The organism is Achromobacter sp. 01N37 (assembly GCF_056399725.1).
This window is the reverse complement of sequence record NZ_JBFTRX010000013.1, coordinates 113475-169470: the sequence shown is the minus strand read 5'-3', so window position 1 is coordinate 169470 and position 55996 is coordinate 113475. Positions and strand designations below refer to the sequence as shown.

Here is a 55996-nt window from a genome sequence, read left to right as displayed (position 1 = left end):
GAACACGCCGCCCCACATGAGCAACGCCACGGCCGTCAGGCCCACGGTCCAGATGGCGGCCAGCTTCCAGTTCCAGAAGTAACGGATGCCGCTGCAAATGATCACGCCCACCAGGATGATGGTGGCGATCAGCGGACGCCATTGCTCGTCGAATGGATACGTGCCGAACAGGATCAGCCGGTGCTTCTCGATGATGAACGCCCAGCAGGCGCCCCCCGAGGCACGGCATTCCTGCGCGTTGGCCGCGTTGAAGTCCGCTTTGAAGAAGGCCCATTCCAGCAGCGCCGGCACCGCCATCAACAGGAACCACGCAAGCAGTACCGTGATGAGGATGTTCAGCGGCGACGAGAACAGTCGGGTCTTGAACCAGGGCCACACGCCCACGTGCGTGCTGGGCGGCGGCATGGCTTCGGTGGGAGTATGCGTAGTGCTGCTCATCTCAACGCTCCACCAGCGCGATGCGCTTGTTGTACCAGTTCATGAATATCGAGATCGACAGGCTGACCGTCAGGTACGCGCCCATGATGATGAGAATGCCCTCGATGGCCTGGCCCGTCTGGTTCAGCGTGGTGTTCACGACCGACACGATGTCGGGGTAGCCGATGGCGACTGCCAGCGAGCTGTTCTTCGTCAGGTTCAGGTACTGGCTGGTCATCGGGGGGATGATCACGCGCAACGCCTGCGGCAGAATCACCAGGCGCAACACCTTCGCGCGCGGCAGCCCCAGCGAACCGGCAGCTTCCCATTGGCCGTTGTTCACGGCCTGGATACCCGAGCGCACCACTTCAGCGATGAACGCCGACGTGTAGATCACCAGACCCGCCAGCAATGCGGCGAATTCCGGCGACAAGGTCAAACCGCCCGAGAAGTTAAAGCCCTTCAGTTCCGGCATGTCCAGCGTCAGCGACGCGCCGCTGACCAGCCAGCCGATGAACGGCAGACCGATCAACAGGCCGATGGCCCAACGGCCCAACGGGAACATGTGGCCGGTAGCTTCGTGGCGCTTCTTGCCGTAGTGGCCCAGGAAGATGATGGCGACGATGGCCAGGCCCAGGCCGGCCAGCATCCAGTCCAGCGAATTGCCTTCCAGCCCCGGCACTTTCAGGCCGCGGTTGGAGATGAAGACACCGGGCAGCGGATTGTGCGCCTGACGCGGACCCGGCATGTTTTCCGTGATCAGCGCGTACCAGAAGAACAATTGCAGCAGCAGCGGCACGTTGCGCATGACCTCGACGTAGAACGAGGTGATCTTCGCAACCAGCCAGTTCTTGGACAGGCGGCCGATACCGATCAGGGTGCCGAGGATGGTGGCCAGCACGATGCCGATGACGGCGACGCGTAGCGTGTTGAGCAGGCCGACCAGGATGGCGCGGCCGTAATCATTGGCGGGGGTGTAGGCGATGGGCGTTTCGCCGATCGCGAACCCGGCTTCACGGCTCAGGAACCCGAACCCCGTGGCGATGTTGCGCACGGACAGGTTGTGTAGCGTGTTGGAAACCAGGAACCACACGGCCCAGGCAACCGCGGACAGCGCAAGCACCTGGTAAACCACGGAGCGCACCCCGGGGTCATTCCAGTTCAGCCGCCGGCGAGGTGCCGAAATCGGGGCGTTTTTATTGGAAGTCGTCATGATGAATCTACAGAAGTCGTACACCGGGTGGCAACGCCGGCAAGGCCACGCCCCCCACTCCTGCCGCCCGCTCGGTGGCGGGCTAGGCAAAACGGAGCGCTAGGGCTCCGTTTTGCCAGGCAGCCGTGTGTTAGCGCACCGGCCAGCCGTACATCAAACCGCCTTGCTTGTACGACGCGTTCAAGCCACGCTCCAGCTTCATCGCGCTGTTCTTGCCCAGCGTGTTTTCGAAGCTTTCACCGTAGTTGCCCACGTTCTTGATGATGTTGTAGGCCCACTTGTCGTCCACGCCCAGGTTCTTGCCCATGCCCGGGGTCACGCCCAGGATGCGCTGGATGTTGGGATTGGGGCTCTTCAGCATTTCATCCACGTTCGCCTTGGTGATGCCGTATTCCTCGGCTTCCAGCATGGCGTTCAGCGACCAGCGCACGATGTTGAACCATTGCTCGTCGCCCTGGCGAACCATGGGGCCCAACGGTTCCTTCGAGAAGTCTTCCGGCAGGATGACGAACTTGTCCGGATTCTCGAGCGTGGTGCGGGTGGAAGCCAGTTGCGACTTGTCGGTCGTGAAGGCGTCGCAGCGGCCGGCCGAGAAGGCGCGGATGATTTCGTCGTACTTGTCGATCACGACCGGCTTGAATTCGATCTTCTGGCCGCGGAACCAGTCAGCCAGGTTCAGCTCGGTGGTCGTGCCCGGCTGCACGCAGATCGTGGCGCCGTTCAGTTCCTTTGCGCTCTTGACGTTCAGGTCCTTGGAGACCATGACGCCTTGCGAGTCGTAGTAGTTCACGCCAACGCCGATCAGGCCCAGCGTCGTGTCGCGGGTCAGCGTCACGGTGGTGTTGCGGGTCAGCACGTCGACTTCGCCGGATTGCAGCGCGGTGAAGCGTTGCTGCGTGTTCAGCGGCGTGAACTTCACCTTGGAGGCATCGCCGAACATGGTCGACGCGATGGCGCGGCACATGTCCACGTCAATGCCCTTGTACTCGCCCTTGCTGTCGGCGATGGAGAAACCCGGAATGCCCGTCGACACGCCGCACTGGACAAACCCTTTTTTCTTGACGTTATCGAAGGTCGCGCCCGCATTGGCGGCTGCCGAAACAGCGAACAATGCCGCGCCAATAGCAGCGAGTTTCAGTACTTTCATCGTGATCTCCGTGTGGGATAAAGCGAGCCTTGCGCGAGCCGGGTTGGGCCGACGCATGGGGCGGATGGTAGCGTCCACGAAGCACGCGGCGCATCCGGGAATTCCCTTGAAATATAGGGACACTGGCGAAATCAAACGTCGTTTTCGTACGAAAACGGGGACGCGTTTTCACCTATTTCGAACCCGTCCGAGACGCGTTCATTTCGTTCTGATCAAAAGGTGTCCACCTGGTCACGGCGTAATGCTTTTTCACAGGGAAGGCACGAATCGGCTTAGGTCTCCTTACTGTCCCCGAGTTACTATTGCGGCTTCATCTGACAGCCGCCATGATCGAATTCCAACACGTATTCAAATCATATGGTCGCGGCCGAAATATTCTGGCCGACATCAACTTCCGCGTAAGCGCGGGAGAATTCGTTTTCGTCTCGGGGCCGTCCGGCGCCGGCAAGTCCACGCTGCTCAAGCTGATTGGCGGGCTGGAGCCCGCTAGCCGCGGGTCCATCCAGGTCAACGGCCAGCGGCTGGACAAGCTGCCCGCACGGGCCCGGCCGTACTTGCGCCGCGCCGTAGGCGTCATCTTGCAAGACACCCATCTGTTGTTCGATCGAAGCGCGTTCGAAAACGTGATGCTGCCGCTGGCGGTTCAGGGGCACCCCTGGGATTCCGCCGCCGCGCGCGCCCGCGCCGCGCTGGACAAGGTGGGGCTGTCGGGCAAAGAAGATTTGAATCCCATCGAACTATCGGGCGGCGAACAGCAGCGGCTGGCGATTGCGCGCGCCATCGTGAACCGGCCCGCCATCCTGATTGCGGATGAACCCACCGCCAACCTTGACCACGACAACGCGCAACGCATCATGAACGTGTTCCGCGACTTCAACCGCGTGGGCGTGACGACGCTGATCGCCTCGCACGACCAGGACCTCATGGCGCGCTACGCCACTCGCACCTTGCGCATCGACCCGGGCAAGTTCGCCGATTCGAACGGGTCCGCCCCGCCCCCAGACGCCGCACCGCCTCAAGCCGCCCCGCCCCGCACGGGCGGCGGCCGCGCGGAACCCGGCATGGGCCATCCGGGAGCCTCGTCATGAACGCCTGGCTGCGGCAGCACCGCTATGCGTTGATGGTCACCCTGCGCCGGCTGGCCAAACAACCGTTCTCATCCCTGGCCAACCTGCTGGTGATGGCGCTGGCATTGGCCCTGCCGTTGCTGGGCAGCGCCATTCTGGTGTCGGTCCAACCCGTGGCGCGGCAGATGTCCGTTACCCCGGAAGTGACTGTGTTCATGCGCGTGGATGCCCCATCGGGCGCCGCGGCAGACGTGGCCAAACGCATCAAGGACGAGTATCAGGAAGACGTGCGCGCCGTGCGCGTGGTGGGACGCGATGCCGCGCTGGCCGATCTGCGCGCCAATCCGGCGTGGCAGCAGGCGCTGGCCGTGTTGCCCGGCAACCCGCTGCCGGACGCCGTGGTCGTGACGCTGGCCGATGGCGACAACCTGGCCGGGCGCGCCGACAAGCTGGCCGGCGCCTGGAAACAATGGAATCACGTAGACCTGGTGCAGCTGGACAGCGCCTGGGTGCAGCGCCTGGAAGCCATTCTGCGTTTTGCGCGAATCGGCCTGGGTTTCCTGGCCGCGTGCGTCGCCGTCGTGGTGCTGGCCACGGTGTTCAACACCGTGCGCATGCAAGCGCTGTCGCAACGTGAAGAAATTGGCGTCGCCCGCTTGGTGGGCGCCACGGAATCCTTCGTGCGCCGGCCGTTTTTGTACCTGGGTGCGCTGTCGGGCGCCGTGGCGTCACTGCTGGCGATTGGCGTGTCGGCCATTGCGCTGTCACCGCTGAACGACGCCCTGCTTGGGCTTGCCCGCAGCTACGGCGCGGAATTCGCCCTGCACCTGCCGGGCGCGTCCGTGCTGATCTTCGCCGTGGTGGCCTCTGCCGCCTTGGGCGCCTTGTCGGCCCGCTGGTCGGTGACGCGCAGCACGCGGTTCTGATCGCAGCGGCGCGGGCACCTGCGCTGGTATTCCCATACCAGTACGTTCACACCGCGCCAGGGCGGCCGCGCCCGGAAAATCTTCCATAAAGCCACGTATGAAGCCTGAACCTCCCCGTGATCCGGGGAAAGGCTTCATGCGTGGCTGTGTACGATGATTCCAAGCCGTCCTTACGGACGGAGACTACGTCTTCGAGCGTCCAGCAATCAGCCGGCGATGCGCCAGGGAGAGGAAAGCGCGTTAATAATCAGGGACGTATCACGTCGCAGCCGTTACAAGCATTTCCCCCGTTGTCCGCTGGGATATGCAAGAATAAAGCGACATTTTTTTACACTTTTTGAAACATTCGCTGTTTTACCGAGCTACGTCCTTCGTGTCCCAATCGCTGTTCTTGCCCCTTAAGTCCCATGGTCGCCCGTCTTGAAGCCCGTGCAACGCGCCACTATTTCGATAGCGCGTTCCAATGTCAGGCGGTGAAAGTGCTCCCCAACGAGTACTACGTCACCGACGAAGACCTGATGATCTCGACCGTACTCGGGTCGTGTGTTGCCGCCTGTATCCATGACCCGGTCACGGGCGTGGGCGGCATGAACCATTTCATGTTGCCGGAAGGCGACATGCAGTCGCCCGCGTCGGCCACGATGCGCTATGGCGCGTTTGCCATGGAAGTGCTGATCAACGAACTGCTCAAAGCGGGCGCCGTGCGCGACCGCCTGGAAGCCAAGGTGTTCGGCGGCGGCGCGGTGCTAAGCGCCATGCAGCAGATGAACATTGGCGAGCGCAACGGCGAATTCGTCCTGAACTACCTGCGCACGGAAGGCATTCCGGTCAAGGGGCAGGACCTGGGCGACGTGCATGCGCGACGCATCAATTACTTCCCGCGCGATGGCCGGGTGATGGTGCGCAAGATGGCGCCGCACCACCAGCGCGCCGAGGAAATCATCGCCAAGCGCGAGCAGGCCGCGGCGCAAAGCGTGCAAGCCAAGACGCAAACGCCGCAGCGTGTCGAACGCTTCACCCGGCCGGGCGTGGAACGCTTTGATCGTCCTGGCGTAGAACGTTTCGACAAGCCTGCGCGCCCCGGTGTGGAACGTTTCGACAAACCGGCCCGCCCTGGCGTAGAGCGGTTCGACCGCCCTGCCCGGCCCGGCGTCGAACGCTTTGACACCGCGCTCTCGCGCCTGCGCAACAAGTCGGAAACCACCGACACCTGAAGGGCAAGCGACGACGGAACGGGACGCTGCGCGCCTACAATCAGCGCATGTCCACCGTCCGTCTCTTCTTCGCCCTGTGGCCGTCGCCCCCGCTTGCCGCCTCGCTTGCCGGCTGGGCGGAAGCCGCCCGGCCTGCCTGCGGCGGGCGCGTCATGCGCACCGAAACGCTGCACCTGACCCTGGCCTTTCTCGGCCCCGTGGATGCGCAACTGGCCGACAAGCTTGCCGCCGCCACGCCGGAACTCCGGCTGCCGCCGGGCGAGGTCACGCTGGATCATTACGGCGTATTCAAACGCCAGCGCATCCTCTGGGCCGGGCCGCGCGACACGCCTGCCGCGCTGCAAGCCGTGCATGACGAGCTGTGGCGTTGGCTGGCCGGATACGGCCTGGCTGCGCCGCCCCAGCCTTTCCGACCGCACGTCACACTGCTGCGCAATATCGAACGTGCGGGTCCGGCCGAAGGCACGCCGGATTTCCCCCCTGATCACGCCTCAGATCACGCCTCAGATCACTCCCCCGATCACTCCCCCGATCACGCCTCAGATCGCTCCCCCGATCGCTCCCCTGAGCTGGCCCCTGCTGAGCAGCCCCCTGAACCCCTCGTCTGGCGCTATGACCGCATGGTGCTGGTGGCGTCCGAATCGCTGACGGGCGGCAGCCGCTACCGCATCGTTGCGCAATCGCGCCCCGTGGAACCCTAGCCGGGCTCTGGCACAATCAGGCGCTTGCACAACCCCCTGGGATCGCCATGATCATCCTGCTGGACCAAGACGGCGTGCTGGCCGATTTCGAACACGCGTTCATCGACGCCTGGCGCGCGCGCTACCCCGACATCGCGCCCATTGAATTTGAAGACCGCAAGTCGTTCTACATCCGCGAGGATTACGGCCCCGAACTACGCGATATGGCCGAGGCCATCTACACCGCGCCCGGCTTCATCCGCAACCTGCCGCCCGTGCCCGGCGCGCTGGACGCCGTGCGCGAATTGCTGGCGCTGGGGATGGACGTGCGCATCTGCACGTCGCCGCTATCGCAGTTTGAAAATTGCGTGGCCGAAAAATACCTGTGGGTAGAAAAGAACCTGGGCCGCGACGCCACGCACCGGCTGATCCTGACCAAAGACAAGACGCTGGTTCAAGGCCATCTGCTGATCGACGACAAGCCCCTGATTGAAGGCGCCGTGAAGCCGCGCTGGAAACACATTCTGTTTGACGCGCCTTACAACCGGCACGTTACCGACCGGCCCCGCATCACGTGGTCGACGTGGCGCAATGTGCTGGCGGGCGAGCTCTATACAGCAGACGAGTGAGTTCGCCTGAATCCTGTTCAGCAGTCATAAATTAGGACTATTCTGTGTTGGCTGTACCCCCCCACCCCGGAGGAGCCCGCACCATGAATCTGTACCGTCTGCTCAAGCAGCGAGAAGCCGACCACAAGCCTTTACGAGTTGCACTGTTGGGCGCCGGAAAGTTCGGCGCCATGTTCATGAGCCAGGCTCCCCGCACGCCGGGGATGCGGCTGGTGGCGGTGGCGGATCTGGCGCCCGACCGCGCCCGCGCCGCCCTGACCCGCGTCGGCTGGCCCGCCAGCGCACTCAACGCCGCCAACACCAACGACGCGCTGAAGAACGGCAAAGTCTTCTTCAGCGATGACCCCTTGGCCATCATCGCGAGCCCCGACGTCGACATCGTTATCGACGCCACCGGCCAGGCCGCCGCCGGCATCACCCACGTGCTGGCCTGCTGCGAATACGGCAAGCACATCATCATGGTCAACGTTGAAGCCGACGCGCTGGCCGGCCCGCTGTTGGCGCGCCGCGCGCGCGAAGCGGGCATCGTCTATTCCCTGGCCTACGGCGACCAGCCTGCTCTGATCTGCGAAATGGTGGATTGGGCGCGCGCGTCCGGTTTCGAAGTGATGGCGGCCGGCAAGGGCACGAAGTACCTGCCCGAATTTCATACGTCCACGCCCGACACCGTGTGGCCGTACTACGGCTTCACCGCGGAAATGGTGGCGGCGGGCGACTTCAACGCGCAGATGTTCAACAGCTTTCTGGACGGCACCAAAAGCGCCATCGAGATGGCGGCGGTGTCCAACGCCACGGGCTTGCTGCCGTCGCCATCGGGCCTGCACTTCCCGCCTTGCGGCGTGGACGATCTGGCCCGTGTGCTGCGCCCGCGCGAAGACGGCGGCATCTTGCACCATCGCGGCCAGGTGGAAGTGATTTCATCGTTGGAACGCGATGGCCGCCCCGTGTTTCGCGACCTGCGCTGGGGCGTGTATGTGACGCTTGCGGCCGATAGCGATTACGTGCGCCGCTGCTTCCAGGAATACGGACTGGTAACGGACCCCAGCGGCAACTACACCGCCATGTACAAGCCCTATCACCTGATCGGGTTGGAGCTGGGCATCAGCGTGGCCAGCGTCGGGCTGCGGCGTGAACCCACTGGCGCGCCCGCCGGCTGGCACGGCGACGTGGTCGCCACCGCCAAGCGCGATTTGCAGGCCGGCCAGATTCTGGATGGCGAAGGCGGCTACACGGTGTATGGCCGGCTGATGCCCGCGCCTGATTCCGTGGAAGAAGGCTATCTGCCACTGGGGCTGTCGCATCAGGTCAAGCTGAAACACCCCGTGCGGCAATCGCAGGCAATCCGCTGGCGCGACGTGGAATACGACGAGCGCTCAACGGCCGTGCAATTCCGCCGCGAAATGGAACAGACCTTCGCCTGAAGCGAAGCCAGGCCAGGCCACCCCGCCCCGCCGCCTACACCGGCGCGGGGCGTTCGGCCTGAAACAAGCGCAGCCGATCTGCCGCGTTGCGCAGATGCTGTTCCGCCGCACGCCCGGCGGCATCCGGGTCTGACCCTTCGATAGCCACGAAGATCGCCTGATGCTCGCTTTGCACCGCGGCCATGCGCTCGGCATACCGGCGCGCCGTGTTGTTGCGCGCGCTGCGAATGACGCGCCGCACATTCGCTTCCAGATAATCGTTCAGCGACACCAGATGCGGGTTGTGCGTGGCCTGCACGATGGCCTGATGGAACTGGTAGTCCTCTTCATCGCCCAGCTTGTCGTTGATCAGCGCGTACTCCATGCCGACCAGCGCCTGGCGCATCTTCTTCAAATCTTGATCCGTGCGGCGCTGCGCCGCGTAGCGCGCGGCGGTGACTTCGATGGACAGCATCAGTTCCAGGATGTGTTCCAGGTCCTGAGTGTCGCCCGGCGTGGGCGCGGCGATACGAAACGCGTTGCGCTGGAAGTTGGGGTCCACAAACACGCCGCTGCCCTGCTGCGACGTGATGAGCCCTTCGGACTTCAGCCGGGCCAGCGCCTCGCGCACGACGGCGCGGCTGACCGAATACGTTTCGGTCAGCTGCTTTTCGGTGGGCAGGCGGTCGCCGGGGGCAAGCACCCCTTGGCGTATCTGCTCGGCCAGCGTGTCGGCCAAGCCCGCGGAAAGCGAACTCTTGGGCGCGTTGCGCGGCGGGTCCTGGTCTGGATTCGTCGACATGGAAAATCGTGAACTCGTAATGGCGGCGTCCTGCACTTTAAGCGATATAGATGCCGCCGTTGACCTGCATGACTTCCCCGGTCACGAAGCCCGCCAGCGGCGAGCACAGGAAGGCGATGGACCCGGCGATCTCTTCGGCTGTGCCAAAGCGGCGTAGCGGCGTGCTTTCCAGCAGCTGCGCGCCTTTCTGGCCGATCAGGTCGTGCGTCATGGAGGTCGCAATAATGCCCGGCGCCACCGCGTTCACGCGGATCTGCGGGGCCAGCTCCAGCGCCAGGCTGCGCGTGAAGCTCTGCACCGCGCCCTTGGACGCGGAATAGGCGGCGTGCGCGTAGCTGCCGCGCTGCGCGGCCAGCGACGTCAACAGCACGATGGAGCCGTTGTGACGCAGGTGGCGCTGCGCCGCCCGGCACGTATAGAAGGTGCCGTCCAGGTTCACGCGCATCAGCGTGCGCCAGGCCTCGTCGCTGGTGTCTTTGACCAGTTGTTCCGGGTAGATGCCGGCGCAATGCACCAGGTGATCCAGCCCGCCGAAATGCTTGGCGGCTGCATCGAACACGCGTTCGCAATCATGCGACACGGACACGTCCAGCGCATGCGTGTAGACGCGCTGCCCGGTCGGGTCCAGCTCGGCTGCAACCTCTTCCAGGCGCGCGTTGTTGATGTCAGTCAGCACCAGCCGCGCGCCGTGGGCGGCCATCAGCCGCGCCGTCGCCAAGCCGATGCCATTGCCCGCGCCGGTGATCACGGCCACCTGTCCTTCAAACGAGATCATCCTGTCTCCAAGCTTGTTATGGGCGTGCCTTGCTGCCTTCCCGGCCGCCGCGGAATCTTTGATTGAACTCCTGAATCCGCCGCTTGACACGAGAAAATCGCTTGCCCTATGATTTATCGGACAACTTAATAAAGTTGCCTGACAACTTATTCCGAAAGCGTAAATCAACTCACGTTTTCAGGCAAGCCAGTCAGCAAAAACAAGGCCGAGCGCCGCAAAACAGGCAGGAGACAACAGGGTGAATATCACCGGCAGCACGACCGTATTCGCCCCTATCTCGCGTTTATCCCCTCCCCCTTGCACGACTCCCAGCCACACAAGAGCCGCCACCAAGCGCGCTTGATCGACTCACGCACTTACCACTCCCGTCCCACGGAGGAGACACGCATGAAATTGGCTTTCACTACCGGCCTGCTGTGCCTGGCCGGCTTTGCCGCATCGGCGCACGCCGCACCCGTCAAGATCGGTCTGATCGAAACCTTGTCCGGCCCGCAAGCGTCCACCGGCCTGATGTTCCGCGCCGCCGTCAAATACGAGCTGGACCGCATCAATGCGGCGGGCGGCTGGAATGGCCAGCCGCTGGAACTCGTTGAGTTCGACAACCAGGGCGGCCCCGTCGGCGCATCCGACCGCTTCCGCGCTGCGGCCGCTGAAGGCGTGCAGGTGCTGGTGCAGGGGTCGTCGTCCGCCATCTCGGGGCAGCTGACCGAAGACGTGCGCAAACACAATCTGCGCAACCCCGGCAAGGAAGTCGTATTCCTGAACGTGGGCGGCGAAGCCCTGGAACTGACCGGCCAGAAGTGCCACTTCTACCACTTCCGTTTCACCACCAACGCCGACCTGCGCGTGAAGTCGCTGGCCTCGGTCATGTCGGCCGACGGCACGCTGGGCAAGCGCGTGTACGCCATCAACCAGAACTATTCCTGGGGCCAGGACATGGAAGGCGCCACCGAGCGCTTCGCCAAGCAGTACGGCTATGAAGTGGTGGGCAAGACGCTGCACGAAGTCAACAAGATCCAGGACTTCGCGCCCTACGTTGCGCGCATCCGCTCGGCCACGCCCGACACCGTCATCACCGGCAACTGGTCCAACGACCTGCTGCTGTTGATGAAGGCCACGCAGGCCGCCGGCCTGAAGGTGCGTTTCGCCACCGTGTTCCTGGACCAGGTGGGCAACCTGGCCAACGCCGGCGACGTCGCGCTGGGCCACTACATCGCTCACCCGTACAACATCGAAGCCGCGGGCGAAGAAGGCGCCAAGTTCGCCGAAGACTACAAGTCCAAGACCGGCCACTACCCCAGCTACACCGAACCGCAAACCGTGATCGGCGTGCGCTTTCTGGGTGAAGCGTTAAAGCAGGTGCAGCCCAAGGACGGCAAGCTGTCCGTGCCGGAACTGGCGAAGGCTTTGGAAAAGGTCACGTACACGTCGTCGCTGGGCACCTACACGATGCGCGCCGAAGACCACCAGGTGCAGTTGCCGATGGTGGTGTCGAAAGTGAGCAAGAACGCCAAGTACAAGGCCGACGGCACGGACATGGGCTTTGAGCCGGTGAAGGTGTTGGCGGCGGCGGACGTGTCGGCGCCGGTGCAGGAAACCTGCAAGATGCAGCGGCCGAATTAAGAACGGGATGATGGCTTGCGCGCGCCTGGCCAACGACACCTTGCCACGCGCGCGCAACCCATCATCACCCAGCCCCAATAAGCGCACTCCCGGCGCGGGCCGGAAAAACAACGTGCGCAATCGCTCGCAAGACGCGTGACGTCTTAGCGCAAGAATTATGGAGCGGACATGGAATACTTTACCGTCTCGCTGTTGAACGGCGTGATTTACGGCCTGCTGCTATTCATGGTGTCGGCAGGCCTGACACTGATTTTCGGAATGATGGGCGTGCTGAATTTTGCGCACGCCTCGTTCTACATGATCGGCGCCTACGCCGCCTACACGCTGACGCCCGTCACCGGTTTCTGGGTGGCGCTGGTGCTGGCGACGATCATCTCGGGCGTGCTGGGCATGGGCGTTGAACGCTTCTTCCTGCGCCGCGTCCACAAGTTCGGCCACGCGCAGGAACTGCTGGTGACCTTTGGCCTGGCGTTCATCGTGGCCGAGCTGATCAAGCTGTTCTACGGTGACTTCCCCGTGGACTACCGCGTGCCGCAATTCCTGAACTTCGCGGCCTTCCGCGTGTTCGATGCGGACTACCCCTTCTACCGCCTCTTGATGGGCGGCGTGTCGCTGGCGATGTTCGCCGTCATCTACCTGCTGCTGTCGCGCACCCGCGTGGGCATCGTCGTGCGCTCGGCCATCTACCGGCCGCGCATGGCCGAAGCGCTGGGCCACAACGTGCCGCTCGTGTTCATGAGCGTGTTCGGCGTGGGCGCCGCCATGGCCGGCCTGGCCGGTGCGGTGGCCGGCGCCTTCTACACCACCAACCCCAACATGGCGCTTGAACTGGGCGTGCTGGTGTTTGTGGTCGTTGTCGTGGGCGGACTCGGTTCGCTGGAAGGCGCCATGATCGCGTCGCTGCTGATCGGCCTGATCAGTTCGTTCTCGGTCGGTATCGACGCCAGCCTGGCGTCGCTGTTCGGCCTGTTCGGCGCGGGCGAGTGGGCGGAAAGCGTGGGCGGTTTGATGACCGTGAAGATTTCCAGCCTGGCCGCCACCCTGCCCTTCCTGCTGATGCTGGTGGTGCTGCTGGTGAAGCCGTCGGGCCTGAAGGGAGAGCAGGCATGAGCCACACCCGTAAAGCCTCTGGCGCCTTGTTGTTGATTGCATGTGTGGCGGCGCTGTGCGCGCTGCCCTGGCTGCTGCCTCCGGGCCAGCTGGTGGCAGCCGTGCAGATGCTGATCGCCGCGCTGTTTGCCTGCGCGTTCAATCTGTTGGCTGGCCAGGGCGGCATGCTGTCCTTTGGCCACGCCGCGTACTTTGGCGTAGGTACGTTCGCCACCATCCACGCGATGAACGCGTTGGGTGGCGCGGGCCTCTTGCCCACGCCGCTGATGCCGCTGGTGGGCGGCGTGGCCGGGCTGCTGTTCGGCCTGGTCGCCGGCTGGTTCGCCACCATGCGTTCCGGCGTGTACTTTTCGATGATCACCTTGGCGCTGGCTGAACTGCTGCACGCATTGGCGCCGCACCTGAAAGGCGTGTTCGGCGGCGAAGCGGGCGTGTCCGCCATGCGCATGCCGGCATGGGGCTTCACCTTCGGCTCCGACATCGAGGTGTACTTCCTGGTGCTGGCCTGGGTGCTGATCTCGCTGGCGGCGCTGTATGGCCTGACCCGTACGCCGCTGGGCCGGCTCACGCTGGGTCTGCGTGAAAACGCCAACCGCCTGCGCTATCTGGGTTACCGCCCGCATGCGCTGAAGACGATGGTGTTTGCGTTGTCGGCCATGTTCGCAGGCATCGCGGGGGGATTGCAGGCCTTGAACATCGAGGCCGGCAACTACGTGCTGTTCGAGGTCAAGCTGTCGACCGATGCCGTGCTGTTCGCCTACATCGGCGGCGTCAATGCCTTCCTGGGGCCGGTGCTGGGCGCGTCCATCCTGACGTTCCTGTCGCAGACGCTGGCCGACATCACGCGTTCGTGGCTGCTGTATCAAGGCATTCTGTTTGTGCTGGTGATGCTGTTCGTGCCGGACGGCCTGGTGGGCCTGGTGCAACGCGCCGCCAAGTCGCTGCGCGAGCGCGGCCTGGCCAACTGGCTGCCGCGCGCCATCGTGTCGGTTGCCGGCGGCCTGCTGCTGACCGCCGCCACCGTGTTTTCGGTAGAGCTCTTGCAACGCATGTTCGCGCGTGACTACCGCGCGCTGCTCGCCATGAACCCCGACGCCGGCTGGCCCGCCATTCCCCTTTTCGGCCACGACTGGGCGCCGCTTGCGGTCTCGACCTGGCTGATTCCGGTGGCGCTGTTCGCCGCGGGCCTGTTGGCTTGCCGCTGGGCGATGGCGATGTGGCGTAACGACGGCGATGCCGCCCCTGTGCTGGAGCCCGCAAAATGAGCCACGAGATCCTGACCCTGACCGACGTGCGCAAGTCCTTTGGCGAAGCGCAGATCATCCGCGGCGTGAACCTGGCGATTGAAGCCGGTGAACGCCATGCCGTCATCGGCCCCAACGGCGCGGGCAAGTCCACGCTGTTCCACCTGATGTCGGGTTCGTTTGCGCCCACCTCGGGTGACATCAGCCTGCGTTCGCGCTCCATTGGCGGCCTGGCCCCTGAAGCCATCAACCGGCTGGGCCTGGCGCGATCGTTTCAGATCACCAACGTGTTCCCGCGCCTGTCCGTGCGTGAAAACCTGCGCCTGGCGGTGCTGCGCATGCACGGGCTGGTCTACAACTTCTGGCGCCCCATTGCACGCAACCGCGCCGTCAACGAAGACGTGGACCGTCTGCTGGAAAAAGTGCGCCTGACGGCCAAGCAAGCCACCGCCGCCGGCGACCTGAACTACTCCGAACAGCGCTCGCTGGAAATCGGCATGACGCTGGCGTCGCGCCCGAAAGTCATCTTGCTGGACGAGCCGATGGCCGGCATGTCGCAGCACGAAGTCGACTACACGGTAGAACTCATCAAAGACGTGACGCGCGACTGCACTTTGCTGATCGTCGAACACGATATGCAGGTGGTGTTCTCGCTGGCCGACCGCATCAGCGTGCTGGTCTATGGCGAGATCCTGGCCACCGGCACGCCCGCAGAAATTCGCGGCGACGCCCGCGTGCGCGAAGCCTACCTGGGAGAGGAAACGGTATGACGACAACATCCCCCGCGCACGCCCCTGCGCACTCCCCCCTGCTCAGCCTGCACGGCGTGCACGCGCACTACGGCAAGAGCCACATCCTGCACGGCATCGACTTGTCCATCGGGCAAGGCGAAGTCGTCAGCCTGCTGGGCCGCAACGGCGCGGGCCGCTCCACCACCATGAAAAGCATCATGGGTCTGGTGGACGTGACCGGCGGGCGCATCGCCATCGAAGGGCGCGACATCACCAACAAACGCCCCTTCGAAATCGCACGCGCAGGCGTGGGCTTTGTGCCTGAAGAGCGCGAAGTCTTCGCCAACCTGACCGTGGACGAAAACCTGCGCATGGGCGAACAGCCCAAGCGCGACGACGCGCCCTACTGGACGGCCGCGCAGATGTTCGACTACTTCCCGCGCCTGAAAGAACGCAGCAACACCAAGGCCGGCAACCTGTCGGGCGGCGAACAGCAGATGCTGACCATGTGCCGTTCGCTGCTGGGCAACCCCAAGGTGATGCTGATTGACGAGCCCACCGAAGGGCTGGCGCCGAAGATCGTGGAAGTGATTGCCGACGTCATCCGAGATATCCACAAGCGCGGCGTATCGGTGGTGCTGGTGGAGCAAAAGCTGACGATTGCGCTGAAGGTGTCCACGCGGGTCAGCGTCATGGGCCACGGCCGCATCGTGTTCGAAGGACCGCCCGCGCAGCTGCATGAGCGCCAGGACGTCGTCCAGGAATGGCTGGCGGTCTGACCCCGCCATCATGTAACCCCTCTACAGGTAACCCTCTTGGACAACCCTACTGAAGTCATCCATAGCGACCTGCGCGGCCAAACGGTCGTGATTACCGGCGGCGCCAAAGGCATCGGCTTTTCCACCGCGCAGGCCTTCGTGCGCCAAGGCGCGCGCGTTGCGCTGCTGGACATGGACGCCACCGCGCTGGACGCCGCCGTGGCCGATCTGAACGCGGCGGGCGGGGACGCCCTGGCCGTGCAGGCATCCGTCACGGACGCCGACGCCGTGGAACGCGCGTTCGCGCAAGTCGAACAGGCCTGGGGCCGCATCGACGTGCTGGTCAACAACGCCGGCATCTCGGCCAACAAGCCCACGCTGGAAGTCACCGTGGACGAATGGCGGCGCGCGGTCGACATCAACTTGACCGGCGTGTTTCTGTGCGCACAGGCCGCCGGCCGCCGCATGGTGCCGGCAGGGTCGGGCAGCATCATCAACCTGGCCTCGATGTACGGCGTGGTGGCCGCGCCCGACCGCGCCGCCTACTGCGCCACGAAGGGCGCGGTGGTGCTGCTGACCGAAACGCTGGCCGTGGAATGGGGCCCGATGGGCGTGCGCGTGAACGCGCTGGCGCCCGGCTATGTCGAGACCGATCTGGTGCGCGACCTGGCCGCGCGCGGCCGCCTCGACCCCGAACGCCTGAAGCAGCGCACGCCGCTGCGCCGCATGGCGCAACCGGCAGAAATGGCCGACCTGGCGGTCTTTCTGGCATCGCGCCAGGCCGCCTACATCACCGGACACACCCTGGTGGCCGACGGCGGCTGGAGCCGCTACAGCTACCTCTAACCGCACCGACGCTTAAAAACATTCTGGAGATTCACTCATGGCCACCTACCAACCGCTTGAGCCCCAAGCGCCCTGGCGGCAACTGACGGTCGAGGCTCGCGACTGGCAGCAGGCGGACCCCGCCCTGCTCGGCACGATGCTGACCCAGCTGCACTGGATTCGCGCCTTCGAAGAGGCTGTGCTGGACCTGGCCGCCGAAGGCCTGGTGCACGGCCCCGCGCACTCGTCAGTCGGCCAGGAAGGCGGCGCCGTCGGTTCGGTGCTGGCGCTGGGCGCCGGCGATCAGATCAATGGCTCGCATCGCGGCCACCATCAGTTTCTGGCCAAGGCCTTGCAGCACGTGGCCCCGCTGGGCCTGGACCCGCGCAACCCGCTCACGCCCGCCATCGATGAAGTCCTGCAAAAAACGCTGGCCGAAATCATGGGGCTGGCGCAAGGCTATTGCCGGGGCCGTGGGGGCAGCATGCACTTGCGCTGGCTGGAAGCCGGCGCGCTGGGCACCAATGCCATCGTGGGCGGCGGCGTGCCGCTGGCGGCGGGCGCGGGCTGGGCGCACAAGCACGCCGGCACCGACCGCGTGGCCGTGACGTACTTTGGTGACGGCGCGGTGAACATCGGCTCGGTGCTGGAAACGATGAACCTGACCGCCGCGTGGAAAACGCCGCTGTGTTTCTTCATCGAAAACAACCGCTACGCGGTGTCGACGACGGTGGAAGAGTCCACCGCCGAACCGCGCCTGTCTGCGCGTGGTCTGGCGTTCAACATTCCGTCGTGGAAGGTTGACGGCATGGACCCGCTGGCCGTGCATCTGGCCATGTCGGAAGCCGTGGCGCACATGCGCGCGGGCAACGGCCCGACCATCGTCGAAGTGGACGTGTACCGCTTCTTCCACCAGAACGGTCCCTTCCCCGGCAGCGCCTTCGGCTATCGCTCGAAAGACGAAGAAGCGCAATGGCGCCGCCGCGATCCTTTGGACAAGATCGCCTCTGAAATGATCGGCCGCCAGCTGATCACGCAAGCGGAAGTGGACGCGCTGCGTCAACGCTGCAAGGACGTCATGAAGGACGTGTCCGGCCGTCTGACCGAAGCGGCGGACGGCGGCAAGCGCCGCGTGCGCGCCGACCTCTGGCCCAGCCCCGACTTCCGCGACGTCGGCTTGCGCAGCGATGGTTCGGAACTGGCCGGCCTGCGCTACCAGGACGCCGATGACTACACGGGCACGAAGGTCGAACGCAAGTTCGTCGACGCCGTGGCCGACGTGCTGGACCGCCGCATGGAAACGGATGGCGGCGTCGTCGTGCTGGGCGAAGACGTGCACCGCTTGAAGGGCGGCACCAACGGCGCCACGCGCGGCCTGAAAGACAAGTACCCCGACCGCGTGCTGGGCACCCCGATTTCCGAAAACGCCTTCGCCGGCCTGGGCGGCGGGCTGGCGATGGACGGGCGCTACAAACCCATCGTTGAATTCATGTACCCCGACTTCATGTGGGTGGCGGCCGACCAGATCTTCAACCAGATCGGCAAGGCCCGCCACATGTTCGGCGGCGACATCGACGTGCCCTTCGTGCTGCGCACCAAGGTCGCGATGGGCACGGGCTACGGCTCGCAGCACTCGATGGACCCCGCCGGCATCTTCGCCACCGCGCCGGGCTGGCGCATCGTCGCGCCATCCACGCCGTACGACTACGTGGGCCTGATGAACACTGCGCTGGCCTCCAAGGACCCGGTGCTGGTCATCGAACACGTGGACTTGTATGCGTCGTCCGGCGAGGTTGCCGAGGGCGACTTGGATTACGCCATTCCGTTCGGCAAAGCCCGCGTGCGCCGCACGGGCGGCAAGGTCACCATCCTGACGTATCTGGCGATGGTGGGCCGCGCATTGAAGGCCGCCGAGGAAGCCGGCGTGGACGCCGAGATCATCGACCTGCGCACGCTGGACCGCGCCAGCCTGGACTGGGACACCATCGGCGCCAGCATCCAGAAGACCAACAACGTGCTGATCGTGGAGCAAGGCGCGCGCGGCACGTCGTATGGCGCGATGCTGTCCGATGAAATCCAGCGCCGCTACTTCGACTGGCTCGACCAGCCGATCAAGCGCGTGACGGGCGGCGAAGCGTCGCCCAGCATTTCGAAGGTGCTGGAACGCGCAGCGTTCGCCGACACCGAAGAAGTGCTGGCGGGCCTGGCCGATGTGCTGGCGGATCTGGGAGAACAAGCATGAGCGCGCTGCGCATGACGGTGCCGATGGAAGTCGGCATCTGCTGCCAGAACCTGGATGCGCTGGTGGCGTTCTACACGGACGTCGTCGGCCTCGCGCTCGTCAACCGAGTGACGGTGCCCGCCGACAAGGCGCGCGCCACCGGCCTGACCGTGCACGGCTACGACGTGGCGCGCTTGCAGACGCCATACGGCGAACGCATCAAGCTGCTGCAACCCAGCGTGGCGCCTGACGCCGCGGTGCGCGGCAAGACCATACTCGACCGCCAGGGCGCTACCTACCTGACCTTCATCGTGCGCGATCTGGCGGGCGTGGTGCGCAGCCTGGAATCCAAGGGCGTGGTGTTCGACAGCGCGCCGGCGCCGATGGAAGTGCGCCCGGGCACGTGGCTGGCGTTCTTCCGCGACCCCGAAGGCAACGTGCTGGAACTGGTCGAATACGACGACCCCGCCGCCTACCGGCCCGACCTGGCCGCCGCCGCAAACTAGGACGACTATCGTGGCTCACCTTATCAAGCTCCCCTCCGTTGCCGCCGACACGTCGGGCGGCAACCTGCACCAGTGGCTCAAGAAAGAAGGCGACACGGTCGCCGTCGGCGACGCGCTGGCGGAAATCGAAACCGAAAAAGCCATTGTTGAAATCAACGCCGAGCATGCGGGCGTGCTGGGCCGCATCGTCGTCCCGGCAGGCGCGGCGTCGGTGCCGATCAATACCGTTATCGGCGTGTTGTTGGCTGACGGCGACGATGCCTCGGCGATTGATCGCGTGCTGGCCGAACATGGCGGCGCGGCGGCTGCGGTTGCCGCTGCGGCGGCACCCGCTGCTGCGGCATCGACGGCTGCGCCTGCGGCCACCTCTGCGGCTGCGTCTTCGGCCGCACCCGCCGCTGCCGCCCCCAAGGCATCCGCCGCCACGCCCGCATCCAACACCCCGGTTCCCGGCGGACGCCTGTTCGCCAGCCCGCTGGCGCGCCGTCTGGCGGCGCAGTGGCATGTGGACCTGCTGGGCGTCGCCGGCACCGGACCGCATGGCCGCATCGTGCGCCGTGACGTTGAATCCGCACGCGACCGTGCGCCCGTGGCCGCGGTGGCGTCGTCAGCCGGCCGCCCGGCAGCCCGGCGCGTGCCGCACACCGGCATGCGCCGCGCCATCGCCCGCCGCCTGACCGAAAGCAAGCAAAACGTGCCGCACTTCTACCTGTCGGTGGATTGCAAGATGGACGCGCTGCTGGCGCTTCGCGCGCAAGCGAACCACGGCGGCGCGGTGAAGCTGTCGGTCAATGACTTCATCGTGCGCGCGGCGGCGCTCGCCTTGCGCGAAGTGCCGGAAGTGAATGTCAGCTGGCACGAAGACGCGATCGAATACCACGCGGGCGCCGACATCTCGGTGGCGGTTGCGACCGACGGCGGGCTGGTCACCCCCATCGTGCGCGACGCGGACGTGAAGTCGCTGTCCGCCATCGCAGGCGAAATCGTGGAGCTTGCCGGACGCGCCAAGATCAACCGCTTGAAGCCCGAAGAGTTCACAGGCGGTTCGCTGACGGTCAGCAACCTGGGCATGTACGGCATCAGCCAGTTCGCCGCCATCATCAACCCGCCGCAGGCCGCCATCTTGGCGGTGGGCGCAGCCGAACGCCGCCCCGTCGTGGCCGAGAACGGCGACCTGGTTGCCGCCACCGTCATGACGGTGACCTTGTCGGCCGATCACCGCGCAGTGGACGGCGCGGTCGGCGCGCGCTGGCTCGCCGCCTTCCGCACTTTGATCGAAAACCCTGTGCGCATTTTGCTGTGAGCCCGACGATGACGAAGAACGTGTTTGATCTGGTCGTCGTCGGCGGCGGCCCTGGCGGCTATGTGGCCGCCATTCGCGGCGCGCAGCTGGGCATGTCGGTAGCGTTGGTAGAGCGCGCGGAACTTGGCGGCATCTGCCTGAACTGGGGCTGCATTCCCACCAAGGCGCTGCTGCACAGCGCGACCGTGCTGCGCGCCTGCCAAGAGGCGTCGCACTACGGCGTCACGGGCGCGGGCGAAGCCCGGCCTGATCTGGCCGCCATGGTCGCCCGGTCGCGCAAGGTGGCGGGCCGCCTGGGACTAGGCGTGGCGCATTTGATGAAGAAGAACGGCGTGACAGTATTCGCGGCAAGCGCCACGCTGGCGGGCGCGGGCAAGCTGGCGCTGGATAACGGCACGACGCTATCGGCCAAACACATCATTCTGGCTACCGGCGCGCGCGCCCGCGAATTGCCCGCGCTGCCCGTGGGTGAGCGCATCTGGGCGTACCGCCAGGCCTTGATGCCCACAAAGATCCCGAAGTCGTTGCTGGTGGTGGGGGCAGGCGCCATTGGCGCCGAGTTCGCAAGCTTCTACCGCGCGATCGGATCGGACGTCACACTGATCGACATGACGCCAGAAATCTTGCCGCAGGAAGACGCGGAAATTTCGCAGCTGGCGCGCAAGGCGTTCGAGAAACAAGGCATACGCGTGCTGACGCAATGCGCGGTCACGGCATCGGCGTTGACGGCAACCGGCGTCAAGGTGACGCTGGACCAACAGGGCAAGACGTCGGAACTGGAAGTCGACCGCGTCATCGTCGCCGCCGGCATCGTCGGCAACGTCGAAAACCTGGGGCTGGAAAAAACGCGCGTGAAGATCGAGAAGACCCACATCGTCACCGATGGCTTATGCCGCACCGCCGAGCCCGGCGTTTACGCCATTGGCGACGTGGCCGGCGCGCCCTGGCTTGCTCACAAGGCCAGCCACGAAGGCGTGCTGTGCGTGGAAGCCATTGCCGGCAAACCCGTACACGCCATCGACTCGCTGCGCATTCCCGCCTGCACCTATTCGTACCCGCAAGTCGCCAGCATCGGCATGACCGAAGCCCGCGCACGCGAGCACGCGAAGGCAAACGGCAGCGAGATCCGTGTCGGCAAATTCACCTTCGCCGGCAACGGCAAGGCCATCGCAATGGGCGAAGACCAAGGCTTGGTCAAGACCGTGTTCGATGCGACGTCGGGGGAATTGCTGGGCGCACACATCATCCACCCGGAAGCGTCCGAGCTGATCACGGGGTATGGCGTGGCGGCGTCGCTGGAAGCGACGGAAGAGGACTTGATGCACACCGTATTCGCGCATCCGACGTTGTCGGAAACGTTGCATGAATCGGTGTTGTCGGCCTTTGGAAGAGCGTTGCACGCGTAGGATGGGTGACGCGCGAGCTCATCATCCAGGATGAGCGGCAGTTCAGCGCGCGCACCCCATCACACCCGCCCCGCGAAGAAATCCAGAAAGCACGCAATGCGCCGCGACAGCTGCGTATTGCGGTGGTACACGGCGTGCATGGGCTGAAGTTGATCGCTGTACACCCCCTCCATCACCTTCACCAGCCTGCCCGCCGCGATATCTTCGCGCACCACAAAATCCGACAGGCACGCGATGCCCACGCCGCGGATCGCCAATTGCCGCTGCGTCTCTCCGCTTGAGGTCGCCAACGTCGGTGTCGCCAGATAACTGGACCCGCCCGCGTGCTTCAACGGCCACACGTTCAGGCTTTCGGGCTGCGTGAAGCCCAGCACTTCATGGCGGGCCAGGTCCTCTACTGTCTCCGGCGCGCCGCGCCGAGCGATGTAATCAGGGCTGGCCATCATCCAGCGCGGCGACGGCCGCAGCGGCCGCGCGTGCAAGGTGGAATCCGTCAGCGGCCCCATGCGGATGGCGACATCGGTGCGATGTTCCATGAGATCCACGATGCGGTCATTGCTGGTGAGTTCCAGCGTGATCTCGGGATACTCGCGCCGAAATTCCGCCACTTGCGGCACCACGCAATGCAGCATCACCGGCACCGACGCATCCACCCGCAAGCGCCCCGCCGGCCGCTGATGCACCATCCGCATGCACTCTTCGGCTTCTTCCAACGACGCGATAATCTGACGCGCCTTTGGCAGAAAGTGCGCGCCCTCTTCCGTGAGCTCCATGCGGCGCGTCGTGCGGTTCAGCAGGATCACGCCCAGGTCTTCTTCCAAGCGCGACAAGCCCCGGCTGACCCCCGACGCCGTCTGGCCCAGCATTTCAGCGGCGGCGCTCAGCGACCCGGCGTCCACCACGCCCAGAAACACGCGCAATGCATCGGAATTCAAAGCCATGTGGATTTCCTTGCGATAAAAAAACAGCCTATCGGCTGTATAGGGAATTTACAGCCTCAAAGCTGTATCAAGCATCCGCATTCATGCCACACAGCCCCAAAAAAAACGGCGCCCAAAGGCGCCGTTCTTCCTACGCGTTCGCCACCCTCAACGCTTGGCTTTCTGCTTCAGCTGCGACAGGTCACGCACCGCGCCGCGATCGGCCGACGTGGCCAGGGCCGCGTAAGCCTGCAAGGCCAGCGACACGACGCGTTCGCGTCCGACCGGCTCCCAGCCATCCGCACGCGCGTCCATCGCTGCGCGGCGGCGCGCCAGTTCTTCGTCGGACACGGCCAGATGCATCTTGCGGTTCGGGATGTCGATCTCGATGATGTCGCCTTCTTCCACCAGGCCGATGGTGCCGCCTTCGGCCGCTTCCGGCGAGGCGTGGCCGATCACCAGGCCGGACGAGCCGCCCGAGAAGCGGCCGTCGGTGAACAGCGCGCACGTCTTGCCCAAGCCTTTGGACTTCAGGTACGACGTGGGGTACAGCATTTCTTGCATGCCCGGGCCGCCCTTGGGGCCTTCGTAGCGGATCACGACCACGTCGCCCGCCACGATCTTGTCGCCCAGGATGCCTTCAACGGCGTCATCCTGGCTTTCGAACACGCGGGCGCGGCCCGTGAAGACCCATTGCGATTCGTCCACACCGGCCGTCTTCACAATGCAGCCCTTCTCGGCCAGGTTGCCGTACAGCACGGCCAGACCGCCGTCCTTCGAGTAGGCGTTTTCCTTGCTGCGGATGCAGCCCGTCTGGCGGTCGGTGTCCAGCGTCAGGAAGGTGGCGTCCTGGCTGAACGCCACGGTTGTCGGAATGCCGCCGGGTGCTGCGCGATAGAACTTCTGCGCGTCTTCACCCGCGCCGCCGCCGGCCACGTCCCAGTTCTGGATGGCGTTGCCCAGCGTGCCACTGTGCACGTTGCCGCAAGACAGATCCAGCAGGTCGGCGCGCGCCAGTTCACCCAGGATGCCCAGGATGCCGCCTGCGCGGTGCACGTCTTCGATGTGGTACTTGTCGGTGGCGGGCGCCGCCTTGCACAGGCAGGGCACCTTGCGCGAAATGCGGTCGATGTCGGCCATCGTGAAATCCACACCCGCTTCCTGCGCCGCGGCCAGCAAGTGCAGCACGGTGTTGGTGGAACCGCCCATCGCCACGTCCAGCGCCATCGCGTTCTGGAACGCGCTCTTGGTGGCGATATTGCGCGGCAGAACCGATTCGTCTTCTTCCACGTAGTAGCGGCGGCACAGGTCGACGACCAGGCGGCCGGCTTGCTCGAACAAGCCCTTGCGCCATGCGTGGGTCGCGACGATGGTGCCGTTACCCGGCAGCGCCAGGCCGATGGCTTCGGTCAGGCAGTTCATGGAGTTGGCGGTGAACATGCCGGAACAGGAGCCGCACGTCGGGCACGCGCTGCGTTCCACTTCGGCGACTTCGGCGTCCGACACCTTCGGATCGGCGGCCTTGATCATGGCGTCGATCAGGTCGATCTTGGCGATGACCTTGCCGTCGGTCGGCGACTTGACCTTGCCCGCTTCCATCGGGCCGCCGGACACGAACACGACCGGGATGTTCAGGCGCATCGCGGCCATCAGCATCCCCGGGGTGATCTTGTCGCAGTTCGAAATGCAGACCATGGCGTCGGCGCAATGCGCGTTCACCATGTATTCCACCGAGTCGGCGATGAGTTCGCGCGACGGCAGCGAATACAGCATGCCGCCGTGGCCCATGGCGATGCCGTCATCGACGGCGATCGTGTTGAATTCCTTGGCGACGCCGCCTGCGGCTTCGATCTCTTTGGCGACCAGCGCGCCCAGGTCGCGCAGGTGCACGTGGCCCGGCACGAACTGCGTGAACGAGTTCACTACCGCGATAATCGGCTTGCCGAAATCACCGTCCTTCATGCCAGTGGCGCGCCACAAGGCGCGGGCGCCGGCCATGTTGCGGCCGTGGGTCGATGTGCGGGAACGGTAGTGCGGCATGATTTGTCTCGAGTGCTGTTAGCGTGGCGGCAAAACGGTAAATAATACGCTGGATCGGGCCGGGGTTGTCCGATGACCCCACCAATGGCCGCCCTGAGAGCGGCCATTGGCCATCAGACGGACATTGGCCGGACGGCAGGCAACCGGCGGGCAAACGACTGGCGAATGCCCGGCAACCGGCAGGCAAACATCAGGCAAACGTCAGGCGGACATCATTCAGTCGCCTGGCCGCGCGCCGCGAAGGCGCTGGGCGACTCGCCCACCGCACGGCGAAACATCGCGGCGAAGGCGCTGGGGCTTTCGTACCCCAAGTCCAACGCCACATCCAGCACCCGCGCGCCCCGCGCCAGCCGCTCCATGGCGGCCAGCAGGCGCGCCTGCTGGCGCCAGCGGCCGAAGGTCATGCCCGTGTGACGCAAGAACAGCCGGTGCACGGTCTTCGGGTCTACGCCCAATTCCCGCGCCCATTCCGCCGCCCCCGCCTGCCGCTCGGGATGCCGCACGATGGCGCGGCAGATGCGCGCAAGGCGCGGCTCCGCGGGCTGCGGCAAATGCAGCGGCAGCACGGGTTCCTGACGCATTTCGTCCAGCAACAGCATCATCAGCCGGCCGTCGCGCGTGTCGGGCGCCCAGTCCAGCGGCACGTCGGCGGCGGCCACCATCAGCTCGCGCAGCAGGGGCGAAATCGACAGCACGCAGCACTGCGCCGGCAGATGGGCTGCGGCCCCCGGCTCGACGAAGACCGTGCGCATGCGCGGCTCGCCACTCATGCGGATGCCGTGCGGCACCCACGCCGGCACCCACACGCCACGCGTGGGCGGCACGACCCAGATGCCAGCATCCGTATTCACCACCATCACGCCCGAAATCGCGTAAAGCAACTGGCCGCGCCGATGGCGGTGCCGGCGCACGCGGTGACCATCTTCGTAATCCACCGCCAGGCCTGCGACGGGCGGCCGCGAGGATTCGTACGGGAACAGGTCCAAACCGGCGGGGGAACGCGCGGGGGCTGGGGCGCTGGCTGAGGAGCTCACTGGCGTGGGGGCTGAGGTGAGGGCTGAGGTTCTGGCTGGGGCGCGGACTGGAGAGCTGGCTGGAGAGCTGCCTGAGGTGCTGGCTGGAGAGCTGGCTGAGGTGCTGGGTGGCTTGCGGACTGGCGGTGGGGAGGAAGGCATGCAATGTTCTCAGTGATTCGTCCAGGGCGAGGCGATGCGTTCAGGCGCGCAGCGCCAACAACGCCTCTTGCAAATGGCGCAGGCCATGACTGAGCGGCTTGTCTCGCCGAAGCACGATAGCCAGATCGCGCGACAAACGCGGCGTCAACGACCGCACCACCAGGGCATCGCGCTGGCCCGCAGCGCTCACGGCCAGCTTGGGCAGCACCGCGCAACCCAGGCCCGCCGCCACGATCTCTTTCATGGCTTCCGTGCTGCCCAACTCCATGACGGGCTTGGCGGCGACACCCGCCGCCTCAAACCAATCATCCACCAGCCGGCGCGTGCGGGCGCCCGGCTCGAACAGCACCAGCGGACGCAGCGCCAACGTCTGCGGCGTGACAACGGCGGGAATACCGCCCGGGTCACTCGCGGGAAAGATCGCCACGAACTCGTCCTCCATCACCGTCGTGACCTGGAACATGCGGCCGGGCGCGGGCAAAGTCACCAGCCCCATATCCAGCGTGTTGTTCTCCAGGGCGCGCAGCATGTCGGCCGTGTTGCCAGTGCTGGCCACGACGTCCAGCGCAGGAAAGCGGCGGCGCAGCTCCGCCAGCACGGGCGGCAGCAAATAAGTGCAGGCGGTGGCGCCCGTGCCCAGCCGAATTCGGCCAGACACCTGGGACGCATGCGCCGTCATCGCCTGCTCGGCCTGCGCCAGGGCCGCGTCGATCACTCGGATATGCGTCAGCAACTCCAGCCCCGCCGCGGTGGGCCCGGCGCGGCGGCCAATGCGCTCAACCAGCTTCAAACCGAAGCGCCGTTCCAGCTGACGGATTTGCAAGCTGACCGCGGGCTGGGTCACGCCGCCCCGTTCGGCAGCGGCGGAAAAGCTGCCCAGTTCAACCACCCGCGCAAAGGTGCGCAGGTGGTCCAGGTTCAGGCCTCGCATGGCGTCTATCCAAAGTTTTTCTTATAAAAACGATAACAGACCAAAGCTTTATTAATGCCAAAACTTGCCCCACACTGGCGGCTGCTGATTTGCCCCTTCCCCCTTCGACTTCGCCGGCCCTTTTCATGTCGCCCAACACCCCCACCATCGTCATCCGCGACAGCGCGGAAGCCGACCTGCCCGCCATCAAGACCATCTACGCGCACCACGTCGAACACGGCACCGCCTCGTTCGAACTGGACCCGCCGTCCATCTCGGAAATGCGCACGCGCCGCGCGGGCGTGCTGGAAAAGGAAATGCCGTATCTGGTCGCCGAGATCAATGGCGAAGTCGTGGGCTACGGCTACGTCACGGCGTACCGCCCCCGCCCCGCCTACCGCCACACCGTCGAAGATTCCGTCTACGTCAAAGCCGGCCGCGCGGGCCTGGGCATCGGCGGCAAGCTGCTGGCCGCGCTGATCGAACGCTGCACCGCCGCCGGCTGGCGCCAGATGCTGGCGGTGGTGGGCGACAGCCGCAACGCGGCATCGCTGGCGCTGCACGCCGCCCAAGGCTTTCATCCGGTCGGCACGCTGCGTTCCGTCGGCCACAAGCACGGCGAATGGCGCGACACCGTCCTCATGCAACGCAGCCTGGGAGAAGGCGACACCACACCGCCGCAAAGGCCGTGATTGCCCCACGCGCCATCGTCTGCCTGGGCCTGACGCAACTGATCGGCTGGGGCGTCACGTTCTACCTGATCGGCGCGCTGGGCCCCGCCATGACGGCTGACCTGGGCTGGAACGCCGCCACCGTCTACGGCGGCTTCTCGGCCGCCATCGTCACGATGGCGCTGGTATCCCCCCTGGCGGGCGCAGCCGTTGACCGCTGGGGCGGCCACCGCGTCATGCCGGTGGGCGCCGTGATCGCCGCCGCGGGCTGCGCCCTGCTGGCCGCAGCGCACCACGTGCCGGTGTATTTCCTGGCGTGGCTGCTGCTGGGCCTTGGCATGCGCCTCTGCCTGTACGACGCCGCCTTCGCCTCACTCGCCCGCGCCGCCGGCCCCACCGCGCGCCGCCCCATGTCGCAAATCACGCTGTTCGGCGGCTTGGCATCCACGGTGATGTGGCCGGTGGGCCACGCGCTATCGGACGCGCTTGGCTGGCGCGGCGCGGTCTTCGTCTACGCCGCCCTGGCGCTGGCCACCGTGCCGCTCTACCTGGCGCTGCCACGCGACCGCTACACCGCATCCGCCTCCACCGCGAAACAGACCAGCACCGGCCTCACCCGCACGTCCACGGAACGGCGGCTCGCCGGCACGCTGTACGCCGTGATCGCCATGCTGACCAACTTCCTTGCCGCCGGCAACGCGGCCCACCTGATCTCGCTACTGTCCGGCCTGGGCCTGGCCAGCGCCGCCGCCGTCAGCGTGGCCGCGCTATGGGGCGTAGGCCAATTCACCGCCCGCGTCGCCGACGTGACGCTGGGATCAAGACTGCACCCGCTGACACTGACCCTCGCCGTCGCCGCACTATTGCCACTGTGTTTTTTGCTGGCGCTGCTATCGCGCGGCAACCTCTACGCCACCGCCGCCTACGCCCTGCTCTACGGCGCCTGCAACGGCCTGCTGACCATCACCCGCGGCACGCTGCCGCTGGCACTGTTCGATTTCCGCAGCTACGGAACTTTGGTAGGCGCCCTGCTGATCCCCAGCTTCCTGCTAACCGCGACGGCGCCGGTCGCCTATGCCTTCGTCATCGATACCCACGGCGCTTCGACCGCGATGGCGCTATCAATCGTGTTGGCGGCAGCCATTGCGGCGGCCGCGTTCACGTTGCGATGGAAGTTTATTGGGCGGGTGGGTGCAGCAGGATGAATTCGGACGACGCGCGAGCGCCACCGTCACGACGCCAGACACCGCGTAAGCCCCACAAGGCCGCCCGCGCGGCCGGCATGGGGCGGGCCCCGCAAGATATTCCATCCCTACCCCACCGGTGAGTAGCACCCTAAGCACACTGATCGCCCCAGCGGACGTCAATTGACCGCCGACGCCCCAGGCGTCAAAAGAACGCAAAAATCACACCCCCAAACACCTCACCCCTCAGCAACGCTACTAACCACCCACTTCTCCCACCCAATCTTCCTCAACTTACAAGCCGGACACTCCCCACATCCATACCCCCAGTCATGCCGCGCCCCCCGCTCCCCCAAATAGCACGTATGACTTTCCTCAACGATCGTCTCCACCAACGCATCGCCACCCAACTGATACGCCAGCGCCCACGTCTCGGACTTATCAATCCACATCAGCGGCGTCTCGATCGTCACCCGCGACCCTAACCCCAACCCTAGCGCCACCTGCTGCGCCTTGATCGTGTCGTCCCGGCAATCGGGATAGCCGGAAAAATCCGTCTCGCACATCCCGCCCACCAGCACATCCAGCTGACGCCGATACCCCAGCGCCGCCGCCAGCGTCAGAAACAGCAGATTGCGCCCCGGCACAAACGTGTTCGGCAAACCATTGGCCTGCATCTCGATCGCGCGGTTGCTCGTCATGGCCGTATCGCCCACCTGCCCCAGCACCTTCAAGTCCAGCAGATGGTCTTCGCCCAAGCGCGGCGCCCAGTCCGGAAAGTTCGCCCGAATCTCGCGCAGCACATTCAGCCGCGCCGACAATTCGATGTGATGACGCTGACCGTAATCAAACGCCACCGTTTCCACATGGGCATAGCGGTCCAGCGCCCAGGCGAGACACGTGGTGGAATCTTGACCGCCCGAAAAGAGGACGAGCGCGCGACGTTGATGATTTTGCATAAAGGGGGCTTCTAAAAAGACGAAGGGATAGCACGGACTGTAACCGAGCAAAGGCGCTTTCCCGTAAGGAACGCTGCGTAAAATCAGATTCGTCTTATTCCCCGGTTTTCCCGCAACGCCCATCGTCTTTTCCCAACCTTTCCTCAGCCGCCAGACGGATACCCCCGCCCGATGAATGCCATCCGCCCGCAGTCCGACTCAGCAGAACCCTTGCGTCACGATATCCGGCTACTAGGCCGCCTGTTAGGCACCGTCATTGAGGAATGCGAAGGCAAACGCGTTTTCGACACCATCGAAACGCTGCGGCGCACCGCCGTGAAATTCCGGCGCGAAGGCATCGACGCCGACAGCAAACTGCTGGAACAGCGCGTCAAGCGCCTGCAAGGCACCGACCCGAACTCGGTTGCGCGCGCCTTCAGCTACTTCCTGCACCTGGCCAACATCGCTGAAGACCGCGACCAAAACCGCCGCCAACGCGCACGCGCCCTGATCGACGACACCGCCGCACGCGGCAGCCTGCGCGACGCCGTGCAGACCCTGGCCAGCCAGGGCGTCAGCGTTGCCCGCATCCGCCGCTGGCTGGCCGATGCCTGCGTCGTGCCGGTGCTGACCGCGCACCCCACCGAAGTGCAGCGCAAGAGCACGCTGGACGTGCATCGTGAAATCGCCACCGCGCTGACCCAGCGCGACGTCCCGTTGACGCCGCAAGAGCTCGCCGATCTGGATGCGGCCCTGCTCGGCCGCGTCGCCACGTTGTGGCAAACCCGCATGCTGCGCTACACGCGCCTGACCGTGGCCGATGAAATTGAAAACGCGCTGTCGTACTACCGCAGCACCTTTCTTACCGTCATCCCGCGCGTCTACGCCGACCTGTCCAAACTGCTGAACCGCGAACCCGCCAAGCCGTTTGCCGCCCCGCCCGCGCCGCTGGAACCCTTTCTGCGCATGGGCAGCTGGATTGGCGGCGACCGCGATGGCAACCCGAACGTGGACGCCAGCACGCTGGAACGCGCGCTGCTGCGCCAGGCCACCGTGCTGTTCGAACACTATCTGCAAGAGGTCCACGCGCTGGGTGCGGAACTGTCGATCACCACGCTCCTGATCTCGGCCGACGCCGAACTGCTGGCGCTGGCCGACAGCAGCGGCGACGACTCCCCCCACCGCAGCGACGAACCCTACCGCCGTGCGCTGGTCGGCGTCTACGCCCGGCTTGCCGCCACGGCGCAAGCGCTGACCGGGCAGAACCTGGCCCGCCGCAGCACCGTCGCCGCGCCCGCGTACCAAGCGCCGCAAGAACTATCAGCCGACCTGGCCACCATCGCCGCATCGCTCGCCGCGCACCACGGCGCGCCCATCGCCAAACTGCGCCTGTCAGGGCTTCAACAAGCCGTGGAAGTATTCGGCTTCCACCTGGCCACCGTCGACCTGCGCCAAAGCTCCGACGTACACGAACGCGTGCTGGCCGAACTCTTCGAACGCGCCGGCACCCAGCGCGACGGCAAAGCGCTCGACTACCTGGCGTTAAACGAAGACGAACGCGTGGCCCTCTTGCGCACCGAACTGGCGCAAGCCCGCCCGCTCGCATCCCCCTGGATCGCCTACAGCGAAGACACCACCCGCGAACTGGCCGTGCTGCGCGCCGCCGCCGCCGGCCGCGCCCGCTACGGCAAACAGGCCGTGCGCCAGACCATCGTGTCGCACACCGAAACCCTAAGCGACCTGCTGGAAGTGATGGTGCTGCAAAAGGAAGCCGGCCTGATCGCCCCCGCTGGCCAGGACATTGCGGCCGAAGACGGCTTGATGGTCGTGCCGCTCTTCGAAACCATTCCCGACTTGCAACGCGGCGCCGACATCATGGCCGCCTGGCTCGACCTGCCCGAAGTCCGCCAGCGCGTGAAGCAAGCGCAAAACGGCGCGCAGGAAGTCATGCTGGGCTATTCCGACAGCAACAAGGACGGCGGCTTCCTCACCTCGAACTGGTCGCTGTATCAGGCCGAACGCGCGCTGGTCGACGTGTTCTCGGCCCGCAACGTGCGCCTGCGCCTGTTCCACGGCCGAGGCGGCTCGGTGGGACGCGGCGGCGGCTCCAGCTTTGACGCCATCCTGGCCCAGCCCCCCGGCACCGTCGCCGGCCAGATCCGCCTGACCGAACAAGGCGAAGTCATCCAAAGCAAATACAAGGACGCCGAAGTCGGCCGCTGGCACTTGGAACTGCTGGTCGCCGCCACGCTGGAATCCAGCCTGGCCCCGCGCGCCGAAGCCACCAGCGCCGAAGACGCACACATGGCGCAGCACGGCCCGGCCATGTCATTCATGTCAGACACCGCGCAGCGCACCTATCGCGGCCTGGTCTACGACACCCCGCGCTTTGCCGAGTACTTCTTCGCCGCCACCCCCATCAGCGAAATCGCCGGCCTGAACATCGGCTCGCGCCCGGCTTCGCGCAAGAAGGGCCAACGCATCGAAGACCTGCGCGCCATTCCCTGGGGCTTTTCGTGGGCCCAATGCCGCCTGATGCTGACCGGCTGGTACGGCATGGGCTCGGCCATCGAGGCCTATCTGGAAACCGGCGCCCCCGACGCCCCCCGTTCACGCCGCAGCCGCCTGGCCCAACTGCGCGAGATGGCCCGCGACTGGCCCGCCTTCCGCACACTCTTGTCCAACATGGAAATGGTGCTGGCCAAATCCGACCTGGCCATCGCCGCACGCTACGCCCAACTCGTTCCGCAACGCGCGCTACGTGAACGCGTGTTCGGCTCCATCAGCGCCGAACACGGCCGCACGCTGCAAATGCTGAAGCTGTTGACGCAACGCGAACTGCTGGCCGACAACCCCATGCTGCAAGACTCGCTGCGCGAACGGTTTGCGTACATCGACCCGCTGAATTATTTGCAGATTGACCTAATCCGCCGCCACCGCGCAGCACAAAAACACCCGGACGCGGAAGTCGACAAGCGCGTGCAAAGCGCGATTCATTTGACGATCAACGGCATCGCAGCGGGACTACGCAATTCGGGGTGAAGATGCGACAGGCGGCGGGCACTTCTGCGCCGGTGTCAGACTGCATTTCTTCCGGAAAATGCAGTCTGACACCAAAATCGCGAGGGTGAAGATGCGGCAGGCGACGCGCAGCGCCATCACCACGACGCAAGACACCGCGTAAGCCCCACGAGGCCGCCCGCGCGGCCGGCATGGGGCGGGCCCCGCAAGATATTCCTCACCACCCAACTGTTGAGCAGAACCCCAAGCACACCGCCCGCCCCAGCGGACGTCACGTTTCCACGACTGGAGCCTGGTGCGGCGGCGGCCCGGGGTGCGCGGGGAGTCGATAAGCCCGAGGGAATCTGAAGGCAGCCGCCGCAGGCGGCAACGAAGATGACGAAGGGGGAGTCCGGAGCGAAGGCTCCGGACCGCAATCGTTGACCCGCGCGCCCCGGGCCGCCGCCGCACCAGGCGTCTTAAAAACCCACTCCGCCCGAAATCCACACGCTCCCGCTACACCCCTACCGCCTCCGAAACCGCCCCCCGTCCACCAGACGAACACCCCCACCTCCCCATTTGTCCACCCCCGGCAACTTTTAGTACTATCCCTTCCAGAAATTCTATACACGCACAAATGTTCGTATATAGAACAAAACGATTTTTCTGGCCCCGCCGCACAGAAAGGCACCTCAGGAAGAGACAGAGATCACCCTGGTTCCCCCGCGTGCCTGACTGCCTGGCAGCCGCCCGCAAGACAGCATCGAGCGAACCACATGGATACTCCCCTCAAGAATCTCGCCGTCATCGGCGCAGGCGCCATGGGCAGCGGCATCGCCGCATTATTCGCCTCGAAGGGACTGAACATTGTCCTGATCGATCCGATGGAAGGCGCCCTTGAGCGCGCCTTGAAAACCATCGACCGCCAATTGAACGTCTACGCCCCCGGCAACGTTCAGGAAGCCATCCAGCGCATCCGCCTGGAACCGGCCCTGGAAGCCGCCGCCAGCTGTGACCTGGTCATCGAAGCCGTGCCGGAAAACCTGGAACTCAAGCGCGGCATCTTCGCCAAACTTGACGCCCTGTGCCCTGCGCACACACTGTTCGCCACGAATACATCGGGCCTGTCCATCAACGCCATCGCCAGCGCCGTCGCGCGCCGCGACCGTTTTGTCGGCACCCACTTCTTCACCCCCGCCGACGTCATCCCGCTGGTCGAAGTCGTCCGTAACGACGACACCTCTGACGCCACCGTCACCCAAGTCATGGCCACGCTGCGCTTTGCCGGCAAACGGCCCGTGCTGGTGCGCCAGGACATTCCCGGCTTCATCGCCAACCGCATCCAGCACGCCCTGGCCCGCGAAGCCATCTCGCTGCTGGAAAAAGGCGTGGCCAGCGCCGAAGACATCGACGAAGTCGTCAAGTGGAGCCTCGGCATCCGCCTGGCCCTGTCCGGCCCGCTGGAACAGCGCGACATGAACGGCATCGATGTGCACTACGCCATCGCCAGCTACCTGTACAAAGACCTGGAAAACCGCACCGAACCTTCCGACCTGTTGAAAAGCAAAGTCGACAGCGGCCAGATCGGCGCCAAGAGCGGCCAGGGCTTCTACACCTGGAGCCCCGAACGCCGCGAACGCGTGCTGCGCGAAAAAAGCGCCACGCTCGGCGAGCTGGCCGCCTGGCTGAACAGCAAAGCCGGCGACGCCTGACCGCGCCCCCAAGCATTCCCAAAAGATAAGGCGCGGGGGCAACCGCCAACCGCGCCATCGGGCCACGAGCCCAACCACACAAAGAAAACCAGACGTCCATCCGCGGCCAGCTTCGCCACCCGATGCCGGACCGGACACGACACAAGAGAACCCGCCTACGGAGTTGTTGGAGGCACCATGAATAAATTGGCTTCATTCTTTACCGAGCTGATGCGCAAGTATCTGCCCGATCCTTTCGTTTTCGCGATTGCGCTGACGCTGCTCACCGTGCTGCTTGCCATGGGYATCGAAGGCCAGAGCATCGGCGACGTCACCCGCGCCTGGGGCAAGGGCTTCTGGAGCCTGTTGGCCTTCACGACCCAGATGGCCGTGATTCTGGCCATGGGCTACGTGCTGGCCACCGCGCCGCTGACTGACCGTCTGCTCAACCGCATCGTCAGCCACGTGCACAAGCCGCACACCGCCATCATCGTCGCGACCTTGGTCGGCGGCGTGGGCAGCTACCTGAACTGGGGCTTTGGCCTCGTCATCGGCGGCATCGTCGCCAAGAAGCTGGCGCTGAAGGTCAAGGGCGTGCACTACCCGCTGATCATCGCCGCAGCCTATAGCGGCTTCACCATGTACGGCCTGGGCTTGTCCGCCAGCATCCCCGTGCTGGTCGCCACGCCGGGCCACCCCACCGCCAAGCAGATGGGCACCATCCCGCTGTCGGAAACCATTTTCTCGGTGCCCATGCTGATCACCAGCCTGGTCATCATCATCACGCTGCCGCTGCTTAACGCCTGGCTGCACCCGAAGAAGGGCGAGAAGATTGTTGAAGTGGACCCGGGCATCGACCGCGACGCCAACGCTTCCAACGCCACCGAAGACATGCTGGAAAAGGGCACCATTGCCTCGAAGCTGAACAACAGCCGCATCCTGAGCATGCTGATCGGCGCGCTGGGCATTGCCTACGTCACGTTCCACTTCATGGACGGCGGCTCGCTGGACCTGAACCTGATCAACTTCATCATCCTGTTCCTGGGCATCATCCTGCTGGGCACGCCGGCCGCCTACGTGGCCAAGCTGACCGAAGGCATCAAGACGATCTCGGGCATCATCCTGCAATACCCGTTCTACGCCGGCATCATGGCCATCATGGCCGCCTCCGGTCTGGTGACGTCGATCTCGCAAGTGTTCGTTGACTTCGCCACGCCCGCCACGCTGCCGTTCTGGGGCCTGATCAGCTCGTTCTTCATCAACTTCTTCGCCCCGTCCGCCGGCGGCCACTGGGTCATCCAGGGTCCGTTCATGATCGACGCCGCGAAGGAAATCGGCAGCGCCCTGAACCAGACGACCATGGCCGTCATGCTGGGCAACGCCTGGAACGACCTGGTGCAACCCTTCTGGATTCTGCCGGCGCTGGCCTTGTCGAAGCTGAAGCTGCGCGACGTGATGGGCTATACCGTCATCATGATGCTGTGGGTGGGCGTGATCCACATCACCGCCGTGCTGGCCTGGGGCTACGCCACGCACTGATCCACCGCGCTTTCATCGAACAGACAGGAACTGATATGAGCAAACCGACTGCGTATCTCGTCACCGGCGGCAGCGCCGGGATTGGCGCCGCCATCATCCGCATGCTGCTGGATGCGGGCCACAAGGTGGTCAACATTGACTACAAGCTGCCCGAGAATCCGCCGGCGGGACTGGTCTCGTATCAGGCCGACCTGACCGATGAAGCGCGCACGAAAGCCGTCGCCAGCGAAGTCACCAACGCCTACAACATCGTGGGCCTGGTGAACAACGCCGGCGCCACCCGCCCTGGCACGGCCGACACGGCCACCCTGGCGGATCTGGACTATGTGGTGAACCTGCATCTGCGCACCGCGCTGATCCTGGTGCAAGCCGCGCTGCCCGCCATGCGCGAAGCCGGCTTTGGCCGCATCGTGAACATGTCGTCGCGCGCTGCGCTGGGCAAGCCGGACCGCGTGGTCTATTCGGCCACCAAGGCCGGCCTGGTGGGCCTGACGCGCACGCTGGCCATGGAGCTGGGCGGCGACGGCATCACCGTCAACGCCATCGGCCCGGGCCCCATCGCCACCGACCTCTTCACCAAGAGCAACCCGGCAGGCGCGCCGCAAACCGAACGCATCATCAACAGCATCGTCGTCAAGCGTCTGGGCACGCCGGAAGACGTGGCGCGCGCCGCCATGTTCTTCCTGTCGCCGGATAACGGTTTCGTGACGGGCCAGATGCTGTATGTGTGCGGCGGCACGACGTTGGGCGTCGCCCCGATCTGAGCACTGCCGCCATGACCGCCGAGCCCCTCGTTCAACCCCTCGCCCGGACGCGCCTTGCGTCCCGCCGCCCGCGTGGTCTAGCGGCGCAGCAGCGCGTGGTTGATCTGGTCGGCGGCATGGCGCAAGGGCGGCAGGAATGCCGCCAGCATGGCCTCGCGCGAAAAGCGGTTGGAATGCCCGCTGACATTCATCGCGGCGATCACCCGGCCGCTGCGGTCAATGATGGGCACCGCCACGGACTGCAAGCCCGGTTCGAGTTCCTGCGCGACGCAGGCGTAGCCATCGGCGCGCACGCCGGCCAGCACGCGCTTCAACTCTGCCACGTTGGTGACCGTGTCGGCCGTGTAGGGCTGGATCTGGCTCATGGCCAGCACCCGGTCCAGCTCCGCTTCCGGCAGACCGGCCAACAGCACGCGGCCCATCGACGTCACCCAGGCGGGCAGCCGGCTGCCCACGGCCAGGTTGATGGTCATGACCTTGTGCGTGGACAGGCGCAGGATGTAGACGATGTCCGCGCCTTCCAGCACGGACACGGAGCAGGATTCGCGCGTCTGCTCGGCCACTTCTTCCATGTAGGGCAGCGCCAGGTTCCACAACGGCGTGCCCGACAGATAGGCGTAGCCCAGCTCCAGAATGCGCGGCGTCAGGGCGAACTTGCGGTCTTCGACGGTGACGTAGCCCAGGTGTTCCAGCGTCAGCAGGATGCGGCGCGCGCCAGCGCGGGTCAGCCCCGTCACGGCCGCCACTTCCGACAGCGTCATCTGCGAACGGTTGGGGCCGAACGCCCGGATCACCGACAGGCCGCGTGCGAAAGATTGCACGTAGCTGTCGCTGGGTTGCTGGGGGTCAAGCTCGGCCATCCGTCTGGTCCCAAGAGTAAAAAGCTCGCCGCTGGCGAGCCGTCCGTTGCCCTGGAAGGCAACGCAATCACGGTGGGGATGGCAGCTCGCGGGCTTGCCTTGACGCTATGCGGTCCCCATGAAACGATGTTCTTCAGAAGAACGAAAGTTCTAATGAAGAACAAATTATGACACGCCACCTATGAGCGAACATCATGATCTCTAAGCTTGTTGCAAGCGCGGCGGCCGCCCTGGCGGACGTACCCGACGGCGCCACCGTCATGATTGGCGGCTTCGGCACTGCCGGCCAGCCCATGGAATTGATCGACGCCCTGCTCGAACAGGGCGCGAAAGACCTGGTCATCATCAATAACAACGCCGGCAATGGCACCACGGGCCTTGCCGCCTTGCTGGGCGCCAACCGCGTGCGCAAGATCATCTGCTCGTTCCCCCGCCAGGCGGACTCGCAGATCTTCGACGGCCTGTACCGCAGCGGCAAGCTGGAACTGGAACTGGTGCCCCAAGGCAACCTGGCCGAGCGCATCCGCGCCGCCGGCGCCGGCATCGGCGCGTTCTTCTCGCCCACCGGCTACGGCACCCCGCTTGCCGATGGCAAGGAAGTCCGCGAAATCAACGGCCGCCACTACGTGCTGGAATATCCCCTGCATGCCGACTACGCGCTGATCAAGGCCGAATGCGGCGACCGCTGGGGCAACCTGGTCTACCGCAAGACCGCCCGCAACTTCGGCCCCATCATGGCCAGCGCCGCGCGCGTGGCCGTGGCGCAGGTGCGTGAAGTGGTTGAGCTGGGCGCGCTGGACCCCGAAACCGTCGTCACCCCCGGCATCTTCGTGCAGCGCGTCGTCGAGATCGACGCCAAGGAGCAGCAATGAGCACCAAACTGACCCGCGATCAGATCGCCGCCCGCGTCGCCCAGGACATTCCTGAAGGCGCTTACGTCAACCTGGGCATCGGCCTGCCCACGCTCGTCGCCAACCATCTGCCGGCCGACCGCGAAGTCATCCTGCATACCGAAAACGGCATGCTCGGCATGGGCCCCGCGCCCGCCAAAGGCGAAGAAGACTACGACCTGATCAACGCCGGCAAGCAGCCCGTGACCGAACTGCCCGGTTGCTCGTTCTTCCACCACGCCGACTCGTTCGCGATGATGCGCGGCGGCCATCTGGACATCTGCGTGCTGGGCGCCTTCCAGGTGTCGCAACACGGCGACCTGGCCAACTGGCACACCGGCGCGCCCGACGCCATCCCCGCCGTGGGCGGCGCGATGGACCTGGCTATCGGCGCCAAAGACGTCTTCGTGATGATGGAACTGCAAACGCGCGAAGGCCAGAGCAAGCTGGTCGAGGCGTGCACGTATCCGCTGACCGGCGTGCGCTGCGTGTCGCGCGTGTACACGGACGTGGCGGTGTTCGACATTCGCGCCGACGGCGTGACCGTCATTGATATGTTCGGCGACGTCACCGCCGATGAGCTGCTGGCCCTGACCGGCCTGCCGTTGAAATTTTCCCGCTGATCAGGAGAAACACTCATGTTGTTCATGGTTCAAATGCAAGTCAATCTGCCCGTCGACATGCCGGCCGAACGCGCCGACAAACTGAAGGCCGACGAAAAGGCCCTGGCGCAGCAACTGCAACGCGACGGCAAGTGGAAAGAGCTGTGGCGCGTGGTGGGCCGTTACGCCAACGTCAGCATCTTCGACGTTGAAAGCAACGACGAACTGCACACGCTGCTGGCGTCCTTGCCGCTGTTCCCGTACATGGACATCAACGTCACGGCGCTGGCCCGCCACCCGTCGGCGATCTGACCGGAGCCTTCCATGCCCTACATCATCGAAACCTTCGACAAGCCCCGCCATCAGGAAGTGCGCCAGCAACATCGCGCAGCGCATCTTGAATACCTGGACGCCAACAAGCAGCTGCTGCTGGCGTGCGGCGCCAAGCTGCAAGACGACGGCAAGGATGCGGGCGGCGGTTTGTACATCGTTGACCTGGACACGCGCGAAGCCGCGCAACAGTTCATCGACGCCGACCCGTTCTCGCAAGCCAATCTGTTCGACCGCGTGACCATCACGCGCTGGCGCAAAGCCTACGTCGACGGCACCTGCCACCTGTAATCCCCAAGCGGCCGCCGATTGCGCGGCCGCTGTCTTATCCGAGGTATTCCCACATGGCTTACGCCGAACTCAGCCAGGCACGGCTGTTCTACGTCATCGATGGCCCCGCCGACGCGCCGGTGCTCGTGCTCTCCAACTCGCTGGGCACCTGCTCCGACATGTGGGCCCGCCAGATTCCCGAACTGACCCAGCACTTTCGCGTGCTGCGTTACGACACCCGCGGCCACGGCAAGTCGTCGATTCCCGATGGCGAATACACCTTTGCGCAACTGGCTGGCGATGTCGCCGAGCTGCTGGCGCATCTGAACATCAAGCGCGCGCATTTCTGCGGCCTGTCCATGGGCGGCCCGACTGGCATCGCGCTGGCGCTGGCGCACCCGGAACGCGTCGGCAAGCTGATCCTGTGCAACACCGCCGCGCGCATCGGCTCGGCCGAAGGCTGGAGCACCCGCATCGCCGCCGTTGCCGATCAGACGCTGGAAAAGATGGCGCCCACGCTCGTCGAGCGCTGGCTGACCGATGACTACCGCGCCGCCGAACCGGGTCTGACGCAAGTGCTGATCGACATGCTGCGCCGCACGCCGGACGCCGGCTACTCGGCCAACTGCGCCGCGCTGCGCGACGCCGACTACCGCGAGCAAGTGTCCGCCATCACCGCGCCCACGCTCGTCATCAGCAGCACGCACGACCTGGCGGCAACGCCCGCCCAAGGCCGCGAACTGACTGCCGCCATTGCCGGCGCACGCTATGTCGAATTGAATACCTCCCACATTTCGAACTGGGAGCAACCGGAAGCCTTCACCCGCGCGGTCGTCGACTTCCTGACGGAGTAACCGCATGCAGCGCTGGAAACACCGGCCTGAAGGCTCCAACTGGGGCGACTTCGGGCCTGACGACCAACTCGGCCGCCTGAACCTCATCACCGAAGAACAAGTGCTGAAGGGCGCGCGCGAAATTCGCGCGGGCAAGACCTTCTGCCTGTCGCTGCCGCTGGACCTGCCCGGTGGCAACGTGCTCAACCCGCGCCGCCATCCGCCGCAACTGAGCCCGACGAAACTGGCCGGCACGCCCTACCTGAACTTTCCGTTGAAGAACGTCAACCCGGATGCGTTGGACGTGCTGAGCGATGATCAGGTGCTGCTGTCGATGCAGTACTCCACGCAGTGGGACGCGCTGGCGCACGTGGGCGCGCTGTTTGACGCTGATGGGGATGGCACGCCTGAACTGCGCTACTACAACGGCTTTCAGGCGGGCGTTGATGTCGTCGGCCCCGCTGACAGTGAACACACCGGCTGCGGTTGCTCAACCGGCGGCCCGTCCGCGGCGTTGAAGCTGGGGGTGGAAAACCTGGCGCAGAAAGGCATGCAAGGCCGCGGCGTGCTGGTGGACCTGTTCCGCCACTACGGCCCGGGCCGCACGCTGATCGGCCACGCCGAGCTGATGCATGTGCTGCAAACGGATGGCATCAGCGTTGAACCCGGCGACATGCTGGTGCTGCGCACGGGCTACGCCGAGGCCGTCGTCGCCATGAACGGCACGCCGGACCCCGAGGTGCTGCACACGTACGGCGCGGCGCTGGATGGCACGGACGCAGCGCTGCTGCAATGGATTACGGACAGCGGCATCGCCGCAATCTGCGCCGACAACTACGCGGTCGAGGCCTATCCCGCCCGCGAAAAAACCGGCCCGCGCGCGATGCTGCCGCTGCACCACCATTGCCTGTTCAAACTGGGCCTGCCGCTGGCGGAGCTTTGGTATCTGAAGGACCTGGCGGACTTCCTGTACGCCAATGGCCGCCATCACTTCATGCTGACCGCCCCGCCGCTGCGCCTGCCGCATGCGATCGGTTCGCCGGTCACGCCGATCGCCACGGTGTAAGCCGAACGATCAGCCCTTCAGGCACGTGCTCATGAAGGTCTTGCGCGCATCGCCCGTCAGCTTCTGATCACCGGCCTTGGCGTTGCAGTCCTTCATTTTCTGCTGCTGCGGCGTCAGCTGCTTTTCCGGCGCGGGCGCTTCGCCTTTCAGGCAGGAGCTCATGTATGTCTTGCGGTCGTCGCCTGTCTTGCCAGTGGCCGACTTATTGCATTCGGTCATGCGCTGCTGCTGCGGGGTGGGCGTCTTGGCGGGCGCAGGCGCGGCGGGGGTCTGGGCGTATGCCCCGAAAAAACATGCGGACAACACAATGGCCGAGGCCAACTGGCTAGTACGGGAAAGCATGAGTTTCTCCCTTGCGTTAAGCGCCCGATTGCGTGGGAACGTGCCTGAAACGGGCCGTCGGCCCAGTGCCGACCCGGCCATCATCGAACAAACCACCCCGCACTGCAAGCATCGAAAAGTTAAGAAAATACAGGGCCTAAAAATCTCAATCTAGAGACATTCCGACGCATTCTTGTCATTAGGCGACGAATATGGGAACAACCCACGCAACCTGTTACCGATTCATCCTTTTGCCCCGTTGTGCGCGGCCGCGGAAAGGAGTGAGATAAGCCTGTCCGCATGATGCGCGGACGGCGCAAACGGCGGCGCAGACAGTCAAGCGCCGCCACGCCGGCACACAGGAGACCGCCATGAAACTTGCCCTTGCTTCCCTCGCTTTGCTTGCCGGCATGTCCGGCGCCGTCAGCGCGCAAAGCCTGACTTATGGCGTCACGCTAGGCAATGTGCAGGCGGTGCGCGATACCAACATCAACATGTCCACCATCACCGGGTCGCTGGCCAACCTGTCGGGCCGCCCGGTCTCAAGCGCGGTGCTGACCTACGTGCTTTATGACGCGCAAGGGCGCGAAGTGGGCCGGGTGAACGACGACGTGATCGGCCCGATTCCCCCGGGACAGATCCGCTTGGTCAAGGCGGTGACGCCGCTGCAATTCACCAAGGTGACCGTGCTGGACGTCAGGGCTCAATGAATGTGAGCCCCCACGGCACGCCCTGCGGGCTGCCTGCCCCCCAAGGGGGCTTCCCCCGCCTTGGGGCGGCCCGGCGCCGGGGGATTGCCCCGATGAGGCAAAAAAAACCCTTTGCCAAGCAGGGTTTAGACAGGGGGATGTAGGGACAAATATGGGAAAATTCTTCTTGCCGACTCGATAACAGGGGCTTCCAAACGAAGCCCCTTATTGCGTCTGTCGGCGTGCCAGCAAGCCTGGCCTCGTTACTAGGAAGTGAAGACCATGTTCCCTAAAAGACTCACCGAAGGCTATCAATCGTTCCTGGGCGGCCGTTTCCATTCGGAAAGCAGCCGCTATCAGAAACTGGCTGAAATCGGGCAAAGCCCGGAAATCCTGCTCATTGGCTGCTGCGATTCTCGCGTGTCGCCTGAAGTGATCTTTGACGCCGGACCAGGCGAGATGTTTGTGGTGCGTAACGTCGCCAACCTGGTGCCGCCCTGTGAGCCGGATTCCGAATCGTCCTATCACGGCACCAGCGCCGCGATCGAGTTCGCGGTCAACGGCCTGAACGTCAAACACATCGTCGTACTGGGCCATGCGTCCTGCGGCGGCATCCGCTCGTTCTTCGACGACGCCAAGCCGCTGTCCAAGGGCGACTTCATCGGCAAATGGATGTCGCAAATTGAACCCATGGCCGAACGCCTGGGTCCCGGCACGGGCGACCGCCAGACCAAGCTCAAGCGCCTGGAACTGGCCGTGGTCGAACACAGCCTGAACAACCTGATGACGTTCCCGTCCATCCGCCGCCGTGTCGAAAATGGCGAACTGGAATTGCACGGCACGTACTTCGGCGTGGCCACCGGCGTGCTGTTCCTGCGCGATCCGGACACGGGCGAATTCAATCCCTGCCTGGAAACCGGCATCACCGAATAAGGCGCATATCCGGTACGCTTGCGGCTGCTTTTCGCTTTCTTCCCAGACTGCCTGGCCACCGACAAGGACCGATATGAAATTGTTTTTCTCGCCGTCTTCACCCTTCGTGCGCAAATGCATGGTCATTGCCCACGAACTGGGGCTGACGGAACGCCTTGAGCAACTGCCCAGCGCCGCTGGCCCCGTCGCCCGCGACAAGAGCATCATCCCCAGCAACCCGCTGGGCAAGGTGCCCACCTTGATCACGGACGACGGCCAGGTGCTGTACGACAGCCGCGTCATCTGCGAATACCTGAATGACATTGGCGGGGGCAGCCTGTTCCCCGCCAGCGGCCGCGCCCGTTGGCAGGCGCTGGCGGATCAAGCCCTGGGCGACGGCGTCATGGACGCCGCGCTGCTGGCCCGCTACGAAACCGCCCTGCGCCCCGAAGCACTGCGTTGGACCGACTGGGTCGACGGCCAGATGAGCAAGACGCACGACGCCCTGGCGCAGCTGGAAAAAGACGTGGCCCGCCTGGACGGCCGCGTGGACATCGGCACCATCGCCATCGGCTGCGCGCTGGGCTATCTGGACTTCCGTTACGCCAGCTACGACTGGCGCAGCACGCACCCCGGCGTTGCCGCATGGTTCAAGACCTTCAACGCACGCCCGTCGATGCAATCGACGTTGCCGCCGGTCTGACGGGTAGATGCAATCGACGCTGCCGCTGGTCTGACGCATCCGGGTCACGCCTTGGCGGTCAATCACGCCTGGCTCCCGGTTACGCCTTGACGCCTAGTGCAAGGGGCTGACACGACGCCGCGCCCGCAACGCGGTAAATTTTGAACTCGTCGGCCCCGGGCCGGACCAATGTAAAGGTCCTGGCCCACTCACTCAGGGAGCACGGATGAACGTGACTGCGATCTCCCCCATCCCCCGCGTTACCGCGCCCTACCCGGCGCGCGTGCCGCTGGTGGACGATACCCGCCCCACCTGGGAAGCCGAACGGCTGGCGAAGAACGCCGCCGTCCGCGACGCCCAACGCAGCGCGCAAGCGCAAGCCGCGTGGGAAGCCCAGCGCATTGCCCGCAACCGCGAGGCGGATGCGCGGAATACGCCAAACTCCTTTGGCGTCATCGCCCCGCACGCACGCGCTGGCGCCGCCGCGCCGCATTTGCCTGCCGCGGCGCCACTGCCCAATCTGGATGCATTGCGTGACCAATACGCCGATATGCGCCTGCGCCGCGCGGTGGACGACTACACCGCCCTGCCCGACCCGGCGGCTCAGCGCGCCGGCAGCGCCAACGACCTGGGCACCATCGAAGGCTTGACGCCGTTGCAGCCCTATCGCGTTGCGATGGGCAACCCGCAAGTGCAGGAACTGCAAACCGCTGTGGCCGTGAAGACGGCCGCCGTTGCCGTCCCGGCAGTCGCCAACATCGGCCCCACCGAAAACGTCACCGACAACGCCCGCTACCGGCCCGGCTTCACGCCTTAACGCGGCGGGCCGCTGCAAAGGGTTTGTCCGCGCAGATCGCGCAACGTGTTCGCGCAACGTGTTCGCGCAACCCGTTCGCACAACCCGTGCACACAACCCGTTCGCAGAACCCGTTCACACAACCCGTGCACCCAACCCGTTCACACAACCGGTCCGCACAACCGGTCCGCACAAAAGAAAGCCGCCTGTTTTGCAGGCGGCTTTTTTACTCAGCAGTGCTTACACGCAACGGGATCAGTGGAAGAATTCCGCGATCATCGTGGCGCCCAGGAACGTGCCTGCGTTGGCGGCCAGCGACACCACCACGATCTTCCAGCCCAGCTTGCGGAAGGCAGGCAGGTCTTTCAGGATCGACAGGCCGGCCATGGCCAGGATCACCGTCGTGAACGGCAGGAAGTTGACCTTGCCGACCAGCGCAATGATCTGGTCCGAGTACGGCAGCACGCCCGGGCAGCCTGCGGTCATCGCAATCAGCGACAGCACGAACACGGCCGGCAGCTTGGGCACAACGCGCAGGATCAGGTCAGTCAGCACAACCAGCGAAATGATGATGCCCATGCCCGGCAGCGCGTCCATGAACGGCACGTTGTAGCCCAGGCGGTTGCCCACCAGCGCGAACAGGCCGCAGATGACATAGGCGGTCAGGCGGTCGCCAAAACCCAATTTGGAGTTATGCGCCGGCACGTCTTCCGACACGCTGTTGTCGACCACGGCTTCGTCGGACTTGCTGCGCGAGAAGCGGCCCAGCACGGGTTCCAGCTTGCCGTACAGGAAGATGGTCGTCGGCAGCGAGATGAACAGCGTGAAGTACACGCCAACCACCGTCGTCAGCAGGTTGGCGGCGGCGGCCAGCGCGGCCACCTGGTGCGCCATTTCCGGCGTCTGCTGCGACGCAATTGCGCCCACGCCAGCGGCCATCATGCTGCCCGAGCCCACGCCGGCGCCCATGGCGAGCGAACGCGGATCGAAGATGTTCAGGCTGGTGATGAAGCCGGCCATCAGCGCCACGAACAGCGCGCCGATCACGGTGCCGGTGATGTACTCGGCCATCACGCCACGGCCTTCCGGCGAATTCATGCCATAGCGTTCGCCGATGATCGCCAGGCTGGGCTCGCGGCCCACCGAGAACGTCGCGCCAATCGCTTCGCGCTTGATGCCCAGCAGCAGCGCCAGCGGCAGGCCGATGGCCATCGTGCCGAAGAAGTGGCCGAATTCCTGGAACACCAGCGCCCAGCCGGCTTCGCGCACCTGCGGCAGCGCGCCGCCCACCATCAGGCCCAGCTTGGCCAGGAACGGCAGCAACGCGTATTGCAGATAGCCGCTGATGCGGGTCTGCATGGCCTTGTCGATGCCCGCGCCTTCCGGCAGCCGTTGGCCAAAGGCAGCCACGATGGCGCCGATGAAGATCGCCCACAGCATCGGTTGCAGAACGATCTTGCCCGGGCCTACCGCGAAGGTGACGCTGCCGATCGCTTCCGAAATGACCACCACCAACAAAATGGCGGCAAGCATGCGGACGCGCGCGGCTAGCGACATGGAAGGCGCGGCCAGACTCATGCTGGCGTGAGACATCGAATTCCCCTGATGAACGTGAATAAGTTTTCGTAGGGCGCGGCATCGCAGAGCGGCCGCGCCGAGGCAGCAGGCGCGATTTTCGCCTGGGGGCCTTCGGGGCAACCATGACACCACCTGCGCATTAGCGTTGCGTAAAATGCAACGCACAGCCTTTTCCTGGGAAAGTTTTGCAAGAGATGCCGTATTTTACGGGTAAACCCTAGGAACGCACTGTGGATCTCCCGCCGCACTCAGACTGACAGAGCCCCGCCATGGACGAAAAACTCGACGCTCGCCGCACCCATTACTTCATGCAGGTCATGAGCCGCGGCTCGGTGCGCGGCGCCGCCGAAGTGCTGGACATGGACCCGTCCGCCGTCAGCCGCGCCATTGCCGCACTGGAGCGCGACTGCGGCATGGCGCTGTTCGAACGGCGCGGACGCGGCGTGGTGCCCACCGACGCCGGCCACATCCTGGCGCGCTATGTGAAGCGGCAGCAGAACATCCAGGAAAGCTTTTTCTCGGAAATCGACAGCCTGCGCAAAGCGGAACGCGGCCATATTGATCTGGTGCTGGGCGAAGGCTTTGTCGAACTGATGTTTGACCGCGTGCTGCCCGAGTACTGGCGCAATCACCCCGAGGTCACGCTGGACATTGATGTCGCCCGCACGTCCGAGATCGTGCAGCGCATCGTGGATGACCGTGCCTATATAGGACTGGTGTTCCAGCCGCCCACTGATGCCCGCCTGCGCACGCACTATTCCCGCCCGGAACCCATACGCGCCATCGTGCGCCAGGACCATCCGCTGACGCGGCTGGGCCGCCCCCTGCTGTTGACGGACCTGGCAGATTATCCCGGCGCGTCGATGCAGGAAGGGTTTGGCGTGCGGCAACACATCCAGGCCGCCGAGATCAGCGAACAAGTGCGGCTGCGCAACGTGCTGACAACGTCGTCGTTCAAGGCACTGTGGCAATTCGCGGCAACCGGCATCGGCTACGCGCTGACGCCGCCCATCGCCGTCACCGCCGACATGCGCGCCCAGCGTCTGGCCAGCCTGCCGCTGGCCAACCCGATTCTGAACCAGGGCAGCCTGCACGTGCTGAGCCGCGCCGGCCGCCACATTTCGCCCGCCGCGCGGGAATTGCTGGAACACATCGTGCGCGGCATCGGCGCACCCGCGGCGCCTGCATCTGATCTGGTCGCTTGACGCGGATCTGCATCTGTTTGGGTCGCGCAGCAACGCCTACAGTGCCAGTTCCCATCATCCGCCAGGAGGCGCATATGCTTAGTTTCCTGCGCACGGTCCGCTCCGTGCTCTGGGGCTTTTTCGGCGTGCGGCGCGGCCGCGGTTATGACGCCGACATCGCCAACAACAAACCCGGTCCGTTGATCGCGACGGGGCTGCTGATGGCCACGGTGTTGGTGATTGTTCTGGTGCTGGTCGCACGCTGGGCGGTCAACGCCGCGTTGTGACGCTACGGCCCCTGCGCCGAGGCCTTATTTCCTTATTACCAGAATGACTTAGACGCTGATATCTGCTGCCTGTTACGGTTATGAATCCCCTTTTCCCGCCGCCTCGCGCCGGACGCAAAGGGCTCAGACCGAGAAGACTTCAAGGGCAGTAGACATGTACGTGTATGACCCCGTCGACCAGCAGCTTGTCGAGCAGCGAGTCGCGCAGTTTGCCGATCAGACGCGCCGCTTCCTCGATGGCCAGCTCACCGAAGATGAATTCCGCGTTCTGCGCCTGCAGAACGGCCTGTACATCCAACGCCACGCGCCGATGCTGCGCGTGGCCATTCCCTACGGCATGCTGGCCTCGCGCCAACTGCGCACGCTGGCGCACATTGCGCGCAAGTGGGACCGCGGTTATGGCCACTTCAGCACGCGCCAGAACATCCAGTTCAATTGGCCCCGTCTGGAAGACGTGCCGGACATCCTGGCGGAGCTCGCCACCGTTCAGATGCACGCCATCCAGACCAGCGGCAACTGCATCCGCAACACCACCACCGACCACTTCGCTGGCGTCGCGCCAGACGAACTTGTCGACCCGCTGGTGTGGTGCGAAATCATCCGCCAGTGGTCCACACTGCATCCCGAATTCGCCTTCCTGCCGCGCAAGTTCAAGATCGCCGTCAGCGGCGCCGTGCAAGACCGCGCGGCCGTGGGCGTGCACGACATCGGCCTGCAAGCCGTTGAGCGCGACGGCAAGCTGGGCTTTCGCGTGTGGGTCGGCGGCGGCATGGGCCGCACGCCCATCGTCGGCAAGCTGATCAACCCGTTTGTCGAATGGCAAGACCTGCTGACTTACATGCAGGCCGCGCTGCGCGTCTACAACCTGCATGGCCGCCGCGACAACAAATACAAGGCGCGCATCAAGATCCTGGTCAAGGACCTGACGCCCGAAGTCTATGCACAGCAGGTCGATGAACAGTGGCAGCTCATCAAGGGCGGCCCTGACACCATCACCCAGGAATTCGTCGACAGCATCAAGGCCCGCTTCGTCTGGCCGCAATACGAGGCGGCCGCCGCCACCGACGCCGACAACACCGACGCGCTGGCGGCCAACGACAAGCGCTTTGCGCGCTGGCTGCGCACCAACGTGCACGCGCACAAGGTCGCGGGCTACGCCGCCGTCACCGTCTCGCTCAAGCCCACCGGCGTGCCGCCGGGCGACATCACCGCCGACCAGATGGACGCCGTGGCCGACCTGGCCGACGCCTACGGTTTCGGCGAGCTGCGCGTGTCGCACGAGCAGAACCTGATCCTGGCCGACGTGCGCCGCGCCCGTCTGCACGAGCTCTGGCAGAAGCTGGAAGCGCTAAACCTGGCCACGCCCAACGTCGGCCTGCTGACCAACATCATTGCCTGTCCGGGCGGAGACTTCTGCGCACTGGCCAACGCCGTCTCCATCCCCGTGGCCGAGGCCATCCAGCGCCAATTCGACGACCTGGACTACCTGTTCGAAATCGGTGAACTCGACCTGAACATCTCGGGCTGCATCAACTCCTGTGGCCACCATCACGTGGGCCACATCGGCATCCTGGGTGTCGATAAGGCCGGCGAAGAGTGGTATCAGGTCACGCTGGGCGGCCGCCAGAACGGTGGCGCGAAGCCCCTGCCCGATCTGGAATCCACGCGCGGTGGCGGCGCGGCCGTTGGCCGCATCATCGGCCCGTCGTTCGCCCGCGACCAAGTCCCGGGTGTGGTCGACCGCCTGATCCGCACCTATCTCGGTTTGCGCGACAGCGAAATCGAACGCTTCATCGACGTGGTGGACCGCGTTGGCATCGACCCCTTCAAGCAAGACGTCTACGCTGACCCCGCCTTCGCCAAACCCGCACAAAGCGCCGAGCCCGCTCATGTCTGACCTCTACGCCCACGACGCCCCTGGCCCGCACCTGATTCGCGACGGCCAACTGCAAGCCGATACCTCGCGCCCGTTTGTGCCTGAACCTGAAGTGGCCGCCGAAGGCCAGGTGCCAAGCGACGAGCCCGGCTGGGTTGTGCCGCTGTCCATCTGGAAAACCTCTCGCGCCACGCTCCGCCGTCATCAGCATCCGGTGGCCGTGCTGCTGGGCGCCGACGCCGACCTGCGTGATCTGGCCGAGCCCGATGGCACGCTGAACCCCGCTGGCATCGCCTTCATCGCCGTGAACTTCCCCGTCTACACCGACGGCCGTGGCTACTCGCTGGCGCAGCTGCTGCGCACGCAGTACCAATGGACGGGCGAGCTGCGCGCGGTGGGTGATGTGATGATCGACACCATCCACTATCAGGCGCGCGTCGGCTTCAACAGCTTTCTGGTGAAGCCCGGCCACGATCCCAAGAAGGCGCTGGCCGCGTTCCAGACGTTCACGGTGCATTACCAGAAGACGTACCGGGCGCCGACGCCGGCTGCGGCTTGACCTCGTCCTGCGCCAGCTGATTGCGGATCAGCTCCGCAATGCTGCGCTGGCGCGGGGCCTGCATCCGGTCGATCAGGCTGGATACGCTGACCGCCAGGCGCGGATAGCCGTTTGCATCGCACACGGCAACGCCCACGCCCAACACCCCGGGCACCGCGGCGTTGCCCACCACCGACCAGCCCCGGTCACGCGTGTTCTCAACCAGGCGCCGCATCTGCACGCCGGTCATGCCGCCATAGGCGCGCAACGCCTGCTCGTTCTGGGTCACCACTTCGTCGGCCTCGGCCGGCGGCAAGGCCGCCAACAGCGCCAAGCCCGCCGCCCCCACTCCCAAGGGCTGACGATGCCCCACCGTTACCGCCAGCACCTGCACCGGGTAATTGCCCACTTCGCGATGCAGGCATAGCGAATCGTTCGCCGCCCGGCAAATGAGAAAGGCCGAATCCCCAGTCACATCGCTGATCTGGCGCAGCACCGGACGCAAGCCGCGCACCGCTTGCGCATGCGGGTCGCCCGCCATCATCACGCCCAGTTCCGCAATCCGCCACCGAGGCGCCGCGGACTCGCGCAGCGCATAGCCTTCCTGCACCAACACCTCCAGATACCGATACGCGGTAGATCGCTGCATGGCCGCGGCGCGCGCAATGTCGGCCACGTGCATACCGCCCGCGCCGGCCTGGCGCAGCACCCCCAACACCCGCAGCCCGCGGCGCAAGACCACAGGCCCCGAGGACTCCGATTCCGGTTTGTTCATATTTTGGACACCCTGCGTTGCTGACGCCTGTATCAAAGCCCAATATGAAATCGGGCAGACAAAGATCTGTCCAAATATTAGACAAAACAGGACGGAGACAAACATGAAGACTGCATTGACAAGGCGCTTGGCCGCCGTTGCGGTAACGCTTGGCAGCGCGCTGGCCGCCAGCGCCCCAGCACTGGCCGCCAAACCCTATCCCGATCGGCCCGTAACCCTGGTGGTGGGTTACGCAGCGGGCGGCGCCACCGACATCGTCGCGCGCCTGATGGCCAAATCGCTATCGGAAACGCTGGGCCAGACCTTCGTCGTTGAAAACAAGACGGGGGCCAACAGCAATATCGGCGCCGAGATCGTGTCGCGTGCGGCGCCTGACGGCTACACGCTGTACATGGGGTCCATCGCCAACACGATCAACCGCAGCCTGTACAGCCAGCTGAACTACAACTTCGTCAAAGACTTCAAGCCAGTTGGCATGGTGGCGACCATTCCGAACATTCTGGTCGTCAACCCCAAACTGCCGGTCAAGACCGTGCAGGAATACATCGCCTATGCCCGCGCGCATCCCGGCAAATTGACCTGCGCGTCATCGGGCAGCGGCTCATCCATTCACCTGTCGTGCGAGCTGTTCAAGATGGAAACGGGCACCGACATCCTGCACGTGCCTTACCGCGGCAGCGGCCCGGCCGTGGCCGACTTGCTGGGCGGCCAGGTCGATTCCATGTTCGACAACCTGCCTTCTTCGTTGCCGCATGTGCAGGCCGGCAAGCTGCGCGCCATTGGCGTCACGTCGCCGAAGCGCCTGCCGTCCACCCCCGACGTGCCTACGCTGGCCGAATCCGGCTTGCCGGGGTTTGACGTGGAATCGTGGTTCGGCCTGGTGGCGCCCGCCGGCACGCCGCAAGCCGTCATCGCACGCCTGAATGAAGCGTTGAACCAGGCGCTTGCCAGTCCGGCATTGCAGGCGTCGTACCAGCAGGCCGGCTTTTATGCCCCCGCCACGCCCAACACGCCCGAGACCTTCGCGAAGAAGATCGACAGCGAAATAGACAAATGGGCCGCCGTCGTCAAACGCGCCGACATCAAGGCGAACTAGTTTCCAGGAGCACAAGGTGTACCCGATCGATTTCTTTTTCCGCGCGGCGGAGCAGTATCCCGAACGCGTTGCGCTGGACGGCCCGGAAGGCGTGATCACCTACGCCGAGCTGGCCGCTAGCACCCGGGCCTTGGCGGCCGCCCTTCAAGCTCTGGACCCCGAACCGCAGACGCGGGTGGCCATCTGTGCGGGCAATTCCGCGCGGCACATCCTGGCGCTGCTTGCCGTGCTGGCCAGCGGAAAAATCTGGGTGCCGCTCAACTACCGCAGCACCGCGCGGGAAATCGGGCGCATCCTGGATGCCACCACGCCGTCCATCGTCATCATCGACCCGGCCGGCGACCCCTTGACGCCCACGGGGGATGGCGTGCGCATCCATCTTGATGATGGGGATGACGGGGACGGCGGCTCAGGCACCGGCCTGCGCCTGAACGCCCTGCTGCGCCAGTACGCCGGACGCGAGCCCACGCGCCACGCGCTGTCCCGCGATGCCACGCAAGCCATCAAGTTCACGGGCGGCACGACGGGCCTGCCCAAAGGCGTGATGCAGCCCTACCGCGCGTGGAACGCGGGCATCATCAATCAAATATCCAGCTGGGCGCTGACGCGCGACGACCGCTATGTGGTGTCCGCGCCCATCACGCACGGCACCGGCACGTACGTGTTGCCCGTGCTGGCCAGTGGCGGCGCGCACCTGCTGCTGGACAGCGTCACCCCAGCCACCATCACCGCCGCCTTCCGGGAACGGGGCGGCACGCTCAGCTTCATGCCGCCTACGCTGATCTACATGATCATGGCGCAGGATGGCGTGTCGCGCGCCGACTTTCCCAAGCTGCGCAACCTGATCTACGGTGGCGCGCCGATGCCGCCTGAAAAAATCGACCGCGCACGCGAATTTTTCGGGCCCGTGCTGGGCACGACCTATGGGCAGACCGAAGCGCCGCAAATCGCTACCGTGCTGCGCCCGGCAGACCTGAACGACCCGCGCAACCGCGCGTCGGTCGGGCGTGCAACGTGGCTGTCCGACGTGGCCATCATGGCGCCCGACGGCACGCTGCTGCCACGCGGCGAGATCGGCGAAGTGGTGGTGCAGGGCGACCTGACGATGACAGGCTATTGGCGCCTGCCGGAGAAAACCGCCGAAACGCTTGTCGACGGCTGGCTGCACACCGGCGACACGGGCCTGATCGATGCGCGCGGCTATCTCTTTCTGAAGGACCGGCTGCGCGACGTCATCATCACCGGCGGCTTCAACGTCTACCCGGTCGATGTCGAAAACGCGCTGTCGTCACACCCCGCCGTGTACGAGTGCTCGGTGTTCGGCCTGCCGGATGACAAATGGGGCGAAGCGGTCCACGCCGCCGTGCAGTTCCACCCCGGCGCGCAGGCCGATGCCGATGCGCTGAAAGCCCATGTGCGCGCCCTGCTGGGCCCGGTCGCCACGCCTAAGCAATTTCATATCCATGACAGCCTGCCACGCTCAAGCGTCGGCAAGGTCTTGAAGAATGCCGTGCGCGACGCCGCACAAAAGGAGACCCCATGAACACCCCCGAGACCCGCCTCTGCGCCCATCATTTGACTGGCATGTCGTACCGCGACGTCGACTTGGTGGACGACCTGATCGGCAAGAAGACCTTCACCGAAGTCATGATCATGCAGATCCTTGGGCGCGATGCGCGGCCGGTGGACATGCGCATCGTGGACGCGGTGCTGGTCACGTTGATGGAACACGGCATGACGCCCAGCGCCATCGCCACGCGCCTGATCTACATGAGCGCCCCCGAAAACCTGCAAGGCGCGGTGGCCTCGGGGTTGATGGCGGTGGGCAGCCAGTTTGTCGGCACCATGGAAAATTGCTCACGCCTGCTCGACCGCATCAAACAGGCGCCGGACGGGCGCGCCGAAGCGCTGGCCATCGCGCGCGAGTTCCGCGAACAGCGGCAGGCCCTGCCCGGCTTCGGCCACCATTTGCACAAGCCCGACGACCCCCGCTCGATCAAGCTGTTGGCGCTGGCCGAAGCCGAGCCCGACCTGGAAGGCGCATCCCTGAAAGCGTTGCGCCTGCTGGCGGCCGCCGTCGATGAAACCTATGGCAAGCACATCACCATCAACGCCACGGGTGCGGTCGCGGCGCTGCTGAGCGAGATCGGCGTGCCAACCAATCTGATGCGCGGCTTTGCCGTGATATCGCGCGCCGCCGGCCTGGTGTCGCATGTGGCGGAAGAACAGCAGAGCCCATCTGGCCGCTACATCTGGGAAACCATCGACCACGCCATCCCTTATGTCGGCAAGGGCAAAACGCATCAGCAAGAGGACGGAGAATCCGCATGACGGCGGCCGGCAGCGATGCGAGATTGGCGGGCAAGGTGGCGCTGGTGGCCGGCGCGGGCGCGTCGGCCACGGGGTGGAGCATTGGCAAGGCCAGCTGCGTGACGCTGGCGCAACAAGGCGCGGCGATTGTCGCGCTGGACGCCAACCTGGCCGCCGCGCAAGATGCGGCTCACGAAGTCGAGCAAGCCGGCGGCAGCGCCTTGCCGGTGCAGGCGGACGTGGCCGACCCGGAAGCCATGCAGGCGGCGGTAGAGGCCGCGCTGCGCCGCTACGGCCGCATCGACATCCTGCAAGCCAACGCGGGCATCGGCAAGGTGGGCGGGCCAGAAGATATTTCCCTGGAAGATTGGGATCGCATCCAGCAAGTGAACGTGACCAGCCTGCTGATCGCCACACGCTTGCTGGTGCCTGTGATGCGTCAACAGGGCGGCGGCGCCATCGTCACGGTGTCGTCCATCGCGGGCATTCGGTACACCGGTTATCCCCACCTGGCCTATAGCGTCAGCAAGGCCGCCGTCATTCACTTCGCGCGCATGGCGGCGCAGCAATATGCCGCCGATGGCATCCGCGTGAATACCGTCATCCCCGGGCTGATTGATACGCCGCGCGTGGCGCAAAACGTGGCGCGCATGTTCGACCCTGACGATTTGCAGGCGGCGCTGGCCGCGCGCGACCGGCAAGTGCCGATGGGCCGGATGGGCACGCCGTGGGAAGTCGCCCGCGCCGTGGCGTTCCTGGCATCCGACGATGCGTCTTACATCACCGGCACAGAGCTGGTCGTGGATGGCGGGCTGACCGGGAAATACGCCTGACCGCCCTCACCTGCCGCGCGGCGCCCGTTGCAGGCGCCGCGTTTGGAAGGCGGGCGGCGCTGCTACTGCCTTACCAAGACGTCGAATACGCCCCCGGGAACTGCTTGGCCACAAACGCCTTCACTTCGTCCGACTGATACGCCTTGATGAAGCGCGCAATGCGCGGGTCGTTCTTGTTGTCTTCGCGCGCGGCGATCACCACGGCGGCAAACGGCGCGTCCTTGCTTTCCAGCGCCAGCGCATCCTTGGCGGGCGACAGGCCGGCCGGGATGGCGTAGGCGGAATTCACCGCGGCCGCGTCCACGTCCGACAGCGAATGCGGCAATTGAGCGGCTTCGATTTCGATGAACTTCAGTTTCTTCGGGTTCTCGACCACATCGAACAACGACGCCGTCACCGTCACGCCGTCTTTCAGTTTGATCAGCTTGGCCGCCTGCAA

Annotated in this window: 55 protein-coding genes (2 of these 55 only partly in view); 40 read left to right on the top strand and 15 right to left on the bottom strand. The window is 65.1% G+C overall.

The window, feature by feature from the left end; genetic code table 11:
• The 3 genes from AC1DSJ_RS23745 to AC1DSJ_RS23735 form a co-directional block, all read right to left on the bottom strand.
• A protein-coding gene (locus AC1DSJ_RS23745) for an amino acid ABC transporter permease (protein WP_054427065.1) crosses the window boundary here: on the bottom strand, positions 1–438 show its 5' portion. The gene continues 663 nt to the left of window position 1, outside the view; only the first 438 of its 1101 coding nucleotides appear in the window; its start codon is at positions 436–438; the stop codon falls past the left edge of the window.
• 1 nt (position 439) lies between these two features.
• Positions 440–1630, bottom strand: coding sequence for an amino acid ABC transporter permease (locus AC1DSJ_RS23740; protein WP_054427094.1), 1191 nt, complete (start codon positions 1628–1630; stop codon positions 440–442).
• A gap of 130 nt (positions 1631–1760) precedes the next feature.
• Complete coding sequence (locus AC1DSJ_RS23735; RefSeq protein ID WP_054427064.1) at positions 1761–2777, bottom strand: amino acid ABC transporter substrate-binding protein; 1017 nt, start codon at positions 2775–2777, stop codon at positions 1761–1763.
• Between the two features lie 326 nt (positions 2778–3103).
• Between AC1DSJ_RS23735 and AC1DSJ_RS23730 the strand changes: the two genes are divergently transcribed.
• The 6 genes from AC1DSJ_RS23730 (at position 3104) to AC1DSJ_RS23705 (ending at position 8714) form a co-directional block, all read left to right on the top strand.
• On the top strand, positions 3104–3865 hold the full coding sequence (locus AC1DSJ_RS23730; RefSeq protein ID WP_054427063.1) for a cell division ATP-binding protein FtsE: 762 nt from the start codon (positions 3104–3106) through the stop codon (positions 3863–3865).
• The gene (locus AC1DSJ_RS23725) at positions 3862–4770 is read left to right on the top strand and encodes a cell division protein FtsX (RefSeq protein ID WP_054427062.1); all 909 of its coding nucleotides are present in this window, start codon (positions 3862–3864) and stop codon (positions 4768–4770) included. Before AC1DSJ_RS23730 ends, AC1DSJ_RS23725 begins: the two co-directional genes overlap by 4 nt.
• Positions 4771–5177: 407 nt before the next feature.
• Complete coding sequence (gene cheD / locus AC1DSJ_RS23720; RefSeq protein WP_054427061.1) at positions 5178–5984, top strand: chemoreceptor glutamine deamidase CheD; 807 nt, start codon at positions 5178–5180, stop codon at positions 5982–5984.
• Positions 5985–6031: 47 nt separating this feature from the next.
• Complete coding sequence (gene thpR, locus AC1DSJ_RS23715) at positions 6032–6685, top strand: RNA 2',3'-cyclic phosphodiesterase (protein ID WP_441372292.1); 654 nt, start codon at positions 6032–6034, stop codon at positions 6683–6685.
• 47 nt (positions 6686–6732) lie between these two features.
• Complete coding sequence (locus tag AC1DSJ_RS23710; protein WP_054427059.1) at positions 6733–7293, top strand: 5'-3'-deoxyribonucleotidase; 561 nt, start codon at positions 6733–6735, stop codon at positions 7291–7293.
• A gap of 83 nt (positions 7294–7376) precedes the next feature.
• Entirely contained in the window at positions 7377–8714 is a 1338-nt protein-coding gene (locus tag AC1DSJ_RS23705; protein WP_054427058.1) for an NAD(P)H-dependent oxidoreductase, read from the top strand.
• Positions 8715–8748: 34 nt separating this feature from the next.
• Here AC1DSJ_RS23705 and AC1DSJ_RS23700 read toward each other — a convergent pair whose 3' ends face one another.
• Positions 8749–9495, bottom strand: coding sequence for a FadR/GntR family transcriptional regulator (locus AC1DSJ_RS23700; protein ID WP_054427057.1), 747 nt, complete (start codon positions 9493–9495; stop codon positions 8749–8751).
• Between the two features lie 37 nt (positions 9496–9532).
• Positions 9533–10270 carry an SDR family NAD(P)-dependent oxidoreductase gene (locus AC1DSJ_RS23695; RefSeq protein ID WP_054427056.1) on the bottom strand — a complete coding sequence of 246 codons (738 nt, stop codon included), beginning with the start codon at positions 10268–10270 and terminating at the stop codon, positions 9533–9535.
• 387 nt (positions 10271–10657) lie between these two features.
• Between AC1DSJ_RS23695 and AC1DSJ_RS23690 the strand changes: the two genes are divergently transcribed.
• The 10 genes from AC1DSJ_RS23690 to lpdA all read left to right on the top strand — a co-directional run bounded on the left by AC1DSJ_RS23690 (position 10658) and on the right by lpdA (position 21997).
• The gene (locus AC1DSJ_RS23690) at positions 10658–11893 is read left to right on the top strand and encodes a branched-chain amino acid ABC transporter substrate-binding protein (protein WP_054427055.1); all 1236 of its coding nucleotides are present in this window, start codon (positions 10658–10660) and stop codon (positions 11891–11893) included.
• 168 nt (positions 11894–12061) lie between these two features.
• A complete protein-coding gene (locus AC1DSJ_RS23685; protein WP_054427054.1) occupies positions 12062–13003 on the top strand; it encodes a branched-chain amino acid ABC transporter permease in 942 nt (313 codons plus the stop codon).
• Positions 13000–14268 carry a branched-chain amino acid ABC transporter permease gene (locus AC1DSJ_RS23680; RefSeq protein ID WP_054427053.1) on the top strand — a complete coding sequence of 423 codons (1269 nt, stop codon included), beginning with the start codon at positions 13000–13002 and terminating at the stop codon, positions 14266–14268. Before AC1DSJ_RS23685 ends, AC1DSJ_RS23680 begins: the two co-directional genes overlap by 4 nt.
• Complete coding sequence (locus tag AC1DSJ_RS23675) at positions 14265–15017, top strand: ABC transporter ATP-binding protein (RefSeq protein WP_054427052.1); 753 nt, start codon at positions 14265–14267, stop codon at positions 15015–15017. The genes AC1DSJ_RS23680 and AC1DSJ_RS23675 overlap by 4 nt, the downstream gene beginning before the upstream one ends.
• Positions 15014–15757: an ABC transporter ATP-binding protein gene (locus AC1DSJ_RS23670; protein WP_054427051.1), complete on the top strand. Its 744-nt coding sequence runs from the start codon at positions 15014–15016 to the stop codon at positions 15755–15757. The genes AC1DSJ_RS23675 and AC1DSJ_RS23670 overlap by 4 nt, the downstream gene beginning before the upstream one ends.
• Positions 15758–15793: 36 nt before the next feature.
• Positions 15794–16582: an SDR family NAD(P)-dependent oxidoreductase gene (locus AC1DSJ_RS23665; RefSeq protein ID WP_441372291.1), complete on the top strand. Its 789-nt coding sequence runs from the start codon at positions 15794–15796 to the stop codon at positions 16580–16582.
• A gap of 37 nt (positions 16583–16619) precedes the next feature.
• The gene (locus tag AC1DSJ_RS23660; protein ID WP_346552761.1) at positions 16620–18803 is read left to right on the top strand and encodes an alpha-ketoacid dehydrogenase subunit alpha/beta; all 2184 of its coding nucleotides are present in this window, start codon (positions 16620–16622) and stop codon (positions 18801–18803) included.
• The gene (locus AC1DSJ_RS23655; protein ID WP_346552763.1) at positions 18800–19288 is read left to right on the top strand and encodes a VOC family protein; all 489 of its coding nucleotides are present in this window, start codon (positions 18800–18802) and stop codon (positions 19286–19288) included. The genes AC1DSJ_RS23660 and AC1DSJ_RS23655 overlap by 4 nt, the downstream gene beginning before the upstream one ends.
• 10 nt (positions 19289–19298) lie before the next feature.
• On the top strand, positions 19299–20591 hold the full coding sequence (locus AC1DSJ_RS23650) for a pyruvate dehydrogenase complex dihydrolipoamide acetyltransferase (RefSeq protein ID WP_441372290.1): 1293 nt from the start codon (positions 19299–19301) through the stop codon (positions 20589–20591).
• An 8-nt stretch (positions 20592–20599) separates the two neighbouring features.
• Complete coding sequence (gene lpdA, locus AC1DSJ_RS23645; RefSeq protein ID WP_441372289.1) at positions 20600–21997, top strand: dihydrolipoyl dehydrogenase; 1398 nt, start codon at positions 20600–20602, stop codon at positions 21995–21997.
• 59 nt (positions 21998–22056) lie between these two features.
• Here lpdA and AC1DSJ_RS23640 read toward each other — a convergent pair whose 3' ends face one another.
• The 4 genes from AC1DSJ_RS23640 to AC1DSJ_RS23625 form a co-directional block, all read right to left on the bottom strand.
• Entirely contained in the window at positions 22057–22938 is an 882-nt protein-coding gene (locus tag AC1DSJ_RS23640) for a LysR family transcriptional regulator (protein ID WP_054427045.1), read from the bottom strand.
• Positions 22939–23085: 147 nt separating this feature from the next.
• The gene (gene ilvD, locus AC1DSJ_RS23635) at positions 23086–24957 is read right to left on the bottom strand and encodes a dihydroxy-acid dehydratase (RefSeq protein WP_175171549.1); all 1872 of its coding nucleotides are present in this window, start codon (positions 24955–24957) and stop codon (positions 23086–23088) included.
• Positions 24958–25169: 212 nt separating this feature from the next.
• Positions 25170–25991 carry an AraC family transcriptional regulator gene (locus tag AC1DSJ_RS23630; protein ID WP_054427043.1) on the bottom strand — a complete coding sequence of 274 codons (822 nt, stop codon included), beginning with the start codon at positions 25989–25991 and terminating at the stop codon, positions 25170–25172.
• Positions 25992–26172: 181 nt separating this feature from the next.
• Positions 26173–27063: a LysR family transcriptional regulator gene (locus AC1DSJ_RS23625; RefSeq protein ID WP_054427042.1), complete on the bottom strand. Its 891-nt coding sequence runs from the start codon at positions 27061–27063 to the stop codon at positions 26173–26175.
• Positions 27064–27188: 125 nt separating this feature from the next.
• Between AC1DSJ_RS23625 and AC1DSJ_RS23620 the strand changes: the two genes are divergently transcribed.
• Positions 27189–27734, top strand: coding sequence for a GNAT family N-acetyltransferase (locus AC1DSJ_RS23620; protein ID WP_054427041.1), 546 nt, complete (start codon positions 27189–27191; stop codon positions 27732–27734).
• The gene (locus AC1DSJ_RS23615; RefSeq protein WP_054427040.1) at positions 27731–28918 is read left to right on the top strand and encodes an MFS transporter; all 1188 of its coding nucleotides are present in this window, start codon (positions 27731–27733) and stop codon (positions 28916–28918) included. The genes AC1DSJ_RS23620 and AC1DSJ_RS23615 overlap by 4 nt, the downstream gene beginning before the upstream one ends.
• 218 nt (positions 28919–29136) lie before the next feature.
• On the opposite strand, the gene queC is transcribed toward AC1DSJ_RS23615, so the two are convergent.
• Complete coding sequence (gene queC, locus AC1DSJ_RS23610; protein ID WP_054427093.1) at positions 29137–29856, bottom strand: 7-cyano-7-deazaguanine synthase QueC; 720 nt, start codon at positions 29854–29856, stop codon at positions 29137–29139.
• Positions 29857–30027: 171 nt separating this feature from the next.
• Between queC and ppc the strand changes: the two genes are divergently transcribed.
• From ppc to AC1DSJ_RS23590, 4 genes are all read left to right on the top strand, one after another.
• Complete coding sequence (ppc, locus tag AC1DSJ_RS23605) at positions 30028–32877, top strand: phosphoenolpyruvate carboxylase (protein WP_054427039.1); 2850 nt, start codon at positions 30028–30030, stop codon at positions 32875–32877.
• Positions 32878–33611: 734 nt separating this feature from the next.
• Positions 33612–34547: a 3-hydroxyacyl-CoA dehydrogenase family protein gene (locus tag AC1DSJ_RS23600; RefSeq protein ID WP_346552777.1), complete on the top strand. Its 936-nt coding sequence runs from the start codon at positions 33612–33614 to the stop codon at positions 34545–34547.
• A gap of 177 nt (positions 34548–34724) precedes the next feature.
• A complete protein-coding gene (locus AC1DSJ_RS23595) occupies positions 34725–36065 on the top strand; it encodes a short-chain fatty acid transporter (RefSeq protein WP_054427037.1) in 1341 nt (446 codons plus the stop codon).
• Positions 36066–36100: 35 nt separating this feature from the next.
• Positions 36101–36829 (top strand): SDR family NAD(P)-dependent oxidoreductase, encoded by a 729-nt coding sequence (locus AC1DSJ_RS23590; protein ID WP_054427036.1) that lies wholly within the window; start codon positions 36101–36103, stop codon positions 36827–36829.
• Positions 36830–36906: 77 nt separating this feature from the next.
• Here the strand turns inward: AC1DSJ_RS23590 and AC1DSJ_RS23585 are convergent, their stop codons facing one another.
• Complete coding sequence (locus AC1DSJ_RS23585; RefSeq protein ID WP_054427035.1) at positions 36907–37689, bottom strand: IclR family transcriptional regulator; 783 nt, start codon at positions 37687–37689, stop codon at positions 36907–36909.
• A 194-nt stretch (positions 37690–37883) separates the two neighbouring features.
• Here AC1DSJ_RS23585 and AC1DSJ_RS23580 point away from each other — a divergent pair, with 194 nt between their 5' ends.
• Genes AC1DSJ_RS23580 through AC1DSJ_RS23555 form a run of 6 tightly spaced genes read left to right on the top strand, consistent with a single transcriptional unit; the run spans position 37884 to position 41680 of the window.
• On the top strand, positions 37884–38561 hold the full coding sequence (locus tag AC1DSJ_RS23580) for a 3-oxoacid CoA-transferase subunit A (RefSeq protein WP_441372288.1): 678 nt from the start codon (positions 37884–37886) through the stop codon (positions 38559–38561).
• Positions 38558–39202 (top strand): 3-oxoacid CoA-transferase subunit B, encoded by a 645-nt coding sequence (locus tag AC1DSJ_RS23575; protein ID WP_054427033.1) that lies wholly within the window; start codon positions 38558–38560, stop codon positions 39200–39202. The genes AC1DSJ_RS23580 and AC1DSJ_RS23575 overlap by 4 nt, the downstream gene beginning before the upstream one ends.
• 15 nt (positions 39203–39217) lie before the next feature.
• The gene (gene catC, locus AC1DSJ_RS23570; RefSeq protein ID WP_006227165.1) at positions 39218–39493 is read left to right on the top strand and encodes a muconolactone Delta-isomerase; all 276 of its coding nucleotides are present in this window, start codon (positions 39218–39220) and stop codon (positions 39491–39493) included.
• Positions 39494–39505: 12 nt separating this feature from the next.
• The gene (locus tag AC1DSJ_RS23565) at positions 39506–39802 is read left to right on the top strand and encodes a YciI family protein (RefSeq protein ID WP_054427032.1); all 297 of its coding nucleotides are present in this window, start codon (positions 39506–39508) and stop codon (positions 39800–39802) included.
• Positions 39803–39855: 53 nt separating this feature from the next.
• Positions 39856–40635, top strand: coding sequence for a 3-oxoadipate enol-lactonase (gene pcaD / locus AC1DSJ_RS23560; RefSeq protein WP_441372287.1), 780 nt, complete (start codon positions 39856–39858; stop codon positions 40633–40635).
• A gap of 4 nt (positions 40636–40639) precedes the next feature.
• Complete coding sequence (locus AC1DSJ_RS23555; protein WP_441372286.1) at positions 40640–41680, top strand: cyclase family protein; 1041 nt, start codon at positions 40640–40642, stop codon at positions 41678–41680.
• A gap of 9 nt (positions 41681–41689) precedes the next feature.
• Here AC1DSJ_RS23555 and AC1DSJ_RS23550 read toward each other — a convergent pair whose 3' ends face one another.
• Entirely contained in the window at positions 41690–42022 is a 333-nt protein-coding gene (locus tag AC1DSJ_RS23550; RefSeq protein WP_054427029.1) for a PsiF family protein, read from the bottom strand.
• A 350-nt stretch (positions 42023–42372) separates the two neighbouring features.
• Here AC1DSJ_RS23550 and AC1DSJ_RS23545 point away from each other — a divergent pair, with 350 nt between their 5' ends.
• The 4 genes from AC1DSJ_RS23545 to AC1DSJ_RS23530 all read left to right on the top strand — a co-directional run bounded on the left by AC1DSJ_RS23545 (position 42373) and on the right by AC1DSJ_RS23530 (position 45101).
• Entirely contained in the window at positions 42373–42711 is a 339-nt protein-coding gene (locus AC1DSJ_RS23545; protein ID WP_054427028.1) for an FxLYD domain-containing protein, read from the top strand.
• A 261-nt stretch (positions 42712–42972) separates the two neighbouring features.
• On the top strand, positions 42973–43623 hold the full coding sequence (locus AC1DSJ_RS23540) for a carbonic anhydrase (RefSeq protein ID WP_054427027.1): 651 nt from the start codon (positions 42973–42975) through the stop codon (positions 43621–43623).
• Between the two features lie 73 nt (positions 43624–43696).
• Complete coding sequence (locus AC1DSJ_RS23535; RefSeq protein ID WP_441372285.1) at positions 43697–44305, top strand: glutathione S-transferase; 609 nt, start codon at positions 43697–43699, stop codon at positions 44303–44305.
• Between the two features lie 205 nt (positions 44306–44510).
• On the top strand, positions 44511–45101 hold the full coding sequence (locus tag AC1DSJ_RS23530; RefSeq protein WP_441372284.1) for a hypothetical protein: 591 nt from the start codon (positions 44511–44513) through the stop codon (positions 45099–45101).
• Between the two features lie 234 nt (positions 45102–45335).
• Here the strand turns inward: AC1DSJ_RS23530 and AC1DSJ_RS23525 are convergent, their stop codons facing one another.
• On the bottom strand, positions 45336–46673 hold the full coding sequence (locus AC1DSJ_RS23525; protein WP_054427024.1) for a DUF3100 domain-containing protein: 1338 nt from the start codon (positions 46671–46673) through the stop codon (positions 45336–45338).
• Between the two features lie 254 nt (positions 46674–46927).
• Here AC1DSJ_RS23525 and AC1DSJ_RS23520 point away from each other — a divergent pair, with 254 nt between their 5' ends.
• The 4 genes from AC1DSJ_RS23520 (at position 46928) to AC1DSJ_RS23505 (ending at position 50564) form a co-directional block, all read left to right on the top strand.
• Positions 46928–47863: a LysR family transcriptional regulator gene (locus tag AC1DSJ_RS23520; RefSeq protein ID WP_441372283.1), complete on the top strand. Its 936-nt coding sequence runs from the start codon at positions 46928–46930 to the stop codon at positions 47861–47863.
• 74 nt (positions 47864–47937) lie between these two features.
• Complete coding sequence (locus AC1DSJ_RS23515; protein ID WP_054427022.1) at positions 47938–48129, top strand: DUF2970 domain-containing protein; 192 nt, start codon at positions 47938–47940, stop codon at positions 48127–48129.
• 154 nt (positions 48130–48283) lie between these two features.
• Positions 48284–50026, top strand: coding sequence for a nitrite/sulfite reductase (locus AC1DSJ_RS23510; RefSeq protein WP_054427021.1), 1743 nt, complete (start codon positions 48284–48286; stop codon positions 50024–50026).
• Positions 50019–50564: a DUF934 domain-containing protein gene (locus AC1DSJ_RS23505; RefSeq protein ID WP_441372282.1), complete on the top strand. Its 546-nt coding sequence runs from the start codon at positions 50019–50021 to the stop codon at positions 50562–50564. The genes AC1DSJ_RS23510 and AC1DSJ_RS23505 overlap by 8 nt, the downstream gene beginning before the upstream one ends.
• Here the strand turns inward: AC1DSJ_RS23505 and AC1DSJ_RS23500 are convergent.
• Positions 50512–51318 carry an IclR family transcriptional regulator gene (locus tag AC1DSJ_RS23500; protein ID WP_441372281.1) on the bottom strand — a complete coding sequence of 269 codons (807 nt, stop codon included), beginning with the start codon at positions 51316–51318 and terminating at the stop codon, positions 50512–50514. The genes AC1DSJ_RS23505 and AC1DSJ_RS23500 overlap by 53 nt on opposite strands.
• 103 nt (positions 51319–51421) lie before the next feature.
• Between AC1DSJ_RS23500 and AC1DSJ_RS23495 the strand changes: the two genes are divergently transcribed.
• From AC1DSJ_RS23495 to AC1DSJ_RS23480, 4 genes are read left to right on the top strand one after another with little or no spacing between them, the layout of a single operon-like run.
• On the top strand, positions 51422–52414 hold the full coding sequence (locus AC1DSJ_RS23495) for a tripartite tricarboxylate transporter substrate binding protein (RefSeq protein ID WP_175171561.1): 993 nt from the start codon (positions 51422–51424) through the stop codon (positions 52412–52414).
• Between the two features lie 16 nt (positions 52415–52430).
• Positions 52431–53957, top strand: coding sequence for a class I adenylate-forming enzyme family protein (locus AC1DSJ_RS23490; RefSeq protein WP_441372280.1), 1527 nt, complete (start codon positions 52431–52433; stop codon positions 53955–53957).
• The gene (locus tag AC1DSJ_RS23485; RefSeq protein WP_054427016.1) at positions 53954–54745 is read left to right on the top strand and encodes a citryl-CoA lyase; all 792 of its coding nucleotides are present in this window, start codon (positions 53954–53956) and stop codon (positions 54743–54745) included. The genes AC1DSJ_RS23490 and AC1DSJ_RS23485 overlap by 4 nt, the downstream gene beginning before the upstream one ends.
• Entirely contained in the window at positions 54742–55557 is an 816-nt protein-coding gene (locus AC1DSJ_RS23480) for an SDR family NAD(P)-dependent oxidoreductase (RefSeq protein WP_346552799.1), read from the top strand. The genes AC1DSJ_RS23485 and AC1DSJ_RS23480 overlap by 4 nt, the downstream gene beginning before the upstream one ends.
• A 70-nt stretch (positions 55558–55627) precedes the next feature.
• Here AC1DSJ_RS23480 and AC1DSJ_RS23475 read toward each other — a convergent pair whose 3' ends face one another.
• Positions 55628–55996 carry the final stretch of a MetQ/NlpA family ABC transporter substrate-binding protein gene (locus AC1DSJ_RS23475; RefSeq protein WP_175171564.1) on the bottom strand. Its footprint extends 426 nt past the window's final position, so 369 of the gene's 795 nt are visible here — the last part of the coding sequence; the start codon falls outside the window, past its right edge; its stop codon occupies positions 55628–55630.

Bases quoted from the DNA above. Each gene is read 5' to 3' on its own strand.
- AC1DSJ_RS23600 (WP_346552777.1), top strand. From the start codon at position 33,612: ATGGATACTCCCCTCAAGAATCTCGCCGTCATCGGCGCAGGCGCCATG.
- AC1DSJ_RS23670 (WP_054427051.1), top strand. From the start codon at position 15,014: ATGACGACAACATCCCCCGCGCACGCCCCTGCGCACTCCCCCCTGCTC.
- AC1DSJ_RS23510 (WP_054427021.1), top strand. From the start codon at position 48,284: ATGTACGTGTATGACCCCGTCGACCAGCAGCTTGTCGAGCAGCGAGTC.
- AC1DSJ_RS23480 (WP_346552799.1), top strand. From the start codon at position 54,742: ATGACGGCGGCCGGCAGCGATGCGAGATTGGCGGGCAAGGTGGCGCTG.
- AC1DSJ_RS23740 (WP_054427094.1), bottom strand. From the start codon at position 1,630: ATGACGACTTCCAATAAAAACGCCCCGATTTCGGCACCTCGCCGGCGG.
- AC1DSJ_RS23535 (WP_441372285.1), top strand. From the start codon at position 43,697: ATGAAATTGTTTTTCTCGCCGTCTTCACCCTTCGTGCGCAAATGCATG.
- AC1DSJ_RS23585 (WP_054427035.1), bottom strand. From the start codon at position 37,689: ATGGCCGAGCTTGACCCCCAGCAACCCAGCGACAGCTACGTGCAATCT.
- AC1DSJ_RS23545 (WP_054427028.1), top strand. From the start codon at position 42,373: ATGAAACTTGCCCTTGCTTCCCTCGCTTTGCTTGCCGGCATGTCCGGC.
- lpdA (WP_441372289.1), top strand. From the start codon at position 20,600: ATGACGAAGAACGTGTTTGATCTGGTCGTCGTCGGCGGCGGCCCTGGC.
- catC (WP_006227165.1), top strand. From the start codon at position 39,218: ATGTTGTTCATGGTTCAAATGCAAGTCAATCTGCCCGTCGACATGCCG.
- AC1DSJ_RS23540 (WP_054427027.1), top strand. From the start codon at position 42,973: ATGTTCCCTAAAAGACTCACCGAAGGCTATCAATCGTTCCTGGGCGGC.
- AC1DSJ_RS23555 (WP_441372286.1), top strand. From the start codon at position 40,640: ATGCAGCGCTGGAAACACCGGCCTGAAGGCTCCAACTGGGGCGACTTC.
- AC1DSJ_RS23640 (WP_054427045.1), bottom strand. From the start codon at position 22,938: ATGGCTTTGAATTCCGATGCATTGCGCGTGTTTCTGGGCGTGGTGGAC.
- AC1DSJ_RS23485 (WP_054427016.1), top strand. From the start codon at position 53,954: ATGAACACCCCCGAGACCCGCCTCTGCGCCCATCATTTGACTGGCATG.
- AC1DSJ_RS23520 (WP_441372283.1), top strand. From the start codon at position 46,928: ATGGACGAAAAACTCGACGCTCGCCGCACCCATTACTTCATGCAGGTC.
- AC1DSJ_RS23655 (WP_346552763.1), top strand. From the start codon at position 18,800: ATGAGCGCGCTGCGCATGACGGTGCCGATGGAAGTCGGCATCTGCTGC.
- thpR (WP_441372292.1), top strand. From the start codon at position 6,032: ATGTCCACCGTCCGTCTCTTCTTCGCCCTGTGGCCGTCGCCCCCGCTT.
- queC (WP_054427093.1), bottom strand. From the start codon at position 29,856: ATGCAAAATCATCAACGTCGCGCGCTCGTCCTCTTTTCGGGCGGTCAA.
- AC1DSJ_RS23735 (WP_054427064.1), bottom strand. From the start codon at position 2,777: ATGAAAGTACTGAAACTCGCTGCTATTGGCGCGGCATTGTTCGCTGTT.
- AC1DSJ_RS23725 (WP_054427062.1), top strand. From the start codon at position 3,862: ATGAACGCCTGGCTGCGGCAGCACCGCTATGCGTTGATGGTCACCCTG.
- pcaD (WP_441372287.1), top strand. From the start codon at position 39,856: ATGGCTTACGCCGAACTCAGCCAGGCACGGCTGTTCTACGTCATCGAT.
- AC1DSJ_RS23500 (WP_441372281.1), bottom strand. From the start codon at position 51,318: ATGAACAAACCGGAATCGGAGTCCTCGGGGCCTGTGGTCTTGCGCCGC.
- AC1DSJ_RS23620 (WP_054427041.1), top strand. From the start codon at position 27,189: ATGTCGCCCAACACCCCCACCATCGTCATCCGCGACAGCGCGGAAGCC.
- AC1DSJ_RS23525 (WP_054427024.1), bottom strand. From the start codon at position 46,673: ATGTCTCACGCCAGCATGAGTCTGGCCGCGCCTTCCATGTCGCTAGCC.
- cheD (WP_054427061.1), top strand. From the start codon at position 5,178: ATGGTCGCCCGTCTTGAAGCCCGTGCAACGCGCCACTATTTCGATAGC.
- AC1DSJ_RS23495 (WP_175171561.1), top strand. From the start codon at position 51,422: ATGAAGACTGCATTGACAAGGCGCTTGGCCGCCGTTGCGGTAACGCTT.
- AC1DSJ_RS23700 (WP_054427057.1), bottom strand. From the start codon at position 9,495: ATGTCGACGAATCCAGACCAGGACCCGCCGCGCAACGCGCCCAAGAGT.
- AC1DSJ_RS23580 (WP_441372288.1), top strand. From the start codon at position 37,884: ATGATCTCTAAGCTTGTTGCAAGCGCGGCGGCCGCCCTGGCGGACGTA.
- AC1DSJ_RS23695 (WP_054427056.1), bottom strand. From the start codon at position 10,270: ATGATCTCGTTTGAAGGACAGGTGGCCGTGATCACCGGCGCGGGCAAT.
- AC1DSJ_RS23515 (WP_054427022.1), top strand. From the start codon at position 47,938: ATGCTTAGTTTCCTGCGCACGGTCCGCTCCGTGCTCTGGGGCTTTTTC.
- AC1DSJ_RS23625 (WP_054427042.1), bottom strand. From the start codon at position 27,063: ATGCGAGGCCTGAACCTGGACCACCTGCGCACCTTTGCGCGGGTGGTT.
- AC1DSJ_RS23565 (WP_054427032.1), top strand. From the start codon at position 39,506: ATGCCCTACATCATCGAAACCTTCGACAAGCCCCGCCATCAGGAAGTG.
- AC1DSJ_RS23660 (WP_346552761.1), top strand. From the start codon at position 16,620: ATGGCCACCTACCAACCGCTTGAGCCCCAAGCGCCCTGGCGGCAACTG.
- AC1DSJ_RS23705 (WP_054427058.1), top strand. From the start codon at position 7,377: ATGAATCTGTACCGTCTGCTCAAGCAGCGAGAAGCCGACCACAAGCCT.
- AC1DSJ_RS23690 (WP_054427055.1), top strand. From the start codon at position 10,658: ATGAAATTGGCTTTCACTACCGGCCTGCTGTGCCTGGCCGGCTTTGCC.
- AC1DSJ_RS23685 (WP_054427054.1), top strand. From the start codon at position 12,062: ATGGAATACTTTACCGTCTCGCTGTTGAACGGCGTGATTTACGGCCTG.
- AC1DSJ_RS23675 (WP_054427052.1), top strand. From the start codon at position 14,265: ATGAGCCACGAGATCCTGACCCTGACCGACGTGCGCAAGTCCTTTGGC.
- ilvD (WP_175171549.1), bottom strand. From the start codon at position 24,957: ATGCCGCACTACCGTTCCCGCACATCGACCCACGGCCGCAACATGGCC.
- AC1DSJ_RS23575 (WP_054427033.1), top strand. From the start codon at position 38,558: ATGAGCACCAAACTGACCCGCGATCAGATCGCCGCCCGCGTCGCCCAG.
- ppc (WP_054427039.1), top strand. From the start codon at position 30,028: ATGAATGCCATCCGCCCGCAGTCCGACTCAGCAGAACCCTTGCGTCAC.
- AC1DSJ_RS23530 (WP_441372284.1), top strand. From the start codon at position 44,511: ATGAACGTGACTGCGATCTCCCCCATCCCCCGCGTTACCGCGCCCTAC.
- AC1DSJ_RS23505 (WP_441372282.1), top strand. From the start codon at position 50,019: ATGTCTGACCTCTACGCCCACGACGCCCCTGGCCCGCACCTGATTCGC.
- AC1DSJ_RS23710 (WP_054427059.1), top strand. From the start codon at position 6,733: ATGATCATCCTGCTGGACCAAGACGGCGTGCTGGCCGATTTCGAACAC.
- AC1DSJ_RS23590 (WP_054427036.1), top strand. From the start codon at position 36,101: ATGAGCAAACCGACTGCGTATCTCGTCACCGGCGGCAGCGCCGGGATT.
- AC1DSJ_RS23680 (WP_054427053.1), top strand. From the start codon at position 13,000: ATGAGCCACACCCGTAAAGCCTCTGGCGCCTTGTTGTTGATTGCATGT.
- AC1DSJ_RS23550 (WP_054427029.1), bottom strand. From the start codon at position 42,022: ATGCTTTCCCGTACTAGCCAGTTGGCCTCGGCCATTGTGTTGTCCGCA.
- AC1DSJ_RS23730 (WP_054427063.1), top strand. From the start codon at position 3,104: ATGATCGAATTCCAACACGTATTCAAATCATATGGTCGCGGCCGAAAT.